Below are 57,671 nucleotides of genomic sequence, written 5' to 3'. Positions count from 1 at the left end.
GCATCGGCGCGCATCGAGCCGATTACCCGTGCCGGGCACGTCACAAACGTCGCAGCGCGAAGAACGAAATGAGGCGAACACCTGCTGTGAGCAGCTCAACAGACCAGTTCGGACAGAACCAGTGGCTTGTCGACGAGATGTATCAGAAGTACAAGCAAGACCCGTCGTCGGTCGATGAGAGCTGGCACGAGTTCCTCGCCGATTACACGCCGGAGAAGACCGGCGACACCGGCAACGGCCAGTCGGCCGCTCCAGCCCCGACTGCCGTAGCAAACACCCCCGCGCCTGCGGCCCCCGCCGCCCCGAAGCCCGCGCCCGTTGCCGCCGCGCCCGCCCCGGCACCGGTTGTCGCTCCGGCTCCGGCGCCCGCACAGGTGCGTGCCCCGCAGACCACTCCGGCTCCGGCCTCCAATGCCGCCCCCACTTCGGGCGCGCCGAAGGCCGCTGCCACAGACGAGACCAAGATCCTGCGCGGACCTGCCGCCGCGGTCGTCAAGAACATGTCGGCGTCGCTGTCCATCCCGACGGCGACCAGTGTGCGGGCCATCCCCGCCAAGCTGATGATCGACAACCGGCTCGTCATCAACAACCACCTCGCGCGTACCCGCGGTGGCAAGATCTCCTTCACCCACCTGCTCGGCTACGCAATTGTGCAGGGCGTCAAGGCTTTCCCGAACATGAACCGGCACTTCGCCGAAATCGACGGCAAGCCGAACTCGGTCACCCCGGCGCACACCAACCTGGGCCTGGCCATCGACCTGCCCGGCAAGGACGGCAACCGCACGCTGGTGGTCGCGGCCATCAAGAACACCGAGGGCATGACCTTCGCGCAGTTCCACACTGCGTACGAGGACATCGTCCGGCGCGCGCGCGTCGGCAAGCTGACCGCTGACGACTTCGCCGGTGTCACCATCTCGCTGACCAACCCGGGCACCATCGGCACCAATCACTCTGTGCCGCGGCTGATGCCGGCGCAGGGCGCGATCATCGGCGCGGGCGCCATGGAGTACCCGGCCGAGTTCCAGGGCATGGCCGACGAGCAGCTGGCCGATATCGGCATCGGCAAGCTCATGACGCTGACCTCCACCTACGACCACCGCATCATTCAGGGTGCGGAGTCCGGTGACTTCCTGCGGACCGTGCACAACCTGCTGATCTCGGACGAGTTCTACGACGAGATCTTCCACGGCATGGGTGTCCCCTACGAGCCGGTGCGCTGGCGCAAGGACATCAAGGAACGCGGTATCGACAAGTCGACCCGCGTCCAGGAGATGATCACCGCGTACCGCAACCGCGGTCACCTCATGGCCGATACCGATCCACTGCGGTTGGTGCACGACAAGTTCCGCTCGCATCCGGACCTGGATGTCACCCAGCACGGCCTGACCCTGTGGGACCTGGATCGCGAATTCAATGTCGCGGGCTTCCACGGCCAGGAGCGCATGAAGCTGCGCGATGTGCTGTCCATCCTGCGTGATGCGTACTGCCGCCACGTGGGCGTCGAGTACACCCACATCCTGGATCCCGAACAGCTGCACTGGATTCAGGAGCGCGTCGAGCAGAAGCATGAGAAGCCTTCTGTCGCGGAGCAGAAGTACATCATGTCCCGGCTCAATGCGGCCGAGGCGTTCGAAACCTTCCTGGCCACCAAATACGTTGGCCAGAAGCGCTTCTCGCTCGAGGGCGCCGAGTCCGTCATTCCGATGATGGACGGCGTCATCGATCAGTGCGCCGAATACGCGCTCGACGAGGTCGTCATCGGTATGCCGCACCGCGGCCGCCTGAACGTGCTCGCCAATATCGTCGGCAAGCCCTACTCGAAGATCTTCACCGAGTTCGAGGGCAATATGAACCCGGCCGCCACCCATGGCTCGGGCGATGTGAAGTACCACCTGGGTGCGCGCGGCACCTACATCCAGATGTTCGGCGACAACGACATCGAGGTGTCGCTGACCGCCAACCCGTCGCATCTGGAGGCCGTCGACCCGGTGCTCGAGGGTCTGGTGCGCGCCAAGCAGGACCTGCTCACCAAGGAAGATCTGGTCACCAAGGGTGAAGAGGATCGCAGCTTCTCCGTCGTGCCGCTCATGCTGCACGGTGACGCGGCCTTCGCCGGTCAGGGTGTGGTCGCCGAGACCCTGAACCTGTCGGGTCTGCGCGGCTACCGCACCGGTGGCACCGTGCACATCGTGGTGAACAACCAGATCGGCTTCACCACCGCTCCCGAGTACTCGCGCTCCACCGAATACTCCACGGACATCGCGAAGTTCATCGGTGCGCCGGTGTTCCACGTGAACGGTGACGACCCCGAAGCCTGTGTGTGGGTGGCGAAGCTGGCCGTCGACTACCGCGAGCGGTTCCACCGCGATGTGGTCATCGACATGATCTGCTACCGCCGTCGCGGCCACAACGAGGGCGACGACCCGTCGATGACGCAGCCGGAGATGTACGACGCCATCGACACCAAGCGCTCGGTCCGCAAGGCGTACACCGAAAGCCTCATCGGCCGTGGGGATATCTCCATGAAAGAGGCCGAGGACGCACTGCGCGACTACCAGGGCCAGTTGGAGCGAATCTTCAACGAGGTGCGCGAGCTGGAGAAGTACGTTCCGGAGCCGTCCGAATCGGTCGAGGACGAGCAGCAGATGCCGACCACCCTGGTCACCGCGGTCGACAAGACCGTGCTGCAGCGCATCGGCGACTCGTTCGTGAACGTGCCCGAGGGCTTCAATGTGCACCAGCGCGTCAAGCCGGTCATGGAGAAGCGCCGCGAAATGGCGTACGAGGGCAAGATCGATTGGGCCATGGGCGAATTGCTCGCCTTCGGTTCGCTGGTCGATGAGGGTAAGGCGGTGCGCCTGACCGGTCAGGATTCGCGTCGCGGCACCTTCTCGCAGCGGCATTCGGTGATCATCGACCGCAAGACCGGTGGCGAGTACACGCCGCTGCACAACATCGGTTCGACGAACCCGGGCTGGTTCGCGGTGCACGATTCGGCGCTGTCCGAGTACGCCGCTGTCGGTTTCGAATACGGTTACTCGCTCGGCAATACCGATGCACTGGTGTTGTGGGAGGCGCAGTTCGGTGACTTCGTCAACGGCGCGCAGACCATCATCGACGAGTTCATCTCCTCCGGTGAGGCCAAGTGGGGCCAGCTCTCCGAGGTTGTGCTGCTGCTCCCGCACGGCCACGAGGGTCAGGGTCCGGACCACACCTCCGGTCGTATCGAGCGGTTCCTGCAGCTGTGCGCCGAGGGTTCGATGACGGTGGCGGTTCCCTCCACCCCGTCGAACTACTTCCACCTGCTGCGCCGGCACGCACTGGACGGCATCCGCCGCCCGATGGTGGTCTTCACCCCGAAGTCCATGCTGCGCAACAAGGCTGTGGTCTCCGAGGTCGAGGACTTCACCGACAACAAGTTCCGCAGTGTGCTCGAGGAGCCCACCTACGAGACCGGTGACGGCGACCGTTCGAAGGTCAAGCGCATCCTGCTGACCTCCGGCAAGATCTACTACGAGCTGGTCGCGGAGAAGAACAAGAACAAGCGCGACGATGTCGCGATCATCCGCACCGAGCAGCTCTACCCGATCCCGAAGTTCCGTCTCAACGAGGCGCTCGAGGGTTACGCCAACGCCACCGATCTGGCGTGGGTCCAGGAGGAGCCCGCCAACCAGGGCGCCTGGCCGTTCTTCGGCCTGAACCTCCCGGAGATCCTCCCCGCCCGCTTCGCCAAACTCCGCCGCATCTCCCGCCGCGCCATGTCGGCCCCGTCCTCGGGTTCGTCCAAGGTGCACGCGGTGGAACAGGCCGAGATCATCGGCGAGGCATTCGCCCCGACCGCATAATCCCCTATGCACCCGCTGGGCCGGATCTCTCCCCGAGAGATCCGGCCCAGCGCCGTTTCGCAGTGAGTCCGTGACCAGCAGTATTACGAATCCCGCGTATTATTAATATCGGCAGATCATAATATGGAGGTGTTCATGGCTACGACAGTCGAGATTCCCGACGAAGTGCTGGCCGAAGCGATGCGCCTCACCGGCCTCACGACCAAGAAGGCGGTCATCAATCTTGCGATGGCGGAGCTCGTTCAGGGCTACCGGCAGCGCGAAGCCTTGACCCGGCTGAAGCGGATGGATCACAACCCATTCCTAACCGAGGAAGAACTCGCTGAGGTGACCACCTCGGACGAGCCGTGACCGCGGGCAGCGATCGGCCTCACTACCTGCTCGACCAATCGGTCATGTCCCACTACTGGACACAGCCGGCGGTGCGTCACCGCGTGGACGAGCTGGCCGTTTTCGGCGTGCTGTGCTCCTCGACGGTCACAATGGACGAGGCCCGCTTCAGTGCCCGCAACAAGCGCGATCTCGGGTTCATCACCGAGCTCTACGGATCGGTATTCCGTTGGCTCCCAACCGATGTCGACGTCGAGAAGCAGGTAGCCCACATCCGGTCCGCGCTGTGGAAGATCGGCGCCGGGCGCGGCGCTCAGACCACGGATATCCAGATCGCCGCAATTGCCCTGCGCCACAATGCAACTGCTGTGCACAACGACACTGACTTCGTCACTATCCAGCGCGCAGTCCCCGAACTGCAGCAGCTGCGAATTTCACCAGAGTGAGGGCGTGACCGGAATCGAAGTGGCGCAGGCCGTTTCAGGGCTTGGGCTTCGAGGGGCTGGTTTCGCAGAGTGCTGTGGCTAGGGCGGTGCGGATATCGGTGTCCTGTGTTGGGTTTTCGCCGGGGTAGAGGTTGACCATTATTGTTGCGGTGCGGCCGTCGGGGGTGGTCGCGCCCAGGGTTTGGAAGCCCATGATGCCTCCGTCGTGTCCCCAGTACAGGCCGCCGCACGGTAGTGGTGTGCTTTGTAGACCCAGACCGTAGGCATCGTTGGATGAATCGCCGGTCGGGCGGGTTGTCATCATTGCCTGGAGTTCGGGCTGGGGCAGGAGGCGACCGTTCATGAGGGAGCTGAGGAACTGGTTCAGATCCGTTGCGCTGGAGATCATCGAGCCGGCGGAGCCGGCGATCGACGGGTTGAACTCGGTGAGGTCGAGGGGATCGGCGTTTCCCTGCTTGGCGTAACCCTGCGGGTGATCGCCCGGGATGCTCGGGGCGTCGCCGGGAACGGAAGTGTCGTGCAGGGCGAGCGGCTGAATGATGCGCTGGTCGACCTCCTCCCCGTATGGGCGGCCGGTGACGTGCTCGATGAGCATGCCTGCCAGCAGGTAATTCGTATTGGAGTACGACCAGCCGGTTCCCGGCGGGAACAGCAGCGGATGGGCCAGCGCAGTGTTCACGAGTTCCAGTGGATCATGGTGTCCGAGTGAATCTTTCAGGATCTGTTCCGGGGTCATATCGTCCAGGTAGTCGGGCAGCCCGCTGGTGTGCTGGAGCAACTGCCGCACCGTGATGCCATGCCCGTCATAACCATTGCCCCGGATCACTGCGGGCAGGTACTGCTCGACCGGCGCGTCGAGTGCCACCCGCTGCTCGCTTACGAGCTGCAGCACCACGGTGGCCACGAACATCTTGGTCATGCTGCCGATGCGGAACCGGCTGTCGCCGGCCATCGGCGCATGGGTCCCGATGTTCGCGACACCACTCGTCAGCACGGTGCGGCCGTGCGTATCGCGCACTTCGAGCAACGCACCCGGTGCGCCGTCGGCTGTGGTCAACCGCTGCAGAATGTTCCGTACGTCGGTATAGCCGGGCGGGGCCGCGGTACCCGCATGGTCCCCGGTCCCGCACGCGCTCAGCGTCAGTGCGGCGGTGGCGCACACAGCGCCGAAAATATAGGTGTACCTGCGCATTTCGTCCTCCCAAGGAGTAGCAGGACTGATCCTAGGAAGCACCGGCCGGAGACACCTCACCCCCGAGAGCCACATTGGTACACCGTCTTGCAATACCCGGGTACCAGACGATCCCACCCGGAGGTGGTGCCTTCAGCGCCAGCGGTAATGACTTGCATCGGAGATGCTCCGTGTCGTAATATTCCATGCGGAATATTTGGTGCGGAGGATATCGGTCGCGGGCGGTAGCGTCGGTGATCGGCGAATGAGAGGGAGGGCGTATGGCCGGCAAGCAGACGGGTATAGCGCTGACGCCATTGGCGGTCGCGGTGCTCGCGCTGCTGGAGGAAAAGCCGATGCATCCGTACGAGATGTACCAACTACTCATGACCCGGCACGAGGACGAGCTGGTGAAGATCAAACCCGGCTCGCTCTATCACACGGTGGCACGATTGGCCGAGCAGGAACTGGTGGTCGCGGAGGGTACGGATCGGGCCGGTAACCGGCCCGAACGCACCACCTACCGCATCAATCCGGTGGGCCGCGACACCTTGCGCGCCCGGATCGCGGAAATCCTCCGCCGACCCGTCAAGGAGTACCCGATCTTTCCGGTCGGTATGGCCGAGGCGCACAATTTGCCGGTGCACGATGTGATCGTTCTATTGCGTGAACGCGTCACCTGGGTCGACGGCCAGATCGCCGAATACGAGGCGCTGCAGGACTGGGTCGCATCCCGACAGGTACCGCGGCGTTTCTGGATGATCATCGAGTACCTGCACGTCATGAATGTCACCGAAGCCGGATGGTTGCGGCGCGTGCTCACCGAACTGGAGAGCGGCGAACTGCCCTGGGACACCTTCGCCCCGGAGACAGGCGAACGCAACAACGATTGCGGTGCGCAACTGGGCGCCGGTTGGGGCGCAGGCCTCAGCGATTCGGATTTCGCTGCCGTCCGCAAGGGCATCGTCCCCGTGAACACAGACCCGAGATAGGAACCATTCCCATGTCCACTCAACGCAATCCGTGGCTCGCGCTATATGCGCTGGTTGTCGGGTTCTTCATGATCCTGCTGGACATGACCATCGTCGCGGTGGCCAATCCGGCGATCAAGGAGGCCTTCGACGCCGATTACAACAGGGTCATCTGGGTGACCAGCGCGTACCTGCTCGCGTACGCCGTACCGCTGCTGGTGGCCGGGCGCCTCGGGGATCGCTTCGGTCCCAAGAACATCTACCTCATCGGCCTCGTCGTCTTCACCGCCGCCTCGCTGTGGTGCGCCGAATCGGGCAGCATCGAGATGCTCATCGCGGCGCGTGCCGTGCAGGGCCTGGGCGCGGCGCTCATGACGCCGCAGACCATGGCCGTCATCACCCGCACCTTCCCGCCGGACAAGCGCGGCGCGGCCATGGGTCTGTGGGGCGGTGTCGCCGGTCTGGCCACGCTCGTCGGCCCCATCCTGGGCGGTGTGCTGGTCGACTGGAAGGGCTGGCAGTGGATCTTCTACGTGAACGTGCCGATCGGCATCGTGGCGTTCGCGCTGGTGGTCTGGCTGGTGCCCGCGCTGGAAACCCACGACCACAAGTTCGATTTCGTGGGTGTGGCGCTCTCGGCTGTCGGCATGTTCCTGCTGGTCTTCGGTATCCAGGAGGGCGGCACCCGCGACTGGGACGCCATCACCTGGCTGATGATCGGCGGCGGACTGGTGGTCCTCGCACTGTTCGTGGTCAATCAGGCGCGCAATTCCGATGAGCCCCTGGTGCCGATGAGCCTGTTCAAGGACCGCAACTTCTCGCTGTCGAGCCTGGCCATCGCCTCCATGGGTGCGGCGATCACCTCCACGTTTGTGCCGTTCTACTTCTTCCTGCAGCAGGTGCACGGCATGTCGCCGACCAGGTCTGCCCTGGTGCTGGCGCCCATGGCGATTCTGACCGGTGTGTTCGCGCCGATCCTCGGCAAGATCTCGGACCGGATGCCGCCGCGGGTACTGCCGACCATCGGCTTCGCCGTCTTCGCGGCCAGCATCTTCGGTTTCGCCCTACTGATGAAGCCGGACACCTCGATCCCGCTGTTCCTGGTCATCGGCGGTATCGCCGGTATCGCGAATGCCTGCATCTGGGCGCCCCTGGCTACCACCGCCACCCACAACCTGCCGATTCAGCAGGCCGGTGCGGGCGCGGGCGTGTACAACACCACCCGTCAGGTGGGTTCGGTGCTCGGCTCCGCGGCCATCGCGGCCCTGATGTCGTCGCGTCTGGCGGCGCAGCACCTGGGCGGCGGGCCCGCCATGGAGGGCGGCGGCGGTTCCGCCAAGCTCCCGCCGGAGATCGCGGACCGGATCAGCACCGCGCTGAGCCAGTCCATGTACCTGCCGGCCTGCATCCTGCTGATCGGCGTGGCGGCGTCCGCGCTGTTCATCGGTCACGGCAAGGCTCCCGGCAAGCCGGCGGCCGCACCCGCCAAGGCGGATGTGGCGGGCTGAATCAGACTGTGCCACAACAGAGGCCCTCTTCGCAGCAGCGGAGGGGGCCTCTCCCGTCGGTAGCGCAAGGCCCCGTCAGTAGAGCAGACCGTAGAGCCGCGTCCAGTCGATTCGGATCTCGATCGGCATGTCCACCAAGGATTCTCCGCCGAGCGGATGCAGCCGGCGATGCGGGCGATAGCGGTCGAGGACCAGGACATGGGTCTGGATGGCGGTCACATGATCACGATCCAGATAGACGAGCCAATACCAGGGAATACCCGCTTGCGCGTATTCGGCCTGTTTGTCGGTGGTGTCGATACGTTCGGTCACCGGAGAGACCACTTCGACCGCGATCTTGATCCGAGCCGCGGGCAGCGGCCCGGAATCCGTTGGGGCACAAGAAAACATGGCGATATCCGGCCGCCGCAGCGTGACCCGCGGCGATTCCCACAGCAGCACATCCTTATCGGTGCCGACGTAGAGCGGCCCGTCGTTGTAGCGGCTCATATGCGCTTCGGCGCCGGCCTCCATCATGGCCCCGAGGCGCCGGGCCGCATTCTCGTGCCGATGCGCCGGCGGCTCGGCGCGCACCACATCACCGTTCACCACTTCGACGAGTCGGCAGAAGTCGCGGGGTAGTTGCTTCCATACATCGAGGGTGATCGGTTCGGGCTGCAGGTTTTCCGCCCGCGCCCATTCGAGTACTCCGGTCATGCGCGCTCCCTTGGATGGGCGTCGACGGCCGGGCCGATCGTAAACCGCGCACGCTTTCAAAAAGGCCGTTCGGCATTTTCGCCGCTCCGAACACCCAGGCAATTGCGATAATTCAGCCGATTCGGACGGAGATCGAGGGATAACCGGTCGCACCATCGGGCACCGGATAGGCCACATCGGAAGTCTGCACCGCACCGCCGCCGTCGGTGGAACGCGCCCACACGGTGTGCAGACCGGAGGTGGCCTGCCAATCGAAAACCCATTGCCGCCAAGTGTCTATGGAGGGCTCGGCGGCCAGCCGCGCGGGCTGCCACGCACCATTGTCGATCCGCACCTCGACCGCCTGAATGCCCCGATGCTGCGCCCACGCCACCCCGGCGACGGTGACCTTGCCCGCCGCGAGCGAGCTCGCCGTCGGGGTGTCGATGCGGGTGCCGGTCTTGATCGGACCGTCCTGCGACCAGCCGCGCTTGGTCCAATACGCTTGCGCGCGATCGAATCTCGTGATCTCGATATCGGTCACCCACTTGGTCGCCGAGACGTAGCCGTACAGTCCCGGCACCACCAGTCGCACCGGATATCCGTGCGCGGTGGGCAGCGGTTCACCGTTCATACCCACCGCCAGCAGGGCGTCGCGGCCGTCGGTGAGCGCCGCCAGCGGGCTGCCTGCCGTGAATCCGTCGATGCTGGTGGACAGCACCATATCCGCATCCGCGTGCGGGCCCGCCTCGGCGAGCAGTTCGTCCAGCCGATAGCCCAGCCAGCTGGCATTGCCGATGAGATCCCCGCCGACCGGATTGGAGACGCAGGTCAGCGTCACCAGTTTCTCGACGGCCTGCCGGGAGGCGAGATCGGCGTAGGTGAGCCGGATTTCGCGATCCACCATGCCGTGAATGCGCAGTGACCAACTGTCCTTACTCACCTGCGGGACAGTCAGCGCGGTATCGATGCGGTAGAAGTCGGCATTCGACGTGAGATACGGACTGAGGCCGGGGATCTCGAGATCCGCCGCCGGATCGACGACGGGCACCGGCCCGGAGGGCGAAGGTAGTTTCACCTCGGCGCGCTCGCTCGACACATTGTGCGATCGCAGTCCCACCACGCGACCCACCACACCCGCGCCGATGCCTGCCGCCGCGGCAATCACTATGCCCCGCATCACCTGTCGCCGCTGCAGCGCCAATTCGAACCGGGAATCGTCGGTGGTCGAACGGCTGACACCCGGCGCCGATCCGCCGGCAGCCGCGTTATCCGCAGCCGCTCCATCGGAAATATCGCCTGCTTCGGCGGACGGCCCCTCGGCCAGGCCGACTCCACCTGTCGCCGAAATCTTCGTAAGCGCCTCCGCCGCAGCCTCTTTCGATGCAAGCTCAGCCGAGGCGGCGGCGAACTCCTCGGTACGCCGAATCAGGCTGCGCAGCACCGCGATTCCGGCCCAGGCACCCAGCAGCGACGGCAGTGCCCAGGTCCATCCGGCGGTCGGGCGGCCCACGGCGGCGAGGAGGGACAGCAGCCCGAAGACACCGAAGGCAATCGATCCGATCGGCCGCCGCACCCGTTCGGCGAACCCCGCGAGCCCGGCCACCAGCACCGTCACAATGCCCATCGAAATGAACAGCAGCAGTTTGTCATCCGTGCCGACGGTCTCGATTACCCTCTCGCGCACGGTATCCGGCGTATGGTCGATCACCCACGCCCCGACCGCCTGCAACGGCGTGCTGTCGGTGCTGATCAGCACCGCCACCAGCTCGGCGACGCCCAGGGTCACCCCGGCCGCTGCCACTCCACTCGCTACCCGCAGTCCACGCTCGGCCACAAATCCGACCATACTGCGGTATCGGGTCGCGGGACCCACGCGGAAAATGACATTCCGGTGACGGCGCGGCGGGCCGGTGACCCCGTGGTCAGCGGCCCGCCGCGCGGCGAAAGGGTGGTGCGACCGCTACTGGGCCGGGGTGTAGTTGATCATCCACGGCACCGAGAACTTATCGGTGACCATGGCAAAGGCCTCGGCCCATTCGGTCTTGCCGAGCGGCATGGCCACTTGGCCGCCGGCGGCGAATTCATTGAAGACGCGCTCAGCCTCGGCCGGACTCTCCACATCGAGGCTCACCGCGAACGCCGGGTTGGCGGTGTTCACCTGCTGTCCGGGCGGGGCGTCGGAGGCCATCAGCAGGGTGTCGCCCAGCGGCAGTGCGATGTGCGCGATGCCGTTCTTCATTTCCGCGGGCAGGTCGGCGCCGCTTTCCATATCGCCGAAGCGCATGATCCGCAGCTCACCGCCGAGCACGGACTGGTAGAAGACGAACGCCTCTTCGGCATTGCCGTTGTAGACGAGGTACGGGTTTGCTGCGGGCATGGTTGCTCTCCTCGGTCGGATGCCTTCGGGTGCTCAACTAGCCACCCACAGACTAGGACGAGCGACCGCCCGCGGATTCATCGGCACGCATGAAAAAGGGCGCCGCCTGCGGAATATCCGCTGGCAGCGCCCTTTTCGATGGCTCAGGAGTAGATGGCCGCCACGTCGGCCGCGTACTGCTTCATGACCACATTGCGCTTGAGCGACAGCTTCGGGGTGAGCTCGCCGCCCTCCTGGGTCCAGTCGACCGGCAGGATGCGGATCTTCTTGATCGCCTCGGCATGCGATACCAGCTTGTTGGTGGCCGCGACGGCCTCGTTGATCTCCCCGACCAGCGCCGGGTTCTCGATCAGGTGCTCGATCGAGGTGCCGGCCGGAATGCCATTGCGTTCCTTCCAGCCCGGCAGCGCTTCGGGATCGAGGGTGATGAGCGCGCCGATGAACGGCTCCCCGTCACCGACAACCATGACCTGGCTGATCAGCGGATTTTGGCGCAGCGAGTCCTCGAGCATGGTCGGCGAGACGTTCTTGCCACCGGCGGTGACGATGATTTCCTTCTTGCGGCCGGTGATGGAGATGAAGCCGTTCTCGTCGATCGCGCCCAGATCGCCGGTCTTGAACCAGCCGTCCTCGGCGAAGGCGTCGGCGCTGGCCTCGGGGTTCTTCCAGTAACCGGAGAAGACGACCGGACCGCGGATGAACAGCTCGCCGTCCTCGGCCACCTTGGCGCCGTGGCCGGGCAGCGGGCGGCCGACCGAGCCGACCTTGATGTGCTTGGGGGTGTTCACGCTGACGGCGGCCGTGGACTCGGTCAGACCGTAGCCCTCGTAGATGGTGACGCCGGCGCCGCGGAAGTAGTGGCCCAGGCGCGCGCCCAGGGGGCCGCCGCCGGAGACGGCGGAACTGCACTGCCCGCCCATGGCTTCGCGCAGCTTGCTGAAGACCAGCTTGTCGAGCACGGCGTGCTTGAGCTTGACCACCAGGCCCGGGCCGCCGTTCTGCAGCGATTCGCTGTAGGCGACAGCCACATCGGTGGCGTAGTCGAAGATCTTGCCCTTGCCGCCGTCGTGCGCCTTCTGCTTGGCGCCGTTGAAGACCTTCTCGAACACGCGCGGCACCGAGAGGATGAAGTCCGGCTTGTACTGCCCGAACTGATCGACCAGCGTGGACCAGTCGGAGGAGTGTGCGACGGTGACGCCGGCATCGAAGGCGGCCAGCGCGACAGCGCGTGCGAAGACGTGTGCCAGCGGCAGGAACAGCAGGGATTTCTGGCCCGGCCGCAGGAATTCGCTCATGGCGGAGCGGTCCGCGGCCGATTCGGCGTACAGATTGGCATGCGAGAGCATGACGCCCTTGGGCCGGCCAGTGGTACCCGAGGTGTAGATCAGGGTGGCGGGCGATTCGGCCTTCACCAGTGCGCGACGCTCGTGAACGACAGAGTCGTCGAGGTCGGCGCCACGAGCGACGAGAACGGAAATCGCGTCAGCGCCCTTTTCCTGCGTATCGACCTGAAGCACCTCCTTCAGATCACCAAGTCCGCCTTCGATTTCGGCGATGGTGGCGCGGTGCTTCTCGTTCTGCACCACGGTGATCTTGGTGGCGGAATCGGCGAGGATCCAGCGCACCTGTTCGGCCGAGGAGCTGTCGAAAATGGCGACGGTGCAACCACCGGCAGCCCAGATGGCGAAGTCCAGCACGACCCACTCGTACGAGGTGGCGGCCATGATGGCGACGCGGTCTCCGAGTTCGATGCCGGAGGCGACCAGTCCCTTGGCAACGCCGGTGACGGCCTTCGCGAATTCCGTCGCCGTGACGTCGTTCCAGCCGCCCTTACCGTTCGGAGTATTGAAGACGACCAGGTCAGGGGTCTTCTCAGCATGCCGGAACGCACCGTCCGACATATTGGCGTTTTCCGGAATGGTGTAGGTAGCCGGGACTTCGAACTCTCGCATCGTTGCCCTTCCACAGTGAGTTATACCGGCGGGTAATTTACGCCACGCTTACATGTGACACCCGGCAGCCCGCCCGAACAGGTTCTCGTTTGCTGTTCGAACGGGCGCCGAGATCGGTGGTGCCTCTATCCTATGGATCGAGTTTGCGCAGGTCGAAGCGCCTGTCGCAGGAACTCGCCGAGTTCGCGGGTAATCGCCGCGGCCGGAGCGACCAGGGATGCCTGCAACTGTGACACGTGCCAGAGACCCTCGGTCTCGGTGAACCGGGTTTCGACACCCGCCGCGCGCAACTTCGCGACCAGCCGCGTGCACTGATCGTGCAGCAGTTCGGACTTGTCGGCCTGCACATACGTGGGCGGCAGCCCGTGCAGATCACCGAGCATCGGTGCATAGCCGGTGTCGGAACCATCGCCGTCGCCGAGGTAGGCGGCGGCGCAGGCCCGCGACCACGGCTTGTTGATGACCAGATCGCGGGTACGGGCCGGAACCTCATTGGGATCGCCCCACGGCGCGATGAGACCCAGCGCCGCCGGAGTCATGCCGTGCTTGTCCCGCAGGCGCAGCGCCAAGGCCAGCGAGAGCCCGCCGCCGGCCGAATCACCGGCCACCGCAATACGTTCCGGCTGGTAGCCGAAGGCGACCAGCTCCAGGAACGCCGCCTCGGCATCGTCGAGCGCGGCCGGGAACGGATGCTCGGGCGCCAGCCGGTAGTCCAATACCTGTATCGCGCAACCGGTTTCCCGCGCCAGATAACCCGCCAGCGGCCGATGCGTGGCGGGCGAGCCGACCGTATAACCGCCGCCGTGCAGGTAGAGCACGGTGGCGGTGTCGGTGGCCGGGCCGAGCGTGACCCGCTCGGACGGCCGCCCGCCCAGCCGGACCCGCTCCACATGTATGCCACGCGGGGCACCCTGAGCGGGCGCGCTCAGATTCATCAGCGCCCGCTGCACCGCGAACGGCAGCCGCTTGTTCAATATCACCCGGAACATCGGATGCAGGACCACGCGGGCAACGGGCAGGGGCAGTTTCACATCGGGCATATCGAATTCCTAAGGCAGGAAGCGCTTCTGAACCACGGCGGAGATGCGCTGATAGTACGAACCGGTGCTGCGCACGAACAGGTCGAGAAGCTTTGCCTCCCAGCCGATCAGCACGCGACCGTGGCCGCGGGCCACGCCCTCGGTAATGGTCTGCGCGGCCATTTCCGGGGTGTGCAGGGCAAGCTGCTTGTCGAACAGGGCGGCCAGGTTCTTCTGGTCGAGGCCCTCGGCGACAGTGGAATTGCGGGCCACGGCGGTCTTGATGCCACCGGGGTGCACACAGGTCACCTTGACGGGGTCGCCACTGATCAGCATCTCCTGGCGCAGCGCCTCGGTGAAGCCGCGGACCGCGAATTTGGCTGCGTTGTAAGCGCTCTGGCCGGGCACCGCGATCAGGCCGAACAAGCTGGAGATGTTCACGACATGGCCCGCACCGGATTCGATGAGGTACGGCAGGAATGCCTTGGTGCCGTTGACAACTCCGTAGAAATCGACGTCCATAATGCGGTCGATATCTTTGAAATCGGTCTTGATCACATCACCGTGGTGTGCGATTCCGGCATTGTTGTAGATCTGGTTGACCTTGCCGAAGTGCGCCTTCACCGCGTCGGCGTAGAGCAGTACGGCTTCGCGCTCGGCCACATTGAGGCGATCGGATTTGATTTCCACGCCGTACTTTTCGCACCGTTTGACGGTCTCGGCGAGACCCTCGGTGTCGATATCCGACAGCGCGAGCTTGGCGCCGCGGCGGCCCAGGTTCTCCGCCAGGGCGCGACCGATACCGGATCCGGCGCCGGTGATCACGCAGACCTTGTCCTTGAAGTAAGCATCGTTGCTCACGGTTACCACTTTCGGTTGTCTAGGCCCCGCACGGAATGCCGCGGCGGGTAAGGTTTCAGGCGACGGGTACTGCGGCCGTGGAGGTTTCGTAGGCCTCCACATCGAACTTCTCGAGCAGACCGCGGAAGCGGAAGGTGAAATCCGGCCACAGTGTGGTGTTGTTGCCGTGCTTGTCGAGGTACCAGGAGGCGCAACCGCCGGTGTTCCACACCGCGCCGGTGAGCTTCTTCTGCAGATCGACGTTGTATTCGTCCTGCACATCCTTGCGGACCTCGACAGTACGCAAGCCCTGACGGTCGATGGTCGCCACCGCGTCGGCAATGTAATTGATCTGCGATTCGATCATGTACACCATCGAGGTGTGGCCCAGGCCGACGTTCGGGCCCAGCATGAAGAACATGTTCGGGTAGTTGTTGATCGCCGAACCCTTGTAGCCCTGCTGGCCGATGGCGTCGAAAACCTCTGAGAGCGTGCGGCCGTCGCGGCCGGCAATGGTCTCGTAGGCGGGCGAATCGGTGACGTGGAAGCCGGTGGCGACGATGATCGCATCCACCTCGCGCTCGACGCCGTCCTTGGTGACGACGGAATTGCCGCGAATCTCCTGGATACCGTCGGTGACAACATCGACATTGTCGCGGCCCAGCGCCGGGTAGTACTCGTTGGAGATGAGCATGCGCTTGCAGCCGATGCGAAAGTTCGGGGTGACCTTCTTGCGCAGCTGGGGATCCTTGACCTCGATGCGCAGCTTGGCGCGCGCGACGGTCTCCAGAATCTTCATGGCGGGCGGGAACTTGGCCAGGCCGACGACCTGGGTCTCGCGCGCGGCGTAGATGGCGGCGCGCGAGAGCGCCTGCACACCCGGAATGTATTTGAAGGCAAGCTTTTCCGGCGCCAGGTAGGGTCGGTCGGCGCGCGGCAGCAGCCACGGGGCGGTGCGCTGGTAGAGGTCCAGGTGCGCGACCTGCTTGGCGATGCTCGGCACGATCTGGATCGCGGAGGCGCCGGTGCCGATGACGGCGACGCGCTTACCGGTCAGGTCGGCGTCGTGGTCCCAGCGGGCGGAGTGGAAGATCTCGCCCTGGAAGTCGTTGAGGCCCTTGATATCCGGCAGGTTCGGCTCACAGAGCGCACCGACGGCGGAGATGAGGATCTCGGCGGTGAAGTCGCCCCGGCTGGTCTGGATCTCCCAGCGGGCGGTGTCGTTGTTCCACTGCGCGCCGGTCATATCGCAGTCGAAGATGTGCTTGTCGCGCACGTTGTACTTGGCGGCGACGGTCTGGATGTACTTCTGGATCTCCGGCTGCTTGGAGAACGAGCGCGACCAGTCCGGATTGAGCGCGAAGGAGTACGAGTACAGCTGCGACGGCACATCGCAGGCCGCGCCCGGATAGGTGTTGTCCCGCCAGGTGCCGCCGACATCGTTCCCGCGCTCGAGCACGAGATAGTCGTTGCGACCCTGCTGGCTCAGCCGGATTGCCATGCCGAGGCCCGAGAACCCGCTGCCGACGATGATGATGCGGGAGTGCCGTACGGGACGGTTGCCGACAGCCTTGTCTGTAACCTTGCGACTCATATATCCGAGCGTAGGGTCTTATTGAGTTGGAGTCAACAGTATTGACTCGCGTTCAGTAAGATTGGACCCATGACCAAGGAGCACAGCGTGAGCAAACCGGATTCCGGGGCCAAACGCACACGCCTGAGCCCCGACGAACGCCGCCAGCAGTTGATCACACTGGGCGCCCGCATGCTGCGTGAACGCGCCCTGGAAGACGTCTCCATCAGCGAAATCGCCGAACAAGCAGGCATCTCCCGCGGCCTGCTCTTCCACTACTTCCCCACCAAACAGGACTTCCACCTCGCGATCGTCGCCCATGCCAATGCGCAGCTGCTGGAACGCACCACACCGGACCCGAATCTCGACCCCTTCGACATGCTGCGCGACTCCCTCGAGCGCTACGTCGACTACGTCAGCGAGAACCGCACCTCCTACCTGGCCCTGCTCCGCGGCCCCGCAAGCGCCAGCCCCGAACTGGTCGCCATGGTCGACGCGCACCGTCACGCCCAGGTCGACCGCATTCTCTCCGAGGCCCCCCGCCTCGTCGAAAATGCCGATCGCCCACTCCTGGGCCTGGCCGTCCGCGGCTGGATCGCCTTCGTCGAAGAGACAACCCTCACCTGGCTCCGCGAAGCCCCCATCACCCGCGACGCCCTCGTGGACATGCTCGTCATCTCCCTCCCCGCCCTGGCCCTGAGCCAGGACCCCACCGCCGCCCTGCACCCCTGACCGGCCGCGCCGTCTTTTCCACCGCCAGCACCTTCGCCACCAGCCGCGTACCGTCATCGACATTGGTTGCGGCAACAGCAACTTCGCGCTCGCCACCCGGTCTGATCGTCAGGGGCACCGCGGGACGCCCTTCCGCATCGGTGTGCCGGGAGCGGGTCAGAGGGCGTGGGCGTCGAGCCAGTCGCGGGCGAGACTGGCGGGGATGGCGTGGTTGTCGCGGATCTGGCGGACCATGTCGGCCAGGTCGGTGGTGGTGAGTTCGCCTGCTACGTAGTTGAGTTTGCGGAGTTGGGGGTCGGCGAGGGTGCCTTTGCGGATGATCGGGAGGGCGCTGGCGGCGCGGAAGGCGTAGTCGGGGTCGGCGAGGGAGGTCAGGTCGGCGCCGCCGTCCGCGAGGTAGGACGGGGGGCCGGACAGGACTGCCAGCTGGATTTCTCCGTCGGACAGCGCTTTTCGGAGGTCCTCGGTGGTGGGGAAGGTGACCGGGTGCAGGACCGTGCAGCCGTAGACAGTCTGGAGGGGGGCGACTACATCGCGCTGGGGGTCGAGGGGTGCGCGCATGGGGTCGAGGGCGGGGCCGGTGGCTATGCCGATGGTGAGGTCGGCGCAGCGGGGAGCGAGGGCCTTCAATGAGGACGGGTACTCGTCGACGCGAGTGGTGAGAGCCACCACAGTCGGGCGCAGGTCGGTGCCGTCGGCGACGTCGCCGACGATCAAGCCTTCGGGGAGCGCGCTGTTGAGGGCCTTGGTGACGTCATCGGGAAGTCGTGCGGCGGAGGAGGAGTCGAGGGCGGTGAGGAGATCGCCGCTCACATCTGCGGCCACCGCGACGGTGTCGGCGTCGAGGGCAGCCAGGTAGCCGGGTCGCTGGCCGAGGCCACCTTTGACCGCGGTGCGGGCGCCGGTGCGGGCCAGCGCGCCGGCGTAAACCTCGGCGAGCATGCCGGACTGTGCGGAATCACCGGCGCCGATGGTCAGCACGGGTTGGGTGTCACCGGTGCCGCAGGCGACGGCCAGCGTGGCCATCGTTACGGCCAGCGCCGAGCGCAGCAACACCGCGCGGGAACGCCGGAAGCCGCGAATCAGCGCGCGGGAGTCTGTGCTGCCCAACATGCGCAACAGTCTGCCGCGCCGGAGGACTCAACGCGGGATCGGGTCGGCTCCAGCGTGTCTCACCGGCTGAGAGGGTGTGCCGGCGGGCGGCGCATAAAGAAACCAACCCTGGGTAGGCAACGTTCGAGGAACAAAACGGGCAGTATGGACAACCAGGTTGGTTCTCCCGATGCGACCTCGTGCCGGAGAACCCCGCATGCCCCCGCTCGGAAGGACAACAGTGCATTCGCTCATCACCACGCGCGCCGACGGCAAGCGCACCGCCCGCACCGTACTACGCATTCTCGCCGCGGCCGTAGCACTGGCCGCGGCCATGGCCGCATCCGCCTGCGGCGGGGACTCCTCCAATCCACTCGGCGGCAAGAGCGACTGCGGAGGCGGCACCGATAAGCTCACCGTCGGCTCCGCCAACTTCCCGGAATCGGAAACCGTCGCCGATGTCTACGCGGAGGCCTTGCGCGCCAATGGCTTCCAGATCGATTCCAAACTCAATATCGGCAGCCGCGAAGCCTATGTGCCGGCGCTGCGCCAGTGCGCCATCGACCTGATCCCGGATTACACCGGCAACCTGCTGCAGTATCTGGACAAGACCGCGACCGCCACCTCCCCCGCCGATGTGGACGCCGCACTCACCAAGGCGCTCGGTGATCAGCTCGGTGCCGGCACCCCTGCTCCCGGCGAGGACTCCGACGCCGTCGTCGTCACCAGCGGCACCGCCCAACGCTGGAATCTGAAAACCATTGCCGATCTGGCCCCGCACTCGGCCGAGGTCAAATTCGCCGCGCCCGCCGAATTCGCCGAGCGCCCAGGCGGTCTGCCGGGCTTGAAGAAGGTCTACGGCCTCGATATCTCGGCCGCCAATTTTGTGCCCATCGCCGACGGCGGTGGCCCGGCCACGGTCCGCGCACTCACCGAGGGTCAGGTGACGGGCGCCGATATCTTCACCACCTCCCCCTCGATCGCCGCCAATAACCTGGTGGCACTGGCCGATCCGAACCACAACTTCGCCGCCCAGAATGTGGTGCCGCTGTTCAATACCGCCAAGAAGAGTGACAAGCTGCTGGCGGTGCTCAATGCGGTCTCGGCGAAACTCTCGACCGCCGAGCTCATCTCGCTCAATACCGCCGTCTCCGGCTCCGCCAAAACCGAACCGGCCGCGGCCGCTAAGGCGTGGGTGCAGGCGCAGGGGCTCGACAAGCCCCTCGGATAGAAGGCGGAAAACGGTGTCCGACATCGAGTTCAGCGGCGTCACCAAGACCTACCCGGGCGGGACCACCGCCGTGCACGACCTCAGCCTGCGCATCGAATCCGGTTCGTTCACCGTGTTCGTCGGCCCGTCCGGCGGCGGTAAGACCACCGCCATGCGCATGATCAACCGCATGATCGCACCGACCAGCGGCACCATTACCGTTGCCGGAAAAGATATTTCGACGATCAACCCGGTTCAGCTGCGGCTCGGCATCGGCTATGTGATCCAGAACGGCGGCCTGCTGCCGCACCGCACCGTGCTCGACAATGTGGCCACCGTGCCGGTGCTGCGCGGCACCTCCCGCCGCGCGGCCCGCAGCGCCGCCCTCGAACTGCTGGATCGGGTCGGACTCGATCGCGGCTTGGCACAGCGGTATCCGGCCCAGCTGTCCGGCGGCCAGCAGCAACGGGTCGGAGTGGCACGGGCGCTGGCCGCCGATCCGCCCATCCTGCTGATGGACGAACCGTTCAGCGCCGTCGACCCGGTGGTGCGCGCCGAACTCCAGACAGAAATGCAGCGCCTGCAGGCCGAACTGCACAAGACGGTCGTCTTCGTAACGCACGATATCGACGAGGCGATCAAACTCGGCGACCGTGTGGCCGTCTTCGGACCCGACGGGCATCTGCAGCAGTACGACGAGCCGCAGCGGGTACTCTCCCAGCCCGCAACGGATTTCGTGGCCGGCTTCGTCGGCCGCGATCGCGGGTATCGGGAGCTGTCTTTCCGCAGCGCGGCCGCCGTGCCACTGCACGAGCTCGCCATCATCACGCCGGAACAGGTCGCCGGACTACGACTGAACAAGGGCGAATGGCGACTGGTCGTCGATCCGGATCGGCGCCCGCTCGGCTGGATGGACACCACCGGATTGGAAGGAGTGCGAGCCGGCCGCGCACTCGTGGACAGTATGGCCGCGGGTGGATCCCTCTACCCGCCGGACGGCGACCTGCGCCAAGCCCTCGACGCCGCCATCTCCTCCCCCGCTGAAATCGGTGTGGCAGTGGAGCATTCCGGCGCCGTGCGCGGCGGCATCCTCGCCACCGAGGTGCTCGAACAACTCACCCGGCAGCGCGCCGCCGAGGACGCCGAACGCAATCGCGCCTTCTTCGAGGAGGAGGCGGCCAAGTGAAGTATCTCCTCGACAATTTCGCGGAGATCGCCGGATACGCGCGCACCCATCTGTACCTGGCGCTGCTGCCGCTGCTCACCGGACTGGTCATCGCGATTCCCGCCGGGGCGCTCGCGCACCGGTTGCGCTGGCTGCGCCGCATCACCACCACTGCCGCGAGCATCGCGTACACGATTCCCTCGCTGGCCCTGTTCGTGATCATTCCCCCGCTGCTCGGCATTGCCGTCATCGATCCGCTGAATGTGGTTATCGCACTGACCATCTACTCGGTGGCGCTGCTGGTGACGGCCGTCCCCGCCGCCCTGGATTCGGTACCCGCCGCCGTGCTCGATGCCGCCGACGCCATCGGCTACACCCCGGTGCGCCGCGTGCTCACCGTCGACTTCCCGCTCGCCCTACCGGTTTTCGTCGCCAACCTGCGCGTGGTGGCCGTCACCAATATCTCCATGGTGACCGTCGGCGCGCTCATCGGTGTGGGCGGACTCGGCAAGCTCTTCACCCAGGGCTATCAGCGTGACTACCCGGACGAGATCGTGGCGGGCATCATCGTGGTGCTGGTACTGGCGCTCGTCATGGACCGGCTGCTGTATGCCCTCGGACGACTGGCCACCCCGTGGCTGCGAGCCGGCGCGGTCGGCGGCCGCCGGGCGAAAGGCGCTGCGGCATGAACCTTTTCCTCGATGCCTGGCATTTCCTCACCGACGGCGCGAACTGGTCCGGGCCCACCGGCATCGAAACCCGTATCGCACAGCATCTTTGGTACAGCGTGCTCGCCGTGGGTCTCTCGGCGCTGATCGCGCTGCCGATCGGGCTACTGGTGGGCCACACCCACCGCGGGTCCGCGCTCATCGTCGGCTTCGCCAATGCCATGCGCGCCCTGCCCACCCTGGGCTTGCTCACCTTCGTGGTGCTGCTGCTCGGCCTGGGTCTGTTCCCCCCTATCCTCGCCCTCCTCACCGTCGGCATTCCGCCACTGCTCGCGGGCGCCTACGCCGGTATCGCCAATGTCGACCCGGCGGTGGTGGACGCCTCGCGCGCCATGGGCATGACCGAACGCCAGGTGCTCTTCCGGGTCGAACTGCCCAATGCCCTGCCCGTCCTGCTCACCGGCCTGCGCGGGGCCACCCTGCAGGTGGTCGCCACCGCCACCATTGCCGCCTACGTCAATCTGGGTGGACTGGGCCGCTACATCTTCGACGGCATCGGGCTGTACAAGTACGACCGCGTCCTCGTCGGAGCCATCCTGGTGGCGGCCCTGGCACTGGCGCTGGACGGTGTGCTGGCCTTCGTCGCGTGGCTTTCGGTCCCGGGCGCCGGACGACTGCGCCGGCGACACACGCATTGACCTCAGCTGTGATCCGAGTAACGATGTGACGTGGCCAATGCACCATCCGCATATATGAGGAGGTCTGCGTGAAAGCCATGAAAGCCCGCGACATCATGCATCGCACGGTGGAAACCATCCCGGCGGACGAAACCCTGGACCGAGCCGCGCAAATGATGCGCAATGCCGATGTCGGGGCGCTGCCGATCTCCAATAACGACCGCATGATCGGCATGCTCACCGATCGCGACATCGTCGTGCGGTGCATTGCCGAGGGGCACGACCCCAGCCGCGTCCGTGCCGGCGACCTCGCCCAGGGCACACCGCACTGGGTCGACGCCGATACCGACCTCAAAGACGTCCTCGACATCATGGAGCAGAACCAGATCAAACGGCTCCCGGTCATCGACGTCAAAGACGGTAAACGCCTCGTCGGCATGATCTGCGAATCCGACCTGGCTCGGAACGTCAGCGATAAGCAGCTCGCCGAATTCGTCGCCGCGGTCTCCATTCCACACTGACCGCGCGCCCGAGCGGGGTCTGCCCACCTCCGGGCAGGCCCCGCGTCCATGTCCGGGGCCGCCCGGCGGGCCGGATCGACAGCCGATTCACAGCAGGTGGAAGCACAATGTCCGGGTGCAGCCGGGACGAATTCTTGTAGTCGAAGATGCCGAAGCCATCAGAACCGCCGTCGAAGCGGGACTGACGGCGGCGGGACACGATGTGCTCGGGCGTCCCGACGGGGCGCGGCTGGAACAGGATCTGGCGCAATTCCGGCCGGATGTGGTGGTGCTCGACATCATGCTGCCCGGACGGGACGGCTTCGCCCTGCTGGAGACGGTGCGGGCACGGTCGGCGTCCGGGGTGCTCATGCTGACCGCACGCGACGGCGTCGAGGACCGGGTGCGCGGACTGCGGGCGGGCTCCGACGACTATGTAGTGAAACCCTTCGACCTGAACGAACTCGTGGCGCGGGTCGACGCACTGCTGCGCCGCATGGGCCGCGCACAGAACCGCATCACCGTCGGCGACCTCGAGGTGGACGTCGAATCCGGGACCGTATGGCGCGGTGAGACGACCGTGCCGCTCACCGCCACCGAATTCAAACTGCTGTCCTACCTGGCCACCAATCGCGATCGCGTGGTCACCAAAACCCAAATCCTCACCGCCGTATGGGGATACGAGAGTTACGACCCCAATCTCGTCGAAGTGAATGTGAGCGCGCTGCGGCGCAAACTCGAGGAGCACGGAGAACGCCTGCTGCACACCGTGCGCGGGCTCGGGTACACGCTGCGGGTCGGCGACCGATGAAGACCGTCTCCCTGCGCCGCCGCGTAACCCTCACCACCGCAGTAGTTTCCGGCCTGGTGCTGGTACTGGTCGCGATCACCGTGCACACGCTGTTCGGGGTGGTGGTGACGCGCAGTGAGAACACTGCCCTCACCGATCGCGTCCAACTCGCCAAACAGCTGTCACAGGACGGGATTTCGCCCGATGAACTGGTGGCCCGGGTCGACAACCGATCGGCGCGGGCCCGGCTGGTGCTCACCGACGGCCGCAGTTTCGGCAGCCTCTCCCGCCTGCACGCCGAGGAAGGGGTGGCCAAATCCCGCAGTCTGAAGCTCACCGGCCCAGGTGAATTGAACGGCGCCAGGCTCACCCTGCAGATCGACACACCTCTGCTGTCACGGGTGCAGCAGCGGCTGGGGTTCCTGCTGATCATGGCCACCGCGAGCGCCATCGCGGTGATCGCCGCCGGACTGTGGTTCGGTGTCCCGCGCACGCTCGCACCGCTCGACGATATGACCCGGCTGGCCCGTGAAATCACCCGAGGCAGACTCGGCCGCCGCCTGAACCCCTCCAGCACCGATACCGAACTCGGCCGTACCGCAGCCGCTTTCGACGAAATGCTGGACGCCCTCGAAGGCGCGCTGCGGGACACCACCGCCGCCGAGGCCCGGGCCCGCGCCTCCGAAGCGCGTATTCGCACCTTCGTCGGCGATGCCGCCCATGAACTGCGCACACCCATCGCGGGCATTCGCGCCCTCGCCGAGGCCGTGGTCCAGCAACCCGCCGACGCCGACCCGGAGGACCGCCAGCGCATGCATCTGCTGCTGGTGCGCGAGGCCCATCGTGCCGGACGTCTCGTCGACGATCTGCTCGACCTGGCCCGCATCGACGCCGGACTGGAACTTCGGCGCGACCCCACCGACCTGAACGATCTCGCCGCCACGCAACTCGACCGCATGCGAATGTTGCACCCCGACATCGATTTCCGCCTCGACGGCGTGCCGGTGACCACCGAGGTGGATCCCGAGCGCATCACCCAGATCCTCGCCAATCTGCTCACCAATGCCTGCCAGGCGGTGCACACCGACGTGCCCGCCCAGGTGGCGGCCGATCCCGGCACCGGCGACTCCACCGGGCCGGAACACCGTGCCGCAGTCGTGGCCGTGCATATCCGGACCACCGCCGACAGTGCCGAGATCGCCGTCAGCGATACCGGCCCCGGCGTCCGGCCCGAGGACCGCGAACGCATCTTCGACCGCCTGGTCCGCCTCGACGGCTCCCGCGATCACCGCACCGACGGCTCCGGCCTCGGCCTGCCCATCGCCCGCGGCCTGGCCCGTGCCCACGGCGGCGACCTGACCTGTGCCGACCCGATCGACGGCAGCGGCGCACGCTTCGTCCTACGCCTGCCGCTGACCACGGAAAACACGGACCAGGTACCGCCCGAAATGACCCCGGCGCCTAGGACGGGCGCTTGAACGGCCGAGTGCGCCTACGGCAGGCGATCGAACGGCCAACGGCACCCGGGACGGTCGATTGAACGACCAAGAGCACCTCGGCGGGCGGTTAGCTGAAGGTCTGCTGAAGAAGGTCTGCTGATTCAGGGGTTCTTAAGGATCCGGGGGCAGATTCGGTGGAGTCAAGTCCCTGCCCCAGAGGAGTGAGTATGAAGCGCACGATCGCCGCAGCATTGGCCGGAGTCGCCGGATTCGCCACCATCGCCCTGGCGGTGCCCGGCGTTGCGTCCGCCGACGCGCCCGACTGCAGCCAGGCCGCGCTGACCGCGGCGCGGGCCGACGCCAAGACCAAGGTGCAGGCCTACCTGTCCACCCACCCGGACGCGCAGGCCGAATTCGCGAAGATCAAGGCCCTGCCGAAGGATCAGCGCAAGGCCGAGATCCAGTCCTACAAGCAGTCGCACCCGCAGGACGCCCAGGCGCTGCGCGACGCCCGCCAGTCGGTCCGCGACTTCCGCACCGCCTGCCCGAAGTAATCCGCCCCGGTCGTCCCGACCGGCGTGACACCCTCGTCATCCCGGCATGCATTTGGCCGGGATCCACCAATAAGGTGCAGCCTCACCCGTGTGGATCCCGGCCGAAAGCGCGCCGGGATGACGGGGTTGGTCGATCAGTCCGGTGTCCGGTCTGGGCAGACCAGGCCGTGGCGGTAGGCATAGACCACCGCGTGAATGCGGTCGCGGACACCGAGTTTGGCGAGCACCCGGGAGACGTGGGTCTTCACCGTCTCCTCACCGACACCGAGCTCGGCGGCGATTTCGCCATTGCTGCGGGCAGCGGCGACCAGTAGCAGCACCTCCCGCTCGCGGGCGGTGAGTTGCGTGAACTCCGGCGGTTCGACGGGTGGGGCAATGCCCTCCGCGAAACGTGCTGCGAGCCTGCGGGTCATGGACGGGTCGATGACGGCGTCACCGCGCACCGCCACCCGAATGGCGGCCACCAGATCCTCCGGCGGCAGGCTCTTCAACAGGAACCCGCTGGCACCGGCGGACAGTGCGCGGGACAGATTCCCTTCGCTGTCATAGGTGGTCAGCACCAGGACGCGGGTACCGCCCGCCGCCACAATGGCTTCGGTGGCGGCCAGCCCATCCAGTTTCGGCATGCGCACATCGAGAATCGCGACCTCCGGATGCAGCCGGGCCGCCGCCTCGATGGCCGCGCGCCCGTCACCCACCTCCGCCACGCATTCCAGATCCGGCTGTGCGTCCACCACGGCCCGCAGCCCCGACCGGAACATGGTGTGATCATCGGCGATCAGAATGCGCACGGGGTGTTGCGCATTCGGCCGGGTTGCCTCCTGGACCTCGTCGTTCATGCCGCTCCGATCGGTACGGATACCACGATGTCCCAACGTCCTCCGGTACGATCCGGACCGAATTGCGCAGTGCCGCCGAATAATTCGGCCCGTCGCCGGATACCGTCCAAACCGCGATGCACACCTTCCTGCGCGAGCGCAGCCGAGGCAATGGGATTGGTGCCCCGGACCTCCACCCGCGTCGGGCGATAGCCGATCTCCAGCCGCGCCGGTTCCCGCCCGTGCCGCAAGGCATTGGTGAGAATCTCCTGCACCACGCGATAGAGCATCACGTCGAGGGACTCCGGCAGCATCGGTGGCTCACCCGAAATCTCTACCCGCACAGCAAGACCCGCCGCGCGCACCCGCTCCACCAGATCGTCGATATCGACCAGCCCGGGCTGGCGCTGCCCGTCGTCCTCACGACCGTGCAGCAAATCCAACTGCCGCCGCAGATCCACCATGGCGGCCCGGCTGCTGGTCTCCACCGCCGTCAGCGACCGCGCCGCCGCCTGGGCATCGGTGCGGGACAACGCCGAATCAGCGTCGGGCACAGCGGGATCGACGCGAGACAGGGCCATGCGCGCAACCCCGGCATGAATACCGATGGCGCTCACATGATGGGAGATCACATCGTGCAGATCCCGGGCGATCGCCGCCCGCTCATCGGCGAGGGCGCGATCCAGCGCGGCCCGCTGTTCCTGCTGCCGCAAGCGTTCCCGCTGCTCCAACTCGGCAATGTACGCGCCGCGCGCCGCAGTGTAGCGGCCGACCAGCCACGGCACCACCCCGGCGGCCACCGCCATCAGCACCCACCGCCAGTCCCGCGAAACCGGTCCGCCGACAAGCACATTCGAGACGGCCGCCGCACCGGCGAGCATGGCGACGGTGACGAAGGACGTCGTGCCGCCCAACCACGCACCGGCTCGATAACCCACCACCAGGAACCCGACATCGGGCATCTTCGCGGGCAGTCCGTAATGGTTCACGAATCCCGCGATACCGACCTTCACCGCCACCTGCCCGACCGCCGCGAGAGCGGCCGTCGCGGGCGGCGCGGCGAGCGCGAGATCAGCGGCCACCACCGCCGCGAACAAAATCGACGCCAGCACCGGCGCGGCGCCGAACGCACCGCACAGCACCAACTGCATGCTGTCGACCAGCGCCGCCACCGCCGCCACCACCAGCGACAAGCGAGCCAGCGATCTGGTCACATCCACCGCAGCACCACCCTCGCCCACTAGTCCGATGGCGTGCCGCCGGCGCGGGCACACCGAGCGCGACGCTACCCGCGCACCCGCCCATCCCCCGTGCGGGGGACACGAAATCCCCCGGCGGCGCGACAACCCGGCGCACCCGTCTCGGCGGCAGCCCGAACACAGCGAAAGGGGCGTCTCATCATTGACGAGACGCCCCTTTCGGGCTGTGCGACTACGTGATTACGCGACACCCTCGGCGAGCGCGGCAGCGCCGACCGCCGCGGCCACGGCCGGAGCCACGCGGGGATCCAGCGGGCTCGGGATGATCTTGTCCACGGCCAGCTCGTCCGCCACCACCGCGAAAATGGCATCGGCCGCAGCGACCTTCATGCCCTCGGTGATCCGGCGCGCGCCCACATCCAGCGCGCCCTTGAAGACGCCAGGGAACGCGAGCACATTGTTGATCTGGTTCGGGAAGTCCGAGCGACCGGTCGCCACGATGGCGGCGTACTTGGCGGCCACCTCCGGGTGGATCTCCGGATCCGGGTTCGACATGGCGAACACGATGGATTCGGGGGCCATGGAAGCAATGAGCTCCTCGGCGATGGTGCCCGCCGAAAGACCCAGGAACACATCGGCGCCGGCCAGTGCCTCGGCCGGTCCACCGGTGATCTTGCGCGGGTTGCTGCGCTGCGCCAGCTCGGCCTTCACATGGTTCAGGTCGCCGCGGTCGCTGCTGATAATGCCCTTGGAGTCCAGCACGACGATATCGGGGACACCGGCGGCCAGCAGGATGTTCGTGCACGCCACACCGGCCGCGCCCGCACCCGACACCACAACCTTCAGATCCGCGATCGGACGGCCCTGTACCGCGGCCGCACCCTTGAGCGCGGCCAGCACCACGATGGCCGTGCCGTGCTGATCGTCGTGCATGACCGGGCAGTCGAGAGCCTCGATGAGCCGCTGCTCGATCTCGAAGCAGCGCGGCGCGGAGATGTCCTCCAGATTGACCGCACCGAAGCTCGGACGCAGGCGGATCACGGTCTCGACGATCTCGTCGACATCCTTGGTGTCGAGCACGATCGGAATGGAGTCCAGGCCGGCGAACTTCTTGAATAGCGCCGCCTTACCCTCCATCACCGGCAGCGAGGCGCGCGGGCCGATATCGCCCAGGCCCAGCACGGCGGTGCCGTCGGAGACGACCACGACCAGGCGCTCGGCCCAGGTGTAGGTCTTGGCGAGCGACTCGTCCTTGTGGATACCGCGGCAGACCTGCGCCACACCGGGGGTGTAGGCGATCGAAAGGTCGCGCTGGGTGTCCAGCGGCGCGGTAAGTGCGACCGAGAGCTTGCCGCCCAGGTGGCCCGCGAAAATTTCTTCCGTGGTGATGTCGGAAAGATTCGCAGCATTGGACGCGGGGCTTGCCGTGGTGGCACTCACTGCTTCAGTCACGGGTGACACGATTTCACTCCATCTCGGTGCGGACTCAACCGTTTGACGGTTACCGTTCGGTAATAGGTAAATGGGATTCTTGCTCTATATCGGGCGCACCGGCCACTGCGTTCCCGGCACTGCATGAACCCTCGCCACGGTCATCGGGGCAGGCGTCACAAAGTATTACGGTTCGCGGGCAGCGTGTCTCAACTACACGGCGCGGCAGAGATCGTCGAGCGGAACCGGACGGGTGTGTCCGGGCGATGTCGCCGGGGTGATCCAGGGGTAACCCGCGCGTCGCGGATCGTGATCACCGAGTCTCCTGAGCCGGGCGGTCAGCGACGGCGGGAGATCGCAACATTCTGCCATCGGCAGCGACAACGCGCCAAATCGCCCCCGGCCCGTCGCGATCGTTCACCATCCACGCAGCCTAGGCGCGCCGAATCACCCTCAGGTAAAGGGGAACTCGCACGTCGGGCGGTAACCGCGGTGAACAGTCACAACACGGTCCCGCCCGGGACGGTGAGCTGTCGCGCCTGGTTGGCAGCGCCGCGGTGAGGTCCGATCAGGAGGCCTCGGGCGCGGCCGACTCCACCGGCCCGCGCATGGACCGCGGCACGGCCGTGCGCTCCGGCCGCACCCATACGCTGTCCAGACCGCCCGAGATCAACCGCACGCGCCAATCACTGCCCGCGCCGGGGTGATCTGTGCGGCGATGCATTCCGCGCGTCTCCGTGCGCGCCAGGGCGCTGTACTTGGTCCAGCGCGCGACCGCCAGCAATGCCGCCGCCTGCCGGGCGCGCAAACGTTCCGCACCCGCGCCGCCTAGATCGAATTCCACGCCCGGCCACATGCCGTCCAGTTCACCGATGCTGTCGCGCAGACTGCCGTCGCTGCGCCAGTAGCTGCGCCGCAGCGGCAGCGTGTGCTCCTGCACCAGGCCGACCACCGCGCGCGGATCGATCCGCGCGCGATCGCCCAGTCCGGCGCCGGGCACCGGCCGGGTCCGGCCGACCCGTTTGCGGTTGCCCGCGAACCGGGCCGCCGCCTGGCCCGCCCACGCTCCGGAGGACACCGCCCAGGCCCCGTTCTGCCCGCCGACTCCGGAAACCGCGCCGGTCACCGGCTCGCGGGTGGTCACATCGCCCGCACCGTAGAGGCCGGGAACGGTAGTGGCGCAATCGGGTCCGGCCAGCCAGAGTCCGCCAGTGCCGCGCACCGTCCCCTCCAGCACGGCGCGGACCGGGACCCGCCCGGCCGAATCCTGGTGCCGCAGCAGCTCTTCGCGCAGTGACTCCACATGGTCACCGTCACGCAGCAGGTCCTCGGGGCTGCCGTTAGGTGTCAGCCCGTCGCGCGCCGCATCGGAGAGCTCGTCGAGGGCGGCGTAGACGCGGCGACCACCGGCAATCGCCGTGAAGGCCTGGACCCGGGATCCGCCGCCGTGCTCGTAGAGCACCGACCGCGACTCGTCGTACAGCGTGGCGAAATGCATGACCTGCTCGGCCGAGAAGATCGTGGTACCGGCCGGTCGCTGGCCACTCATCGACGCGGGGCCCGAATTGCCGATGGGCACCAGCGAATACGCGTTGGAGAACTCCATCCCGGACAGTTCGGCCCCGGCCTCCGCGCCCATGAGCAGTCCGTCGCCGGTGTCGACATCGGTGCCCGCGCCGCCGGAGAGGAAGGCGCAGCCGCCGGTGGCCAGCACCACCGCCCGAGCGTGCACGGTCCAGGCGTGCGCCTCGCCGCCCAGCGCCACGCCCGCCGCGCCGGAGACGACGCCGTCACCGTCCGTGATCAGCTGCAATGCCGGGTGGTAGTCGAGAATCCGGACCCCGGCGATCACCATGCTGCGGCGCAGGCGGCCGAGATATTTCGGTCCGTCCAGCCGGATCCGGGTCGGCTGTTCGGCGGCCACCACCCCGCGCCCGACCCGTTCTCCCGGCGACCGCAGACTTCCGTGCACGAGTTGCCCGATCCGCCGGTGGGTCTCGTCGAGAACCCGGTACATCCATTCCGGATCGCCGAGTCCGCCGCCGTGCGCGAAGTTCTGCGCGACCGCCTCGTCGCGCGCCCGTCCGGCCGGGATGTTCCAGAGGGTGGCCCCACCCCGCGCGGTGGGGCCGCTGGTTCCGCAGCGGGCCTTGTCGACGAGCAGAACCCGAGCGCCGGCAGCAGCGGCGGCGAGTGCGGCCCAAGCCCCTGCCGGACCGCCTCCCAGCACCAGCACATCGGCGTCGAATTCGGTCATAACGACAAATGTTCGCGGACCGTTCAACTACCCGCAACCGTTACGCGTATTTCAATTCCACCACTGCGCCCACAGCAGCGATCCGGCAACAATAAAAACAACCAAAACCCCGAAAATGGCGGTAATTCCCTGACGTCTATCAGCAAATATTTGCGCGACCACAGCAAGTAATCCCGCGCACACATGCCAGGCCAGATCTGCGGCGCCCGGACCTGGAAACCCACGCTGGGCACCGATGATCGACGCACCGACAACCGTCGCCGCCAAAACCACCGTGCCGCCGGCGACAATCCCGCTCAGACCCCGCAGCACCCTCACGCTGTCTCCATTCGGCGTGAGCGGGGGGCCTGCGTGGTTACGCAGGCTTCCGCCTCCGGCCCCTGACCGCTCACGCCGTGATCACCGGCACTCCACTCGACTTGCCCACAAGCACCTCGAATTGTGCTGGGTCGGTGGTGAATTCACCGAGCCGGATGGTCTTGTTGCTGCCGTGGTAGTCGGACGAGCCGGTGGTCAGCAAACCCAGCTCGTCGGCCAGCGATGCCAGCACCGCGCGATCGGCGGCGCTGTGATCGGGATGATCGAGCTCCAGCCCGCCGAGGCCGAGCGTCGCCAGCTCCCGAATGTGATCCAGGGACAGCAGCCGCCCGCGCTTCCGAGCCCGGGCATGCGCCACCACGCTCACACCACCGGCGGCCGCGACCATCTCGACCGCGCGCTGCAGCGGGGTGTCGGCCTTCTCGACGTAGTACTTGCCGTTGGGAGCGAGCAGGTCCTGGAAGGCCGCATCCACCGTCGGCACCACGCCGGCCTCGACCAGCGCCCGGGCCAGATGCGGGCGGCCCGCCGACGGTCCGGCCGAAGCCATTACCGCGTCCGGATCCACCGGCAGCCCGTCGGCGGCCATATTCTCGGCAATCGCGCGCAGCCGCACGGTGCGTTCACCGCGCAACCGCTCCCGCTCCTGCGCGAAAGCCTCGTTCGCCGGGTCGAACAGGTAGGCCAGCAGGTGCACGGGCACCGGCCAGCCGTCATCACCGTCGCCGACACACGACATCTCCATGCCGCGCAGCAGCGTGAGTCCCGGAGGCAATGCCTCGACCGCCTCCGCCCAGCCCGCAGTGGTGTCGTGATCGGTCAGGGCGACCACGTCCAGGCCCGCGGCCGCGGCATTACGGATGAGCTCGGCCGGAGCGTCGGTGCCGTCGGAGGCATTGGAATGAGTGTGGAGATCGATGCGCACGGGGTCCATCTTGCCCGCGCCACCGCGCATGGCCCGGGCGCCCGGCGGTTACCGGCAGGGCAACCTAGACTTCGGCCCGTGTCTTCGATCCCCCCGCTCCCCGCTTTTCACTGGCCCGGCCGGACCGGTGACCGGCCGAAACCCGCCGCCCATCGCACGGGCGCGAATGTGGTTGTCGACTGCGCGGTCTACGTCGACGGGCACCGGCTGCTGGAGCGCTGCAGCTACCAGGAGGCGCTGAGCGAGGTACGCAAGCGCGGCGAGGGCTTCGTCTGGCTCGGTCTCCTCGAACCCAGCACCAGCCTGATGACCGATGTGGCGCACACCTTCGGACTGCACTCGCTGGCCGTCGAAGACGCGGTGCAAGCCCATCAGCGCCCCAAACTCGAACGCTACGACGACATTCTGTTCCTGGTGCTGCGCACCGTGCAGTATCACGTGCACGAACTCAATACGGTCAGCGAGATCGTCGACACCGGCGAGATCATGATCTTCCAGGGCCCGGATTTCGCGATCACCGTGCGGCACGGCGATCATTCCGGATTGGCCGGGGTACGAACGGAACTGGAGTCGCAACCGGAGCAGTTGGCGCTCGGCCCGGGCTCCGTGCTGCATGCGGTGGCCGACCGCTGCGTGGACTCGTACGTGGAGGTCACCGCGGCCATCGAGGAGGATGTGGACGCCATGGAGGAGGCGGTGTTCACGCCCTCCAGCAAGATCATTATCGAAGCGATCTACCAGCTCAAACGGGAAGTGGTGGAACTGCGGCGCGCCGTGAAACCCCTTGCCCTGCCGCTACAGCTGCTCTCGCACGACCCCAAACTGCCACTGCCCGTGGAGATCCGGCGCTATCTGCGCGATGTCGCCGACCACCACACGGCGGTCACCGAGCAGATCATGGACTTCAACGAATCACTCAGCGCCCTGATCAATGCCGCGCTCGCGAAGGTGAGCGTGCAGCAGAACACCGATATGCGAAAGATTTCCGCGTATGCGGCCATGGCGGCGGTGCCGACCATGATCGCCGGTGTCTACGGCATGAACTTCGTGCACATGCCGGAACTGGGCTGGACCTTCGGCTACCCGGCGGTCATCGTCCTCATGCTGCTGCTGTGTGGCCTGCTCTACGCCAACTTCCACCGCAACGATTGGCTCTGAACTCTGAAATCCCGTGCCCCTTCGAAGTTTCGAAGGGGCACGGCGGGGAGTAGGACAGACTAAAGGGCGGCGGCGGCGCGATCTGCGTCGCGCACATCGATTTTCGCCTCGGTCCAGGCTTCCCGCAGGGCCTCCGCGCCACGAATGCGCACCCACGCCGCCTCGGTCGCGGTGATCGGCGTTGCGGTCAGGAAGCGTACGGGCTCAGCGGGTTCCGGCAATTCCACCGCCGGGATCTCACTCTCGCCGAGCAATACCGCGGTGAACGGCGCGTTGAGCCACAGCGGTTCTCCCAGATCCAGCAGCGCATCGGCTTGCAGCACAATGCCTTCCACCGAGGGCGACGCCGCCAGCATGCCGAGCGCCCGGGTCAGCCCGGCGCCCGCGCCGACACCGCCGCGCAGGGTGAGCAGCAGTTCCGCGCGCGGTCCACGCAGCGGATCGGCCAGTGCCGCAGTCGGATCCGTCATCGGATGCCGGGAACCGCCGAGGGTCACGTAGTGCACCAGATCGCCGTCCGGAATGCGCAGGATATCGATGGGTTCCAAGCCGAGGAACGTCACCGACGCCGCATCCGCGGACTGCACGCCGAAGTGCCCGAGCAGGCCGGCCCGGACCGTATTGATCACATCCACGACTAGATTGCCAACCTCGCCAGCATGTCCCGCGCCTGCTCGGCGGCCTTGGGATCACACAGCACGTCGTAGCGGCCGGCCACCAACTGCATGGTGGAGGCGAAATCACGCTGCCCACGGGTGGCGGCATACGGGATGGAGGTGGAGAGCAGGCCGAAGATGATGCCGCCCACCAGGCCGACGATGATCGCGCCGCCGCCGGAGAACATGCTCAGCAGCAGACCGATGAACAGGCCCAGCCACGCACCCGAAACCACACCCCCACCAAGGACTTTGCCCCATGTCAGGCGGTACAGCACGCGTTCGACCTGCATGAGATCGACACCGACGATGGTCACGTTCTCCACCGGGAACTGATTGTCGGCCAGATAGTCGACGGCCCGCTGCGCCTCGGCATAGGTGGGATAGGACCCGACGGGCCAGCCCGACGGAGGCGTCGGCAGGCCCGAACGGTTCCGGTTCGAGTTCCCCAAGGGATTCGTCATATCTCCATCATGCTATTTCGGTGTGTCGTACGGGGGTTCGCAGCGCCGCATTCACCGCACGGTTCGCGTCATTTTCGCGGCTCGGCCCTTATCGGCGATGACCTGCGCCATCTTGGCGCTGGCCTCGTCGATCATCTCGTCGCCGAGCATGACCGCTCCGCGCGCTCCGCCCGCGGCCGACGTGTGGAAAGCGTACGCGTCCAATATCTCCTCGGCGCGGTCGTAGTCGGCCTGACGTGGGCTGAAGATCTCATTGCCCGCCGCGATCTGGTCCGGATGCAGCACCCACTTGCCGTCGAAGCCGAGGGCGGCGGTACGCGCGGCATTGCGCCGGAAGCCCTCGATATCGCGCACGGCGAGGTAGGGACCGTCGATGGCCTGCAGGCCGTGGGCACGCGCTGCGAGCAGGATCGTCATATAGATGTGGTGATACGCATCACCCGGCTCGTAACCTTCGGGCTGCTCCCCCACTACGAGGGTGCGCATATTGATCGACGCCATGAAGTCGGCGGGCCCGAAGACCAGGGTCTGCACGCGCGGGCTGGCGGTGGCGATCTCATCGATATTGCGCAGCCCGAGCGCATTCTCGATCTGCGGTTCGATGCCGATCCGCCCGACCGGCAGGCCATTGGCCTTCTCCAGCTGGGTGAGCAGCAGATCCAGCGCCCGCACCTGCCCGGCATCGGTGACCTTGGGCAGCAGCAGCGCGTCGACCTGCGGGCCTGCGCCCTCGATCACGGTGATGACATCGGCGTAGGTGTGCTCGGTGGTCCAATCGTTGACCCGCACAACACGAATCTGCTCGCCCCAGCCGCCGGAGTTGAGCGCCGCCACGATATTGGCCCGGGCCGCCGCCTTGGCCGCCGGTGCGACCGCGTCCTCGAGGTCCAGGAACACCTCGTCGGCGGCGAGTCCCTTGGCCTTCTCGATCATGCGCGGGTTGCTGCCGGGTACGGCCAGCACGGTGCGGCGGGATGTCACGGGTCACTCCTTCACACGTCCGCGCTCGTGGCGCGACATTTCGGGCTATCTGGACCCACTAGCCTTGTCACCTATGGCAGCGACGAGAGTTTTCGCCGCCCGGCTCGCGGGCTTGGTGGTATTGGGACCGGACGGGGAGTCTATCGGCCGCGTCCGCGACCTGGTGATCTCCATCCGCTACGACCGGCAACAACCGCGCATTCTCGGCATCCTCGTCGAACTGCCCACGCGGAAGCGGATTTTCGTGCCGATGCTGCGGGTGCAGACCGTGGACCCGGGCGCGGTGACACTGACCACCGGCACCATCAGCATGCGGCGTTTCGAGCTGCGGCCGGGCGAGATGCTCGCCATCGCGCAGCTGCTCGACTCCACCGTGCGGGTCGACGACCCGGAACTGCCGCAGCTGGCCGAGACCGATGTGGTGGTGGTCGATCTCGGCATCGAACAAACCCGCACCCGCGATTACGTGGTCTCCCGGGTCGCGGTGCGCGAACGCCGCCGCCTGGGTGTCGGATTCGGGCGGCGCGGCGCGGTGCACGTGGTGGATTGGGCGCAGGTGCGCGGCCTCACTCAAACCGAACTCAACCTGCCCGGCCAGGATGTCACCCAGCTGCTTGCGCAATTCGAGGGCATGCGGCCCGCCGACGTCGCACACCTGCTGCGCGAACTGCCGAGCAAACGCCGCATCGAAGTGGCGTCCGCCTTCGACGACGATCGCCTGGCGGACGTGGTCCAGGAGCTGCCGGAGAACGATCAGGTGGAGCTGCTCGAGCAACTCGGTGTGGAACGCGCCGCCGATCTGCTCGAGGCCATGGACCCCGACGACGCCGCCGACCTGCTCGGCGAGCTCCCCGAGGGTGAAGCGGAATCCCTGCTGGCGCTGATGGATCCGGAAGATTCCGAACCGGTGCGCCGACTGCTCGAACACGCCCCCTACACCGCGGGCGGTCTGATGACCTCCAAACCGCTGGTGCTCACCCCGGCCACCACCGTCGCGGAGGCGCTTGCCCGTATCCGCGATCCCGAGCTGACCCCGGCGCTGGCCACCATGGCCTTCGTAGTGCGCCCGCCGACCGCCACACCGACCGGCCGCTATCTGGGGTGTGTGCACTTTCAGCGACTGCTGCGCGAACCGCCGGCAAACATGGTGGGCGGCATTGTGGACGACGATCTGGTGCTGCTGCGACCGGAGGCGCCGCTCACCGCCGTGACCCGCTATTTCGCCACCTACAACCTGGTCTGCGGGCCGGTGGTGGACGCCGAGAATCATCTGCTGGGCGCGGTCACGGTCGACGATGTGCTCGACCATCTGCTGCCCGAGGATTGGCGTGAACAGGACGACCACACCCATGATCTGCACGGCATCCCGCTGATCGACGGCACCGGAGGCCGCGCGTGAACGACCGTACCGACAAGTCCAACGCACGGCAGCGCCTGGAGACACCCGTCGAGAGCCGCTTCCGCGGATTCGATTGGGACGCAGAGGCTCTCGCGCGCAGTAGCGAGAAGCTCGCACGCTTCCTCGGCACCGGCCGCTACCTGGTCATCCAGACCGTGTTCGTCATCGTCTGGATCATGCTGAACGTCTTCGCCATCCGGCTGCAGTGGGATCCGTATCCCTTCATCCTGCTGAATCTGGCGTTCTCCACCCAGGCCGCGTACGCCGCGCCGCTCATCCTGCTGGCGCAGAACCGGCAGGACAATCGCGACCGGGTGGCGCTCGACGAGGATCGGACGCGGGCAGCCCAGACAAAAGCTGATACCGAATTCCTGGCGCGCGAGCTCGCCGCGCTGCGACTCGCCGTCGGTGAGGTCGCGACACGTGACTATGTCCGCCGCGAGCTGGACGATGTCAAGGACACGCTGCTCAGACTGGAGAAGCTGGCGACGGACGGCGAGGTCGTCGGGGAGAAGAAGGCAAAGAAGAGTACCGATCGAAAGAGGTCTGGAGTCCCAATTTCGGCACAGAAAGATGGCGAGTAACCGCACAAGTTGTACCGAACAAGCTGACTGATGGGTAACCTGGATCACGTTGTTCCGAGCGACCGACCCAGACACTCTGATTTCGAGACTGTTGTCACGGGAGATCGGCCGCACGACTGAGGGGATTGTGTGGTGGCGAGAAGAATATCTGCACCCGTGACAGCGTCGGCTCTGCTGATCGCAGGCCTGGTCACCGCCGGTTCGGCCACCAATACAACAGTGCACACGGTGGCGCCGCAGGCCGCACCCGAGGCGCTGCTGGCCGCATCGGCATCCAGCACCGGAGATGCCGCCACTCCGGCCTCCGATCAGAGCGTCGGCCTGGTCCCGGCCGCGCCTGATGCCCCCCGCAAACTCAGCGCAATGACCCCGCCCGCCGACGGCGCGCTCGGCGCACTTCCGCTGCAGAACATCGCCCTGCCCGGCGGCACGGGCGTACTGGGCATCCCCGAGCTGGTGCTCGCCGCCTACCGCAATGCCGAACTGGCGCTGCAGTCTTCGCAGCCCGGCTGCGGTCTGCCCTGGAATCTGCTGGCCGGTATCGGCCACATCGAGTCCAATCACGCGAGCGGCGGCAATACCGATGCCGCGGGCACCACCATCTCGCCGATTTTCGGCCCGTCACTGGACGGGACACTGCCCGGCAACGAGGTCATCAAGGCCACCAGCGGTGGTTTCGTGCGCGCTGTCGGCCCCATGCAGTTCCTGCCCAGCACCTGGTCGAGATACGCCTCCGACGGCAATGGCGACGGCGTCGCCGATCCGAACAATGTCTTCGACGCCACGCTGGCGGCGGGCAAATACCTGTGCGACGGCGGATTGGATCTGCGCGATCCGGCACAGCAGCTACGCGCGGTACTGCGCTACAACAATTCGACGACCTACGCGGCCAATGTGCTGAGCTGGTCGAACGCGTACAAGACCGGTGGCACGCCCGCTGCGGTGAGCATCTCGGCGGATATGATTCCGCCCGGCTCGTACCCGGTGAACGGCCCGGATATGTCGCTGGCCTCCACCACGATTCCGGCCACCACGACTACCACCGACGCGCCCGCGCAGACCACCCAGGCCCAGCAGACCCAGGTGATGATCACCATTCCGGGCCTGCCGCCCATCCCCTGCGGCATCTTCTGCCCGGCGCCCGCACCCGTGAATCCCTGTGTCGAGGCCTCGGTTCCGGCCCCGAAGCCGGATCCGGCGAATCCGGTCGACGCCAAGCCGGAGGACGGCTCGCAGCCCGGCCAGGCGGACAAGGTCGATCAGAAGACCGACCCGAAAGCCGATCAGCAGTACGGCCCCGACGGCAAGCCGGTCCAGCAGCCCGCCGCCTGCACCCAGCCGGACCCGGCCGCGCAGCAGCAGCAGCCGCAGGCTCCGGCTCAGCAGCCGCAGGCCCAGCAGCCGCAGAACGAGCAGAACACCCAGCCGGTCGTCACCACCGATCCGGCCCCCGCGCAGCAGGCTCCGGAGTCCGCGCAGCCGACCACGCCGGCGCCCGCTATCACCCTCCCGTTCGGCATCACCATCCCGCTGCCCGTGCCGGCGGCGCCGTAATTCGCCTCCGCAACTGAGACCGGTTCGCCTGCGCCCCCAGCTTTTCGGGGTCGCAGGCGAACTTGTTCGGGCGTGTCGTTTTACCTCGCCCGAGTCTCGGAGTCACTCGTTCCGAACCACTCAGATCTTCCCTACCTGCACCGTTGCCCTTCCGGGGGCCGCGGCGACAAGCCATCCAGTTTCCGGTCCGTAATCGAAACGTCAAAGATGGTCACGAAGCAGTAACGGAAAGATCTCGAATGCGGTAGCGTGGCCGTCACTTGCATCACCTGGTTGTTACGACCGACGGCAATGGAGGGTCACCGAACAGTGGGACGTCACCGCAAACCCCCGGTTCCGACAATTCGTCGTGGATCGGTTATCGCACTCGCAGGTCTCGTACCCGCAGGACTCGCAACCGTCACCGGCGCAGCCGACGGTAGCCTCATCGGCAAGGTCACTTCGACTGTCCAGCACGAGTTTTCGCCGGATACGCAGGAAACGGCGCTATCCAGACCGGAGGCGGCCCTACCGGCCGCCGCCCCGGAAGCTCTGCTGCACGAGGCGAAACAGGTTGTCCCCGTTGGCCCGCCGGTTGTGAAGACCGTCGCGAACCCCGGCGGCCGGGTCCCCGCCGCACTGCCCGCAGGCCCGCTCGGCATCCCCGGCATTGCCACCAATGCCTATCAGAACGCGGAACGCATTCTGGCCGTGGAGAATCCGACCTGCGCGATGCCGTGGTCGCTGCTCGCCGGCATCGGCCGGGTGGAATCCACGCACGCCTTCGGCGGTAAAGCCGATGTGAACGGCGATCCGGTGGCCCCGATCTACGGCCCGGTGCTCGACGGCAGCCTCGCCGGCAACAATGTCGTCCGCGACGCCGATGCCGAGCTGAGTGGCATGTCCACCGGCTACACCCGCGCGGTCGGCCCCATGCAGTTCCTGCCCGAGACCTGGCGCAAATACGCCGCCGACGGCAATGGCGACGGCATCGCAGATCCGCAGAACCTCTTCGACGCCACCCTCACCGCGGGCAAGTACCTGTGCTCCGGCGGCCTCGATATGCGTGATCCGGGCCAGCAGACCCGCGCCATCCTGCGCTACAACAACTCCATGGCGTACGTCGCCAATGTGATGGCCTGGGAGGCCGCCTACTCCTCCGGAGTCACCCCGGCCGCCGCCCAATTGCCGCGCATCTGAGGTCCCAGCCGGTCCCCCGTCGCGGAGGACCGGTCCGGCACTCCTATTCTTTGCGTATGCCAGTGGTAACGGAATCGGATGTGCGGGGCGCGCTCGCGAAGGTGAACGACCCGGAGATCCGGAAACCGATCACCGAATTGGGCATGGTGAAAAGCGTTGTGGTCGGCGCCGACAGCAGTGTCCAGGTCGAGATCTACCTGACAACGTCGGCCTGTCCGATGAAGGGCGCGATCACCGAGCGCGTCAGCAATGCCATCAACGATGTGCCCGGTGTCGGCAAGATCGACGTGACCCTCGACGTGATGAACGACGAGCAGCGCACCGAGCTCCGCAAGAAGCTGCGCGGCGACAATGCCGAACCGGTCATCCCGTTCGCCCAGCCCGGCTCGCTGACCCGCGTGTACGCGGTCGCCTCCGGTAAGGGCGGCGTCGGAAAGTCCAGTGTCACCGTGAATCTCGCGGCCGCCATGGCAGCCAAGGGCCTGTCGGTGGGTGTGCTGGACGCCGATATCTACGGCCACTCGGTGCCGCGCATGCTGGGCACCGATGCGCGCCCCACCCAGGTGGAGCGGATGATCATGCCGCCGCAGGCGCACGACGTGAAGCTCATCTCGATCTCCATGTTCACCCAGGGCAATACGCCCGTGGTGTGGCGCGGCCCGATGCTGCACCGCGCGCTGCAGCAGTTCCTGGCCGATGTGTTCTGGGGCGATCTGGATGTGCTGCTGCTGGACCTGCCGCCGGGCACCGGCGATGTGGCCATCTCGCTCGCACAGCTGATTCCGAACGCCGAGATCCTGGTCGTCACCACCCCGCAGCTGGCCGCCGCCGAGGTGGCCGAGCGCGCGGGCTCCATTGCCCTGCAGACGCGTCAGCGCATCGTGGGTGTCGTGGAGAACATGTCCTGGCTGGATCTGCCCGACGGTTCGCGCATGGAGCTCTACGGTTCCGGCGGCGGGCAGACCGTGGCGGACAACCTGACTCGCGCGGTCGGTGCGAATGTGCCGTTGCTGGGCCAGATCCCGATCGAGCAGCAGATGCGGGAGGCCAGCGACGAGGGCACCCCGATCGTGCTCAGCGCCCCCGACAGCGCCTCCGGCAAAGCCCTGCTCGCGATCGCCGACAAGCTGGCGGTCCGTCGCCGCGGTTTGGCGGGCATGTCGCTGAACATCGACACCACCCGTCACTGACCCGCCTCCCCGGACCTTTTGCCGAGCACCTAGGTGCCCGCAAGTAGCGTCGCGGAGTGGCGGTCACGGCCTGGCTGAGTTAGCCGGTACCCGATGAGTTACCCCGACCGTACGAAATCAGTTGTCGCCTTTGATAAGACGACGGCTGATTTCCGCCGGGGGGCGGAGCCTCTGGTCTGTGTGCGCCATCTACGCTCGACAACATGCTCACGCTGCTTCTCTATGTGCTGATCGTCGGTTTGGTGGCCGCGCTGCTCTTCCTGGTCGCCAGCGCGCTGTTCGGGCGGTCGGAAGAGCTCGGCCCACTGCCCGAAGGCACCACGGTCACCGTGCTCCCCGCCGAGGCGATCAGCGGCAGCGATGTCCGCGCCCTGCGCTTCCAGCAGGTGGTGCGCGGCTACAAGGCGGGCGAAGTCGATTGGGCGCTCACCCGGCTCGCGGGTCGCATCGACGAGCTGGAGCGGCAGCTGGCCTACGCCCGCGCCGGGCATTCCGCCGAGGAATCCGGCAGTACCCCGCCGCAGGGTGTGCCGCTGGCATACAGCATCGGTCCCTACGCCGCCGGTGAGAACCCGGCCGAGCTCGGCGATACTCCCGCACCCCACGGCGTCACGCCGGACGCGGCCGTCGCCCCTCAGTTGCCCGAGGTGCTGCCGAGCCGGCAAGCGCACACCGCTCCCGATGCCGGGGCCGGTGTGCCCGCAGCATCGGACACGGACCGTACGGCGGCGGCACCCGGTACGGATGCGGGCACACCGGATGTGGCGGCAGCGCCGACCATCGGCGACACGCCGGGCGCGGGCATCGATACGCAGAAGCAGGCGGCCGCCGACTGGGTGCCCGGTCCGGGCAGCCAGAGTGCCGGGCCGGGCGCGCGGTGACGGCGGTCGCCGAACCGGATGACGGCCGGGTCCGCTGCGGTTGGTCGGAGGCCTCGCAGCTGTACCGGGACTATCACGATCAGGAGTGGGGCCGGGCGCTGCACGGCGACGATGCGCTGTTCGAGCGGGTGTGTCTCGAGGCGTTCCAGTCGGGCCTGGCGTGGATCACGATTCTGCGGAAGCGCCCGGCGTTCCGCGCGGCCTTCCAGGGGTTCGTGATCGAGCGGGTCGCGGGCTTCGGCGAGCCGGAGGTGGCACGGCTCATGGCCGATCCCGGCATAGTTCGCAATAGCGCCAAAATCCACGCGAGCATCCACAATGCCCGAGTGGCCCTCGACCTCCCGAAGAGCCTGGACGAGCTGCTGTGGTCCTTCGCACCGGCCACCGGAAAACGGCCACGCACCTTAGCGGATGTGCCCGCCGTCACTGCCGAATCCACCGCTCTCGCAAAAGAACTGAAGCGGCTCGGATTCAAGTTCGTCGGACCCACTACGGCGTACGCACTCATGCAGGCGACCGGGATGGTAGACGATCACATCGCCGATTGCTGGGTGAATGTCGGGACTCCCTGAACGCCGCATCGGTCGGTTTTTGGAACTCAGGTACCCGCCCCGATCCGCGATAGGGAAGAATGGGCGTGGTGCAGCCCGCCACATGCCGGCGGGCTGCCTGGTTGGTGACAACTGGAGTTCCATGAAAGTGCGCAGATATTCGCGCAGATCTGGAGGGAGCAGAGGATGGCGGCCATGAAGCCCCGCACCGGGGACGGTCCCCTCGAGGCAACCAAGGAAGGGCGTGGAATCGTCATGCGGGTTCCACTCGAGGGTGGCGGGCGTTTGGTCGTCGAGCTCACGCCGGAGGAAGCTGCGGCACTGGGTGACGAACTCAAGAGTGTCACGAGCTAGTAGCCATACTTGCCCGTGCCGGTGAGCCGCACCGAACCGGTGGTTGACCCCGCTCTCGAGCCGCTCACCGGCGCCCAGGTGCATTCCACGCACCCCCGCGGCGCAGCCGATCGCTTGATCGACTGCGCCGATCTACTGTCCTGTCCGGAATGCGGGCAGGACCTCACGCCCCGCGACCTCACCCTGCGGTGTCCGCGCGGCCACAGTTTCGATATCGCCAAGCAGGGCTACGTCAGCCTGCTCACCGGCGCGTCCACCAAAATGACCGGCGATACCCCGGCCATGCTCGACGCCCGGGCAACCTTCCAATACGCAGGCCATTTCACTCCCATTGCCGCGGCCCTCGCGGCCGCGGCAGCCGCCACCTCCCCCGCCGCCGTGGATTCGATGACGAAGCCGCGTGCTGCACAGCGCATCGCGGCTCCGCGACACGCCGACGGGATTACGCACCCGGGCTCGACCGTGACGGCGGCTTCCTCCGCCCGACTTGCCTCGACGCTCTTGCCCACCGCGCGAGCCGGTCTCGATATCCCGGCTCGCCCGGCGGGTGCGGCGGTGCTGGAGATCGGCGCGGGAACCGGTTATTACCTCGGCGCGGTACTCGACGCGGTGCCGGGCGCCCGGGGCATCGCACTGGACGTTTCCAAACCGGCTGTGCGGCGCAGTGCGCGAGCTCATGTGCGGGCCGGCGCGGTACTCGCCGACGCATGGCGCGGACTGCCGGTGCGTGACGGAGTACTGACCGCGGTGCTGTCGGTTTTCGCACCGCGAAATGCCGATGAGGTCGCACGAGTACTGGCGCCCGAGGGACGTTTTCTGGTTGTCACTCCGACACCGGGGCATTTGGCCGAACTCATCGAACCTGTGGACATGGTGAGTGTTGATGCCGCGAAGGAGGATCGGCTTGCCGAATCTCTGGGCGACCGTTTCGAATTATCGGAGCGCAATTCGGTCGAGTATCGAATGTCGCTCACACACACCGATATCGCGAATGTGTCCGCCATGGGCCCCTCGGCCTTCCATGCGGCTGCGCAACGCGCAGACCGTATTGCGGCACTGCCGGATCCGATGCCGGTGACCGCGTCGGTGACCGTCTCGGTATATCGCCGCCGCTCCTGAGAGCCGGTATTCACCCCTGCGGGTGATTCGGAAGCAATGCCAGCAGATTACGGACCAGTGGCCTGGTGTCGTCCGCGCGATGCGCGGTATAGATCGTGGTGGTGGCGTCGGTGCCGGCCAGCGGGATGATGCGCACCGAGGCCGGAGCCGTGAAGGTGGCGCTGCGCGGCGCGACGGTCACGCCGAGCCCGGCGGCCACGAGATACAGCAGGATGGTCCAGTTGGTGGCCTCCTGGACGATGCGCGGGCGGCGGCCCGAGGTCAGCAGCGGCGACAGGTTCTTGTCGTACGCGAGTGCGCCTGCGGCACTGGGAAAGAAGACCAGCGGATCGTCCGCGAGTTCGGCGCCGGTAATGGTGGCGCGGCCCGCTTCCGGATGATCGGCGGGCAGCACCGCCACGAAGGGCTCGGTGATGAGCGGCACGGTCACGGTGCCGGACTGCTCGTCCGGATCGCGCACGATCGCCATATCCAGGCTGCCGGTGGCCAGCTTCGCCATGAGGTGACTGGTGAATCCCTCCATGAGTTCGACCTGCACCAGCGGGAAGCGGTCGCGGAATTCCCGCACCCCGCGCAGCGGCTCCAAGGGCAGCACCGAGGGCACGAAGCCGAGATGCAGCGTGCCCTGACTCCCCTGCCCGATGCGCGTGATCTCCGCCAGATCGCGCGCCGCATGCCCGAGCAGGGCGGTGGCCCGCTCGCGCAGCACCGCACCGGCCGCGGTGAGGGCGACGCTGCGTGAGGTGCGGTCGAAAAGCCTGGTGCCCAGCAGGGTTTCGAGGCGCTGGATCTGCTGGGTCAGTGCGGGCTGGGCAATGTGCAGCCGGGCGGCGGCGCGCCCGAAGTGCAGTTCCTCGGCGACGGCGAGGAAGTAGCGGAGATGCCTGAGCTCAACACCATCAACCATAAGTTCATGATATTGATCCGAGCTATCAAGTATTGGACGTTATGGGTCGCGGCACGAGATCCTGGTCTGGTGACACAGACGGATTCCCTCGCCACCGAACTCGGTTCCCTCGCGGTCGCGCCGATGTCCACGGCCGCGGACGCCCGCGCATTCAAAGACCTCAACCTGGAGTGGATCACCGCGTTCTTCACTCTCGAACCCGCCGACAGCGTCACCCTCGACAATCCGCAGCACATTGTCGACGAGGGCGGCCAGGTACTCATCGCCCGGGACGGCGACCGCGCCGTCGGCTGCGTCGCCCTGGTCCCCGAGGGCCCAGGCGTCTTCGAACTCTCGAAAATGGCTGTGTCGCCACAGTTCCAGGGCCGCGGCATCGGCCGCATCCTGCTGCGCGCGGCCATCGGCTACGCCCGCGAACAGCGCGCCACTTCGATATTCCTCGCCAGCAACGCGACCCTCGCCAGCGCCGTGCACCTGTACGAATCCCTCGGCTTCGTCCATGTCCCGGCGACAGAATTGCGGCCGATCCCCTATGACCGCGCCGACGTGTTCATGCGCTACGACCTGACGAGGTAGGCCCGCGAACTAGCTCTTGCGGACCAGGTCGTAGATGCGGGCGGTGCGGGCCGCCATCTGATTCCAGTCGAACTCGGCGATGGCCCGGGCACGCCCGGCGGTGCCCATGGCGGCCGCGCCGACCGGGTCGGCCGCGACATGGTTGATGGCCCGGGCCAGACCATGTTCGAAGGCTTCGGGCCTGGTCGCGTCGTAATGCACGAGGCGGCCGGTCGACCCCTCCGCGACCACCTCCGGAATCCCGCCGACATCGGAGGCCACCACGGCGGTACCGCAGGCCATGGCCTCCAGATTCACGATGCCGAGCGGCTCGTAGACCGACGGGCAGATGAATACCGTTGCGGCAGCGAGCACTTGGCGCACCAGTTCGGTGGGCAACATTTCGCGGACCCAGTACACACCGTCGCGGGTCTTGCCGAGTTCCCTGACGGCCGTAGCGACTTCGGCATCCATCGCAGGTGTGTCCGCGGCACCCGCGAGCAGCACCAGTTGAATATCCGGGTCGAGGTGGCGGGCGGCGGCAAGCAGGTGCGATACACCCTTCTGCCGGGTGATGCGGCCGACGAATGCCGCCACCGGCCGGTCCATCCGCACGCCGAGTTCGCCGAGAATGTCGCGGGTGTCGAGCGCGGGCCCGCCCGGATGCCAGACCTCGGCGTCGATTCCGTTGTGCACCACATGCACTTTCGCGGGATCGATATCCGGGTACGCGGCCAGCACATCGGTGCGCATGCCCGCGCTCACCGCGATCACGGCATCGGCGTAGGTCACGGCATTGTGCTCGGACCAGGAGGAGAGCCGGTAACCGCCGCCGAGTTGTTCGGCCTTCCAGGGCCGGCGCGGTTCCAGCGAATGCGCGGTGAGCACATGCGGGATCCCGTACAGCTCGGCGGCCAGATGCCCGGCCAGCCCGGTGTACCAGGTGTGCGAGTGCACCACATCGGAGCCACCGGCCGCATCGGCCATGCGCAATTGCGCGGACATCATCTGCAGCGCCGAATTGGCGGCATAGAGCATCGAATCCGCCTGGTGCACCACCGCATCGGTGCGCGGCACGCCCATACAGTGCACGGTCACGTCGCACAGTTGCCGCAGTCGCGGGACCAGCTCGGTGACATGCACGCCCGCCCCGCCGTACACCTCGGGCGGGTATTCGCGGGTCATCATGGCAACCCGCAGCTCGCGGCCGCCGTCCGCGCCGTAACTCACCGACTCAACCTAGACGCTCCGCTGTGACGCCACCAACCGGCGACGCGATCAACATGGAACCCTGCGGACATTCCGTGTTCGATCCGACCCGGTAGTTTGGCGAGTGTGAGGAGCCAGCCGCACGTACTCGGGATCGTGCTCGCCGGTGGCGAGGGCAAGCGCCTGTTTCCACTCACGAAGGATCGTGCCAAGCCGGCGGTCCCGTTCGGGGGTGCGTACCGCCTCATCGACTTCGTCCTCTCGAACCTCGTGAATGCCGGCTACCTGCGGATCTGCGTTCTCACCCAGTACAAATCGCATTCGCTGGACCGGCACATCTCGCAGACCTGGCGACTATCGGGTTTCGGCGGCGAGTACATCACGCCGGTGCCGGCGCAGCAGCGGCTGGGCCCACGCTGGTACACCGGCAGCGCCGACGCGATCATGCAGTCGCTGAATCTGATCTACGACGAGGACCCGGAGTACATCGTGGTCTTCGGTGCGGACCACGTGTATCGCATGGACCCCGAGCAGATGGTGCAGGCGCATATCGCGTCCGGCGCGGGTGTCACCGTGGCCGGAATCCGGGTGCCGCGCAGCACGGCCAGTGCGTTCGGGTGCATCGATACCGACGAATCCGGCCGCATCACCGGCTTTCTGGAGAAGCCGGCGCATCCGCCCGGCACGCCCGACGATCCGAATGTCACGTTCGCCTCGATGGGCAATTACGTCTTCACCACCAAGGTGCTGGTGGACGCCATTCGCGCCGATGCCGAGGACAACGACTCCGATCACGATATGGGCGGGGACATCATTCCGAGCCTGGTGCGGTCCGGGGCGGCGGCCGTCTACGACTTCGGCAGCAACGAGGTGCCCGGCACCACCGACCGCAGCCGCGGCTACTGGCGTGATGTCGGCACCATCGACGCCTTCTACGAGGCGCATATGGATCTGGTGTCGGTGGACCCGGTCTTCGACCTCTACAACAGGCACTGGCCGATTCGCGGGGCCGCGGAGAATCTGCCGCCGGCCAAGTTCGGCCGCGGCGGGCTGGCGCAGGAATCGATCGTCGGCGCGGGCAGCATTCTGTCCGCGGCGACGGTGCGCAATTCGGTGCTGTTCTCGAATGTGATGGTGGAGGACGGCGCGACCGTGGAGGGCAGTGTGCTCATGCCCGGCGTGCGGATCGGCCGGGGCGCGGTGGTGCGGCACGCGATTCTGGACAAGAACGTCATGGTGACCGAGGGCGAGATCATCGGCGTGGATCGGGACCGGGATCGGGATCGGTTCGCGGTCAGCAATGGCGGCGTGGTGACCGTCGGCAAGGGCATCTGGGTGTGAGAATCGCCGCCGGCCGGCGGACGCGCGGATAACGGTGGACAGCCGGAGACGGATAACGGTGGACAGCCGGGGTTCCGGGTCCGAAAATCGGTGGGTGGAGTGCCGTCCGCTGGGCGGCGCGGGAGGGATGATCATGATCCGCGCAACGAGGGTTGTCACCGCAGTCGCCTGTCTGGCCTTGACGGCGGCGCTGGCGGGCTGCGCCAACAAGGGCACCGCGGTGGCGGGTGAAATGGATGTCCGATCGCTGGATGCCGGCACCTACCCGGTGAATCGGTTCACCTACGACCGCAATTCGAACGGCCACGGCCCGACGCTGGAGGGCATGCGCATGGCCGATGCCGTGGTCCCGACGGTGAAGGTGGATCCGAGCCTGAAGGTCGGCCGCGGCGGCATCGTGCTGACCTCGGTCAAGGATGTGGTGAGCGTCAGCCACCTGTCCTCCTCGGCCAAGCCGGTACTGGAGAACCGCGGATTCATCGCCGGTTTCGCCATGAGCGGTTCGGATCTGCCCGATCCACCCGGCTCGGACAATCCCGACCCGGCGAGCACCACGGTGACGATCCGGCTGCTGCGCTTCCCCTCCAGTGACAATGCCAAACTGGCGGCCAAGGAACTCGAAGACGCCGATTTCAATGTGGCGCTGGACCAGAACAAGAAGCTGACGCTGCCGGACTATCCGGACGCCTTCTCGCACTGGCGGCCGACCTCGCCCACCATCGGCGTGACCATGCCGCGCAAGGAGTTCGTGATCTCGGTCTTCGCCTCGCGCCCCCGGATCGATCAGGCCGATCTGCTGTCGTGGGCGAAGAAGGCCCTCGATGCCGAGGTGCCCGTGGTGGACGCCTTCCAGGGCACGCCCCCCGGCCAGATCGATCAGCTACCCGTCGATCCGGATCGGCTGCTGGCCCGAATCCTGGTGTCCGACCGCGACAATCACACACCCGATCCCGATAATTTCGCGGTGTACGGCCCCAATCAGCTGGTCACTCCGGCCGGTGACGAGGCGCTGCGACAACGGCTGGTCGATGACACCGGTATGGATGCCATGGCGCTGACCGAGGACGGTTACCTGTTCCGCACCCGGGACGCCAAGGGCGGCGCGGATCTGGTGAGCGGCCTGATCAGCAGTCTGGGCGAGACCAGCCTCAGCCCCGCCGCGCCGGACAAGGTGCCGGACACCAAGTGTGTGCAGCACAAGTCCGACAGCAGCACCTCCTACCGCTGCTATGTGGTCTACAAGCGGTATGTGGGCGTCGTCAGCGCCGACAATCAGACCGATGCGCTGAAGAAGGGCACAGCCCAGTACGTGCTGCTGGTCAACAGCCTCTAGTGAGCTGGTTCTGAGATGCGTGCGCAGTAGCGGCAGATTCGGTCGATGATCTGGTCGGGGGTTTTGGTCCAGATGAATGGCGTCGCTTGGGAATTCCAGTGCTCGATCCAGTGCTCGGGCGCGGTGGTGAGTTCTTGCACGGAGCAGAAGCTGCCGCGCTCGAGGCAGCAGCGTTGCAGTTCCGCGAACCACCGCTCGACCTGGTTGATCCAGGAGGAGTAGGTCGGGGTGAAGTGCAGGGTGACGCGGGGATGAGCGAGCAGCCAGTGGTGCACGACCGGTGCCTTGTGTGCCGAGAGGTTGTCGCAGATGACATGGATCACCTGGTCGGGGGCGGTCCGGCGGTCGATGAGGTCGAGGAAGTCACGGAAGTCCACCGCGCGGTGGCGGGCCGCGACGGTACTGATGACCTTGCCGGTGGCGACGTCCAGGGCCGCGAAAAGGTCCACGGTGTCGTGGCGGATGTAGTCGAAAGGGCGCCGCTCGGGCACGCCGGGCAGCATCGGCCATACCGGGCCGTGTCGTTGCAGTGCCTGGATCTGCGGTTTCTCGTCCACGCAGAACACTGCGGCGTTCACTGGTGGGGCCAAATACAATCCGACCACGTCGCGAATCTTGTCGATCAGCAGCGGGTCCGGGGACACCTTGAACGTCTCGGTGCGCCACGGCGCGAGACCGAAGGCGTGCCAGATCCGCAGCACCGACGATGGCGAGATTCCCACCCGCGCAGCGAGTTCGCGTTTGGACCAGTGGGTGCCGGCCTCGGGAACCTGCTCGAGAGTGGCCACCACGACCTGTTCGACCTGGGTGTCGGTGATCGTGCGGGGCACGCCCGGACGTGGCTCGTCGAGCAGGCCGTCGAGTCGCTCACGCAGGAACCGGGCCCGCCACCTTTTCACGGTGTTGCTGGCTACGCCCAGTCGAGCGGCCACTGCGGTGTTGGATTCGCCTGTGGCGCAGGCCAATATGATCCTGGCCCGCAGCGCTATGCCTTGCGCGGTCGAACGGCGCGACTCCCAACCGGTCAGAGTCCGCCGCTCGATCTCGGACAACACCAGCGGCTTCAACCGCGGATCAGGCATGTCACCAGGACACCCCTGATCCGAGATCAACAGCAATCACACCTGGTCAACACCAGCTGACACCCAACCTCAGAACCAGCTCACTAGGTCGAGAAGCGGACGGTGTCCCCGTCGAAGGCACGCCAGGCCGCGGGCCGGTGGGCGCTGTGGCTCGCCGCCTCGTCGGCCGTCCCGGCGTGGTCGTGGTCGGCGCATCGCACGCATTCGGAATCGATTGCGGCCCCCGGGGTGTCGTGCCAGGGCCGGCCGTGCCCGTTGCGCGGCAGGCCGTTCGCGCCGTGCGTGCCGGTGCGGCTGTCATCTCGGAAGCGATAGTCGCGAAATCCGAATGGTTGCAACAGGGCTCGCAGGAAGGCCGGGCCGTCGTCCGGCAGCACCGTGCGCTCCTCGCCGAGAATGTCCACACCCTGGTGGTACCAGACCCGCGCGACCAGCCCTTCGACCGGATCCACCGCCCGGAAGCTGGCGTGACCGTCTGCGGTGAGCCGGAATTCGGCAATACGCCGCCACTGGCGCGACTCACGGAAATACAAACCCACCACGGCCGGAGGTCGCTGACCCATGGAAAACCTCACTCGTCGAACTTTTCCCTGGAGTATCCGCAACCGGTCCGCCGTAACCCTCTAGCCTGGCGCCGGGGCCGTGGTGACGCAGGCAAAGGGTGCGCACGAAACCGGCGTCGAAGGCACCACATTCGAGCGATCATCGAATCGCGAACCGCCGACCAGCAGCAACACCAGGAGTGCCGCGAAGACGACCAGTCCGAAGAAGATCATTGCGGGCCATAGCCATCCAGCCGGCAGATGCGTACCGAGTACCAGTGAATCGAACATCCCCCACCTCCTCTAAATCGGTCCCCCTATTCGTGTACCACCGGCGCTGCGACTGAATCCACCCCCAAGCCCTGCCCCAGCACTGCCCTCGACGGGCCGGGACTCCGCACCGGGTGGTTGCAGCATCCCGGTGGATACCCCGGAATTTATTGCAGCACAATATGATCGGCTACGCGAATTGTGAGGTGACAACTGATTTCGCACGGTCGGGGTAACTCACCGGGTACGGGCTGACCGAGCCAGGCTGTGACCGCCACCCCGCGACGCTACTTGCCGAGCACCTAGGTGCTCGGCAAAAGGTCCGGGGAGGCGGATCGGCTCCGGGGAGGCGGATCGGCTTACCGCAGGTCGCGGCGGCGGAATCCGATCAGCCCCACGGTGATCAGTCCGACGGCGACGATCACCAGCACGATGAGCGGGGTGGCGGAGAAATCACCACCGGGCACCTTCGGTGCGTGCTCGAACGGGTCGATATCCCGGAACCATTGCGGCGCACCGGAGATCGAGCCGAGCAGGAAGACCGCAATGGCGGCCGACAGCACACCCCAGGCAACGGGCGTCCAGCGCGGCAACAGTCCGAAGAGCACGAGGGTGACGCCGGTGAAGATCCACACCGCCGGCAACTGCACCGCCGCGGCGGCCAGCACGCCGGGCAGCTTTCCGCCGATATCCCCGGCCGCGCGCCCGTACACCAGGCCGGCGAGCAGCCCGGAGAGCAGCAGCGCCAGCGCCGGACCACCCAGCGCGAACACCAGATGCGAGGCGGCCCAGCGGATTCGCGATACCGAGCCGGTGAGCACGGTCTCCGCGCGATCCGCGGCCTCCTCACCGTGCAACCGCAGCGTCGCCGAGATCGAGTAGGCGGCCGCGATCACCGCGAGCATGGTGAAGGCGTAGGTGATCATCGAATTCTCCAGGGACGCCGAGCCACCCATGCGGGTGATCATGTCCCGGATCGACTGACTGGAGCCGAGTTCGTCACCGATGCCGTGCACAACACTGCCGATGAGCAGGCCGTACAGGGCGAGCCCGAGGGTCCAGGAGATCAGCGAACCACGCTGCAGCCGCCAGGCCAGCCCGAACGGACCACTCAATCCCGGCCCAGCGGTCGCCGCGCCCGGGCGTTCGGCGATCATTCCCGCGCCGATATCGCGATTGCGCAGCAGCGTGTACGCGATCGCGGTCAGTACGAGCACAGCGGCCAGATGCAGCAGCAGCACCGCGAAGTGATCCCCCGCGTACGGTCGCACCTGCAGCGACCATCCCAGCGGCGACAACCAGGTGAGCGGGCTGGTGGGTCCGTCCGTGGCACGGACATCGCCGACCGCCCGCAGCGTGTAGGTGACTCCCAGCACCGCGAAGGCGATGCCACGAGCCAGGCGCGCACTGCTACTCAACTGCGCGGTCACCGCGGCGACAGAGGCGAAGACCGCACCGGATCCGGCCAGGGCCAACCCGAAGGCCAGCGATCCCTCGTGCGGCACGGGCTGGCTGTAGAGGCTTAGGAAGGCCAGCAGCCCCACGGCCAGCGAGGCGCCGTAGGCGAGCAGCAGCGCCGCGGTCAGCTCCGCGAACCTGCCCACCCGGGTGGCGGCGAGCAGCTCACCGCGCCCGGTCTCCTCCTCGGCGCGGGTGTGCCGGATGACGGTGAGGATGGTGGCGACGGCGATGATCACATAGAACATCCCCGCCTTCCAGATGCCGGTCGCGCCGAGGCTGGTGTTGTACACCGGCCCATACATGGCCAGCTGGGCTGGGCTGGCGAGAATGGAGGCGGCGAACGAGGCCAGATCGGCCGGGGTCTTGTAGACCTTGTCGATGCTGCCGATGTACAAGCTGCCGACCGGTAGTCCCAGCAGCAGCACCCACAGCGGCAGCACCACCCGATCGCGGCGCAGGAACAGTCGTAACAACTGCCCCGTGCCGGTGAAATCGGCTGCGCGAACCGGTGATTCGAATATCCGAGGGGCGGTGATGGCGGTCATTTCGCGACCTTCTCCGACTCGCGAGCGTGCCGCCCCGACTCGCGTGCGGCGTCCGCCGACTCCGCCGCGGCCTCGCCGTCGAGCGAATAGTGGCGCAGGAAAAGCTCTTCCAGCGTCGGCGGCTGGCTGACCAGGCTGCGCACGCCGACGTCGCCGAGCACCTTGATGAGGTCACCGAGGTGCGCGCTGTCCACCTGGCAGTGCAGCGTGTGGTTCTCGATACTGATATCACTGACGCCCGGAATCCGACTGAGATCGCCCGGGTCCCCGATCATTTCGGCGCTGATGGAGGTCCGGCTCAAATGCCGCATCTCGGCCAGTGTCCCGGTCTCGACCGTCTTCCCGGCCCGGATGATGGTGACCCGCTGACACAGCTTCTCCACCTCGGAGAGAATGTGGCTGGACAGCAGCACCGTGGTGCCGCGCGCCGAGGCCTCGGTGATGCATTCGCCGAAGGCCTGCTCCATCAGCGGATCCAGGCCGGAGGTGGGCTCGTCGAGCAGCAGCAGCCGCGCATTCGACGAGAACGCCGATACCAGAGCGACTTTCTGCCGGTTGCCCTTCGAATAGGTGCGGGCCTTCTTGCGCGGGTCGAGCTCGAAGCGTTCGATCAGCTCCGCGCGCCGAGCCTGGTCGATACCGCCGCGCATGCGCGCCAGCATATCGATGGTCTCGCCGCCGGAGAGCGACGGCCATAGCGTGACATCGCCTGGGACATAAGCGATATCGCTGTGCAGAGCGACCGCGTCGGACCACGGATCGCGCCCGAGCACCACGGCCTCCCCGGAGGTCCGCGAGAGAATGCCGAGCAGAATTCTGATGGTGGTGGATTTGCCCGCGCCGTTGGGCCCCAGGAAGCCGTGCACCTCGCCTTCGGCGACCTCGAGGTCGAGGCCGTCGAGAGCGCGCACCTGCCCGAAGTGCTTGTGCAGGTCTCGAACCGTAATGGCCGAGCTGGCCGGAACGTTCATCGAATCTCCTTGTAGGAAAACGATTTCTCGGTAACAGTGATTACTGCTGAGTCATGGCATCGAAGATCGCCGAGTCCGCCAGCAGCCCGTGTGTGTAGATCTCGACAGCGGGCAGCGTCATGACATCGGCGTACTCGCGCAAGGCTTTTCGAAAGTCCATCGGACCCTCGTTCCGTGCGTCGTACAGCTGCAGGAACATCATCATTCCGCCACTGTTGGTGGTGGCGATATATCTGGCAGTAGCCTTCAAATCCCGTGGGGCCTTGAGAGTTCCGGCAGCAACGCCGGCGGCGAGGTACTGCTCGACGTCGCCGACCATCTGCTCGAAGAAGGTCAGCATCAGACTGCCGCCGGCCTGAAAGCTACGCAGTACGTACGCCATATACGGCGCGAAGCTCTCCACCTCCGCCAGCGCCTGGATCCAGCCGTTCGGCGACGGATGCTCCATCGATTCCAGCTTGGCGGTCCGTACCACCTCCCGCACCTGCTCGTCGCAGACTTCGCGGAGCCCCTCCTTGGAGCCGAAGTGATGGTTCACGAGCCCGGGTGACACCCCCGCCGCCGCGGCGATAGCCCGCACTCCCACCCCGAACCCTTGCTGCCCGATCACTGCGATCGCGGCATCGCGAATCCGTGCCCGGGTGGTCAGATCTTCAGCGGCTGAACGCATGTTTAATAGATTAAACACTCGTTCAACCACTTGGCAAGACCCCACACGAACAGGAGTCGGACAGACTTTCATGCAGCTTCGACGCGGAATTTCCGCATGCGGAAAGTTAGGCCGGTGCTGAATATTGCGATGCGGACAATCGCCGCGGCAACTACCCTCGCGAGGCGCAGAGCAGCCCGTCACCCACCGGAATCAGCACACTGGTGAGCAGCGGATTCTCCGCGATCGCCCGGGTCGCCGCCCGCACCGCCTGCGTCTGCGGATCGCGCTGCGCCGGATCCGGCACCCGCCCGCCGAGCAGCGCATTGTGCAGCAGAATCGCCCCGCCCTCCCGCAGCAGGCGCACAGCCTGATCCACATACTGCGGATGCTCGAGCGGTGCGGCATCGATGAACACCAGGTCGTAGGCGCCATCTGCCAAGCGCGGCAACACATCCAGGGCCCGGCCGTTGATGAGCCGGGTGCGGGCGGGCGTGATCTCGGCGGAACGGAAGGCTTCCCGGGCCGCGCGCTGATGCTCGGGTTCGGAGTCGATGGTGGTCAGGGTGCCGTCCTCGCGCATACCGTCCAGCAGCCACAGTCCGCTGACGCCGGCCCCGGTGCCGACCTCCACCACCGCCCGCGCACCCAGGAGCTGGGAGTACATGCTCAGGAGTGCGCCCACCGAGGGCGGCACGGGCGCAGCGCCGAGTTCGAGGGCGCGTTCGCGCGCGGCGACGAGGATCTCGTCCTCGGCGACGGATTCCTCCACGTAGGCGAGGTTGCGCTGCAGGTTCGTCGCGGGAGTCAGGCTCACGGATATGAGGCTAACGGCGCGGAGCCGCTATCGCGTGGCGGTGATCTACCGGTGTGGCGATTTTTCTCAGGTGTCCCTCAGCGTCCACATACGGCGAGCACATCAGGACCGGCAAGAGTATGGGCTACGTCAGGCCAGCGACCGTCGGCTCGGCGACCGGGAACACACGACCCACCAGGTCGGTTGTACCCGGCAGTCGGAACCGATGGTCCCGAGTAGGAGGTAATCCCATCCACATGGTCGACACGGCGCGTGAACCCGTCATCCTGCCCGCGCAGGACCTGCTGACCAGCGATACCTCGCTGGACGGCGATCTCAACGCGGAATCCCTGTCCGGAACCGCTGTCTTCGATGCCACGGGTGACCGCACCATGATGCCGACCTGGGACGAGCTGGTCCGGGAGCACGCCGACCGCGTGTACCGCCTGGCCTATCGCCTCTCCGGTGATCAGCAGGACGCCGAGGATCTGACCCAGGAAACCTTCATCCGGGTGTTCCGCTCGCTGCAGAACTATCAGCCGGGCACCTTCGAGGGCTGGCTGCACCGCATCACCACGAATCTGTTCCTGGATATGGTGCGCCGTCGCAACCGTATTCGTATGGAGGCGCTGCCCGAGGACTACGACCGGGTGCCGTCCGAGGGCCCGGGCCCCGAGCAGCTCTATCACGACGCGAATCTGGACCCGGAGCTGCAGGCCGCACTGGATTCGCTGGCGCCGGAGTTCCGCGCCGCGGTCGTGCTCTGTGACATCGAAGGTCTGTCGTACGAGGAGATCGGCGCCACGCTCGGGGTCAAACTGGGCACCGTGCGCAGCCGCATCCACCGAGGACGTCAGGCACTCAAAGAGCACCTTGCGCATAATGGAGTGGAGCGGCGTTTCGCCGCCACCGAGAACGTCGGCTGAAGGTGCGGGCTCAGCGCCCGCTCACCGACATTCCCGATGTAGCCGAGGTGGTCCGGAAGGGTGTGCAGCTTATGAGTGGCGAGGACAGAACGCCGCGTCGACCACCTCGTTTCGCCCCTACCGAGCATTTGGCCAGTGAGGCCATCGCCGCGTATGTGGACGGTGAATTGCGGATGAACGCGTATCTGCGTGCCGCTCATCATCTTTCCGTCTGCCGTGAATGCGCGGCGGAAGTAGACGCACAGCAGCAGGCGCGCATTGCACTGCGCCAGTCGTCGGATCAAATTTCCGCGCCGATGCGCCTGCACGATTCTCTGAGTCGTATCCCGCTGTCGGAACTCCCCGGTGCGGACACCACGTTGAATGCCGATCGCAGCACGTTCGCCCGTGGCGCGAACTTCGTCGGGCTGCGCGAAGATTCGTTCGACAGCAAACGGTGGACTTCTTGGTGGCGCAAGTAGAGTTCATCGCGTGACCACCGAATCGAAGAACACGGGCCCGATTCCGGGTGAGGGGCCCGCGGCGAACA

55 protein-coding genes and 1 pseudogene are annotated in these 57,671 nt (G+C 66.6%); 29 read left to right on the top strand and 27 right to left on the bottom strand.

Annotated features, from left to right (window positions below; all coding sequences use genetic code 11):
- Nucleotides 1-68: 68 nt before the first annotated feature.
- The 3 genes from JWN03_RS19290 (at nt 69) to JWN03_RS19280 (ending at nt 4,621) form a co-directional block, all read left to right on the top strand.
- Nucleotides 69-3,845 carry a multifunctional oxoglutarate decarboxylase/oxoglutarate dehydrogenase thiamine pyrophosphate-binding subunit/dihydrolipoyllysine-residue succinyltransferase subunit gene (locus JWN03_RS19290; protein WP_297616605.1) on the top strand — a complete coding sequence of 1,259 codons (3,777 nt, stop codon included), beginning with the start codon at nt 69-71 and terminating at the stop codon, nt 3,843-3,845.
- Between the two features lie 135 nt (nt 3,846-3,980).
- Nucleotides 3,981-4,196 carry a type II toxin-antitoxin system VapB family antitoxin gene (locus tag JWN03_RS19285; RefSeq protein ID WP_297616602.1) on the top strand — a complete coding sequence of 72 codons (216 nt, stop codon included), beginning with the start codon at nt 3,981-3,983 and terminating at the stop codon, nt 4,194-4,196.
- Nucleotides 4,193-4,621 (top strand): type II toxin-antitoxin system VapC family toxin, encoded by a 429-nt coding sequence (locus JWN03_RS19280; RefSeq protein WP_297616599.1) that lies wholly within the window; start codon nt 4,193-4,195, stop codon nt 4,619-4,621. Before JWN03_RS19285 ends, JWN03_RS19280 begins: the two co-directional genes overlap by 4 nt.
- Before the next feature lie 34 nt (nt 4,622-4,655).
- On the opposite strand, the gene JWN03_RS19275 is transcribed toward JWN03_RS19280, so the two are convergent.
- Nucleotides 4,656-5,813, bottom strand: coding sequence for a serine hydrolase domain-containing protein (locus tag JWN03_RS19275; protein WP_297616596.1), 1,158 nt, complete (start codon nt 5,811-5,813; stop codon nt 4,656-4,658).
- Nucleotides 5,814-6,073: 260 nt separating this feature from the next.
- On the opposite strand from JWN03_RS19275, the gene JWN03_RS19270 reads away from it, so the two are divergent.
- Both JWN03_RS19270 and JWN03_RS19265 read left to right on the top strand, forming a co-directional pair.
- A complete protein-coding gene (locus JWN03_RS19270) occupies nt 6,074-6,784 on the top strand; it encodes a PadR family transcriptional regulator (RefSeq protein ID WP_297616593.1) in 711 nt (236 codons plus the stop codon).
- Nucleotides 6,785-6,795: 11 nt separating this feature from the next.
- The gene (locus JWN03_RS19265; RefSeq protein WP_297616590.1) at nt 6,796-8,271 is read left to right on the top strand and encodes a DHA2 family efflux MFS transporter permease subunit; all 1,476 of its coding nucleotides are present in this window, start codon (nt 6,796-6,798) and stop codon (nt 8,269-8,271) included.
- Nucleotides 8,272-8,346: 75 nt separating this feature from the next.
- Here JWN03_RS19265 and JWN03_RS19260 read toward each other — a convergent pair whose 3' ends face one another.
- The 7 genes from JWN03_RS19260 to JWN03_RS19230 form a co-directional block, all read right to left on the bottom strand.
- Nucleotides 8,347-8,967 (bottom strand): Uma2 family endonuclease, encoded by a 621-nt coding sequence (locus tag JWN03_RS19260; RefSeq protein WP_297616587.1) that lies wholly within the window; start codon nt 8,965-8,967, stop codon nt 8,347-8,349.
- 112 nt (nt 8,968-9,079) lie between these two features.
- Nucleotides 9,080-10,783 (bottom strand): molybdopterin-dependent oxidoreductase, encoded by a 1,704-nt coding sequence (locus JWN03_RS19255; RefSeq protein ID WP_366914448.1) that lies wholly within the window; start codon nt 10,781-10,783, stop codon nt 9,080-9,082.
- A 126-nt stretch (nt 10,784-10,909) separates the two neighbouring features.
- A complete protein-coding gene (locus JWN03_RS19250; RefSeq protein WP_297616584.1) occupies nt 10,910-11,326 on the bottom strand; it encodes a VOC family protein in 417 nt (138 codons plus the stop codon).
- A gap of 143 nt (nt 11,327-11,469) precedes the next feature.
- On the bottom strand, nt 11,470-13,278 hold the full coding sequence (locus tag JWN03_RS19245; protein ID WP_297616581.1) for an AMP-dependent synthetase/ligase: 1,809 nt from the start codon (nt 13,276-13,278) through the stop codon (nt 11,470-11,472).
- Nucleotides 13,279-13,403: 125 nt separating this feature from the next.
- Entirely contained in the window at nt 13,404-14,318 is a 915-nt protein-coding gene (locus JWN03_RS19240; protein ID WP_297616578.1) for an alpha/beta hydrolase, read from the bottom strand.
- Between the two features lie 9 nt (nt 14,319-14,327).
- The gene (locus JWN03_RS19235) at nt 14,328-15,158 is read right to left on the bottom strand and encodes an SDR family NAD(P)-dependent oxidoreductase (protein WP_297616575.1); all 831 of its coding nucleotides are present in this window, start codon (nt 15,156-15,158) and stop codon (nt 14,328-14,330) included.
- A gap of 55 nt (nt 15,159-15,213) precedes the next feature.
- Complete coding sequence (locus JWN03_RS19230; protein WP_297616572.1) at nt 15,214-16,731, bottom strand: flavin-containing monooxygenase; 1,518 nt, start codon at nt 16,729-16,731, stop codon at nt 15,214-15,216.
- 69 nt (nt 16,732-16,800) lie between these two features.
- Between JWN03_RS19230 and JWN03_RS19225 the strand changes: the two genes are divergently transcribed.
- Nucleotides 16,801-17,442, top strand: coding sequence for a TetR/AcrR family transcriptional regulator (locus tag JWN03_RS19225; RefSeq protein WP_297616569.1), 642 nt, complete (start codon nt 16,801-16,803; stop codon nt 17,440-17,442).
- A gap of 156 nt (nt 17,443-17,598) precedes the next feature.
- Here the strand turns inward: JWN03_RS19225 and JWN03_RS19220 are convergent, their stop codons facing one another.
- Nucleotides 17,599-18,555: a glycine betaine ABC transporter substrate-binding protein gene (locus JWN03_RS19220; protein WP_297616566.1), complete on the bottom strand. Its 957-nt coding sequence runs from the start codon at nt 18,553-18,555 to the stop codon at nt 17,599-17,601.
- Between the two features lie 313 nt (nt 18,556-18,868).
- On the opposite strand from JWN03_RS19220, the gene JWN03_RS19215 reads away from it, so the two are divergent.
- The 8 genes from JWN03_RS19215 (at nt 18,869) to JWN03_RS19180 (ending at nt 25,537) form a co-directional block, all read left to right on the top strand.
- Complete coding sequence (locus JWN03_RS19215; protein ID WP_297616812.1) at nt 18,869-19,765, top strand: ABC transporter substrate-binding protein; 897 nt, start codon at nt 18,869-18,871, stop codon at nt 19,763-19,765.
- Between the two features lie 13 nt (nt 19,766-19,778).
- Nucleotides 19,779-20,930 carry an ABC transporter ATP-binding protein gene (locus JWN03_RS19210; RefSeq protein WP_297616563.1) on the top strand — a complete coding sequence of 384 codons (1,152 nt, stop codon included), beginning with the start codon at nt 19,779-19,781 and terminating at the stop codon, nt 20,928-20,930.
- Nucleotides 20,927-21,598: an ABC transporter permease gene (locus JWN03_RS19205; protein ID WP_297616560.1), complete on the top strand. Its 672-nt coding sequence runs from the start codon at nt 20,927-20,929 to the stop codon at nt 21,596-21,598. The genes JWN03_RS19210 and JWN03_RS19205 overlap by 4 nt, the downstream gene beginning before the upstream one ends.
- A complete protein-coding gene (locus tag JWN03_RS19200; protein WP_297616557.1) occupies nt 21,595-22,275 on the top strand; it encodes an ABC transporter permease in 681 nt (226 codons plus the stop codon). Before JWN03_RS19205 ends, JWN03_RS19200 begins: the two co-directional genes overlap by 4 nt.
- Nucleotides 22,276-22,352: 77 nt before the next feature.
- Nucleotides 22,353-22,775 carry a CBS domain-containing protein gene (locus tag JWN03_RS19195; RefSeq protein WP_297616809.1) on the top strand — a complete coding sequence of 141 codons (423 nt, stop codon included), beginning with the start codon at nt 22,353-22,355 and terminating at the stop codon, nt 22,773-22,775.
- Nucleotides 22,776-22,890: 115 nt separating this feature from the next.
- On the top strand, nt 22,891-23,565 hold the full coding sequence (locus JWN03_RS19190; protein ID WP_297616554.1) for a response regulator transcription factor: 675 nt from the start codon (nt 22,891-22,893) through the stop codon (nt 23,563-23,565).
- Nucleotides 23,562-25,022 carry a HAMP domain-containing sensor histidine kinase gene (locus JWN03_RS19185; protein ID WP_297616551.1) on the top strand — a complete coding sequence of 487 codons (1,461 nt, stop codon included), beginning with the start codon at nt 23,562-23,564 and terminating at the stop codon, nt 25,020-25,022. Before JWN03_RS19190 ends, JWN03_RS19185 begins: the two co-directional genes overlap by 4 nt.
- Before the next feature lie 188 nt (nt 25,023-25,210).
- A complete protein-coding gene (locus JWN03_RS19180; protein ID WP_297616548.1) occupies nt 25,211-25,537 on the top strand; it encodes a hemophore-related protein in 327 nt (108 codons plus the stop codon).
- A gap of 134 nt (nt 25,538-25,671) precedes the next feature.
- Here JWN03_RS19180 and JWN03_RS19175 read toward each other — a convergent pair whose 3' ends face one another.
- From JWN03_RS19175 to JWN03_RS19150, 6 genes are all read right to left on the bottom strand, one after another.
- Entirely contained in the window at nt 25,672-26,376 is a 705-nt protein-coding gene (locus tag JWN03_RS19175) for a response regulator (RefSeq protein WP_297616545.1), read from the bottom strand.
- Entirely contained in the window at nt 26,373-27,575 is a 1,203-nt protein-coding gene (locus JWN03_RS19170) for a sensor histidine kinase (protein ID WP_297616540.1), read from the bottom strand. The genes JWN03_RS19175 and JWN03_RS19170 overlap by 4 nt, the downstream gene beginning before the upstream one ends.
- 219 nt (nt 27,576-27,794) lie before the next feature.
- The gene (locus JWN03_RS19165) at nt 27,795-29,006 is read right to left on the bottom strand and encodes an NAD(P)-dependent malic enzyme (protein ID WP_297616537.1); all 1,212 of its coding nucleotides are present in this window, start codon (nt 29,004-29,006) and stop codon (nt 27,795-27,797) included.
- Nucleotides 29,007-29,553: 547 nt separating this feature from the next.
- Nucleotides 29,554-31,242 carry an FAD-dependent oxidoreductase gene (locus tag JWN03_RS19160; RefSeq protein WP_297616534.1) on the bottom strand — a complete coding sequence of 563 codons (1,689 nt, stop codon included), beginning with the start codon at nt 31,240-31,242 and terminating at the stop codon, nt 29,554-29,556.
- A 51-nt stretch (nt 31,243-31,293) separates the two neighbouring features.
- On the bottom strand, nt 31,294-31,560 hold the full coding sequence (locus JWN03_RS19155) for a hypothetical protein (protein WP_297616531.1): 267 nt from the start codon (nt 31,558-31,560) through the stop codon (nt 31,294-31,296).
- 70 nt (nt 31,561-31,630) lie between these two features.
- Complete coding sequence (locus JWN03_RS19150; RefSeq protein ID WP_297616528.1) at nt 31,631-32,485, bottom strand: PHP domain-containing protein; 855 nt, start codon at nt 32,483-32,485, stop codon at nt 31,631-31,633.
- Nucleotides 32,486-32,563: 78 nt separating this feature from the next.
- On the opposite strand from JWN03_RS19150, the gene JWN03_RS19145 reads away from it, so the two are divergent.
- Nucleotides 32,564-33,643, top strand: a complete 1,080-nt coding sequence (locus tag JWN03_RS19145) for a magnesium and cobalt transport protein CorA (protein WP_441343020.1) — start codon at nt 32,564-32,566, stop codon at nt 33,641-33,643.
- A gap of 59 nt (nt 33,644-33,702) precedes the next feature.
- Here the strand turns inward: JWN03_RS19145 and JWN03_RS19140 are convergent, their stop codons facing one another.
- From JWN03_RS19140 to JWN03_RS19130, 3 genes are read right to left on the bottom strand one after another with little or no spacing between them, the layout of a single operon-like run.
- Entirely contained in the window at nt 33,703-34,269 is a 567-nt protein-coding gene (locus tag JWN03_RS19140; RefSeq protein ID WP_297616804.1) for a suppressor of fused domain protein, read from the bottom strand.
- Between the two features lie 11 nt (nt 34,270-34,280).
- The gene (locus JWN03_RS19135; RefSeq protein ID WP_297616525.1) at nt 34,281-34,763 is read right to left on the bottom strand and encodes a general stress protein; all 483 of its coding nucleotides are present in this window, start codon (nt 34,761-34,763) and stop codon (nt 34,281-34,283) included.
- A gap of 51 nt (nt 34,764-34,814) precedes the next feature.
- On the bottom strand, nt 34,815-35,744 hold the full coding sequence (locus JWN03_RS19130; RefSeq protein ID WP_297616522.1) for an HpcH/HpaI aldolase/citrate lyase family protein: 930 nt from the start codon (nt 35,742-35,744) through the stop codon (nt 34,815-34,817).
- Between the two features lie 73 nt (nt 35,745-35,817).
- Here JWN03_RS19130 and JWN03_RS19125 point away from each other — a divergent pair, with 73 nt between their 5' ends.
- The 9 genes and pseudogenes from JWN03_RS19125 to JWN03_RS19085 all read left to right on the top strand — a co-directional run bounded on the left by JWN03_RS19125 (nt 35,818) and on the right by JWN03_RS19085 (nt 44,555).
- Complete coding sequence (locus JWN03_RS19125; protein ID WP_297616520.1) at nt 35,818-37,143, top strand: magnesium transporter MgtE N-terminal domain-containing protein; 1,326 nt, start codon at nt 35,818-35,820, stop codon at nt 37,141-37,143.
- Nucleotides 37,140-37,727, top strand: coding sequence for a DUF1003 domain-containing protein (locus tag JWN03_RS19120; RefSeq protein ID WP_297616518.1), 588 nt, complete (start codon nt 37,140-37,142; stop codon nt 37,725-37,727). The genes JWN03_RS19125 and JWN03_RS19120 overlap by 4 nt, the downstream gene beginning before the upstream one ends.
- Before the next feature lie 156 nt (nt 37,728-37,883).
- Nucleotides 37,884-39,281 (top strand): lytic transglycosylase domain-containing protein, encoded by a 1,398-nt coding sequence (locus tag JWN03_RS19115; RefSeq protein WP_297616516.1) that lies wholly within the window; start codon nt 37,884-37,886, stop codon nt 39,279-39,281.
- A gap of 309 nt (nt 39,282-39,590) precedes the next feature.
- Nucleotides 39,591-40,460 (top strand): lytic transglycosylase domain-containing protein, encoded by an 870-nt coding sequence (locus JWN03_RS19110; protein ID WP_297616514.1) that lies wholly within the window; start codon nt 39,591-39,593, stop codon nt 40,458-40,460.
- A 56-nt stretch (nt 40,461-40,516) separates the two neighbouring features.
- Nucleotides 40,517-41,650 (top strand): Mrp/NBP35 family ATP-binding protein, encoded by a 1,134-nt coding sequence (locus tag JWN03_RS19105; RefSeq protein WP_297616512.1) that lies wholly within the window; start codon nt 40,517-40,519, stop codon nt 41,648-41,650.
- A gap of 203 nt (nt 41,651-41,853) precedes the next feature.
- A pseudogene (locus JWN03_RS19100) lies at nt 41,854-42,135 on the top strand (DivIVA domain-containing protein); the annotation flags it as partial.
- A gap of 392 nt (nt 42,136-42,527) precedes the next feature.
- Complete coding sequence (locus tag JWN03_RS19095) at nt 42,528-43,103, top strand: DNA-3-methyladenine glycosylase I (protein WP_297616509.1); 576 nt, start codon at nt 42,528-42,530, stop codon at nt 43,101-43,103.
- Nucleotides 43,104-43,268: 165 nt separating this feature from the next.
- Nucleotides 43,269-43,436, top strand: a complete 168-nt coding sequence (locus JWN03_RS19090) for a DUF3117 domain-containing protein (protein ID WP_006554284.1) — start codon at nt 43,269-43,271, stop codon at nt 43,434-43,436.
- 21 nt (nt 43,437-43,457) lie between these two features.
- The gene (locus tag JWN03_RS19085; RefSeq protein WP_297616507.1) at nt 43,458-44,555 is read left to right on the top strand and encodes a putative RNA methyltransferase; all 1,098 of its coding nucleotides are present in this window, start codon (nt 43,458-43,460) and stop codon (nt 44,553-44,555) included.
- A 10-nt stretch (nt 44,556-44,565) separates the two neighbouring features.
- Here the strand turns inward: JWN03_RS19085 and JWN03_RS19080 are convergent, their stop codons facing one another.
- Nucleotides 44,566-45,462 (bottom strand): LysR family transcriptional regulator, encoded by an 897-nt coding sequence (locus tag JWN03_RS19080; RefSeq protein WP_297616505.1) that lies wholly within the window; start codon nt 45,460-45,462, stop codon nt 44,566-44,568.
- 69 nt (nt 45,463-45,531) lie between these two features.
- Between JWN03_RS19080 and JWN03_RS19075 the strand changes: the two genes are divergently transcribed.
- Complete coding sequence (locus JWN03_RS19075; protein WP_297616503.1) at nt 45,532-46,038, top strand: GNAT family N-acetyltransferase; 507 nt, start codon at nt 45,532-45,534, stop codon at nt 46,036-46,038.
- Nucleotides 46,039-46,047: 9 nt separating this feature from the next.
- Here the strand turns inward: JWN03_RS19075 and glgA are convergent, their stop codons facing one another.
- The gene (gene glgA / locus JWN03_RS19070; RefSeq protein WP_297616802.1) at nt 46,048-47,217 is read right to left on the bottom strand and encodes a glycogen synthase; all 1,170 of its coding nucleotides are present in this window, start codon (nt 47,215-47,217) and stop codon (nt 46,048-46,050) included.
- Between the two features lie 135 nt (nt 47,218-47,352).
- Between glgA and glgC the strand changes: the two genes are divergently transcribed.
- Nucleotides 47,353-48,567 carry a glucose-1-phosphate adenylyltransferase gene (gene glgC / locus JWN03_RS19065; protein WP_297616502.1) on the top strand — a complete coding sequence of 405 codons (1,215 nt, stop codon included), beginning with the start codon at nt 47,353-47,355 and terminating at the stop codon, nt 48,565-48,567.
- 94 nt (nt 48,568-48,661) lie between these two features.
- Nucleotides 48,662-49,900 carry a DUF7373 family lipoprotein gene (locus JWN03_RS19060; RefSeq protein ID WP_297616500.1) on the top strand — a complete coding sequence of 413 codons (1,239 nt, stop codon included), beginning with the start codon at nt 48,662-48,664 and terminating at the stop codon, nt 49,898-49,900.
- Here JWN03_RS19060 and JWN03_RS19055 read toward each other — a convergent pair.
- The 7 genes from JWN03_RS19055 to JWN03_RS19025 all read right to left on the bottom strand — a co-directional run bounded on the left by JWN03_RS19055 (nt 49,897) and on the right by JWN03_RS19025 (nt 56,231).
- Nucleotides 49,897-50,982, bottom strand: coding sequence for an IS630 family transposase (locus JWN03_RS19055; RefSeq protein ID WP_297616497.1), 1,086 nt, complete (start codon nt 50,980-50,982; stop codon nt 49,897-49,899). The genes JWN03_RS19060 and JWN03_RS19055 overlap by 4 nt on opposite strands.
- A gap of 83 nt (nt 50,983-51,065) precedes the next feature.
- A complete protein-coding gene (locus tag JWN03_RS19050; RefSeq protein WP_297616494.1) occupies nt 51,066-51,545 on the bottom strand; it encodes a hypothetical protein in 480 nt (159 codons plus the stop codon).
- 60 nt (nt 51,546-51,605) lie between these two features.
- A complete protein-coding gene (locus tag JWN03_RS19045; protein WP_297616491.1) occupies nt 51,606-51,815 on the bottom strand; it encodes a hypothetical protein in 210 nt (69 codons plus the stop codon).
- Between the two features lie 338 nt (nt 51,816-52,153).
- On the bottom strand, nt 52,154-53,800 hold the full coding sequence (locus tag JWN03_RS19040; RefSeq protein WP_297616488.1) for an ABC transporter permease: 1,647 nt from the start codon (nt 53,798-53,800) through the stop codon (nt 52,154-52,156).
- On the bottom strand, nt 53,797-54,771 hold the full coding sequence (locus JWN03_RS19035) for an ABC transporter ATP-binding protein (protein WP_297616484.1): 975 nt from the start codon (nt 54,769-54,771) through the stop codon (nt 53,797-53,799). Before JWN03_RS19035 ends, JWN03_RS19040 begins: the two co-directional genes overlap by 4 nt.
- A gap of 40 nt (nt 54,772-54,811) precedes the next feature.
- Nucleotides 54,812-55,441: a TetR/AcrR family transcriptional regulator gene (locus tag JWN03_RS19030; protein ID WP_297616481.1), complete on the bottom strand. Its 630-nt coding sequence runs from the start codon at nt 55,439-55,441 to the stop codon at nt 54,812-54,814.
- A 151-nt stretch (nt 55,442-55,592) separates the two neighbouring features.
- Nucleotides 55,593-56,231 (bottom strand): O-methyltransferase, encoded by a 639-nt coding sequence (locus JWN03_RS19025; protein ID WP_297616800.1) that lies wholly within the window; start codon nt 56,229-56,231, stop codon nt 55,593-55,595.
- A 242-nt stretch (nt 56,232-56,473) separates the two neighbouring features.
- On the opposite strand from JWN03_RS19025, the gene sigE reads away from it, so the two are divergent.
- On the top strand, nt 56,474-57,142 hold the full coding sequence (gene sigE, locus JWN03_RS19020) for an RNA polymerase sigma factor SigE (RefSeq protein ID WP_297616478.1): 669 nt from the start codon (nt 56,474-56,476) through the stop codon (nt 57,140-57,142).
- 71 nt (nt 57,143-57,213) lie between these two features.
- Nucleotides 57,214-57,603 carry a hypothetical protein gene (locus JWN03_RS19015; protein WP_297616475.1) on the top strand — a complete coding sequence of 130 codons (390 nt, stop codon included), beginning with the start codon at nt 57,214-57,216 and terminating at the stop codon, nt 57,601-57,603.
- Nucleotides 57,604-57,671: the final 68 nt, after the last annotated feature.

Source organism: Nocardia sp., assembly GCF_025465275.1.
GTDB lineage: Bacteria > Actinomycetota > Actinomycetes > Mycobacteriales > Mycobacteriaceae > Nocardia.
This window is presented reverse-complemented; position numbering and strand designations above follow the sequence as displayed.

Coding starts and splice junctions, on each gene's coding strand:
- JWN03_RS19260 (WP_297616587.1), bottom strand. CDS start 8,967: ATGACCGGAGTACTCGAATGGGCGCGGGCGGAAAACCTGCAGCCCGAA.
- JWN03_RS19035 (WP_297616484.1), bottom strand. CDS start 54,771: ATGAACGTTCCGGCCAGCTCGGCCATTACGGTTCGAGACCTGCACAAG.
- JWN03_RS19105 (WP_297616512.1), top strand. CDS start 40,517: ATGCCAGTGGTAACGGAATCGGATGTGCGGGGCGCGCTCGCGAAGGTG.
- JWN03_RS19230 (WP_297616572.1), bottom strand. CDS start 16,731: ATGAGTCGCAAGGTTACAGACAAGGCTGTCGGCAACCGTCCCGTACGG.
- JWN03_RS19045 (WP_297616491.1), bottom strand. CDS start 51,815: ATGTTCGATTCACTGGTACTCGGTACGCATCTGCCGGCTGGATGGCTA.
- JWN03_RS19135 (WP_297616525.1), bottom strand. CDS start 34,763: ATGACGAATCCCTTGGGGAACTCGAACCGGAACCGTTCGGGCCTGCCG.
- JWN03_RS19015 (WP_297616475.1), top strand. CDS start 57,214: ATGAGTGGCGAGGACAGAACGCCGCGTCGACCACCTCGTTTCGCCCCT.
- JWN03_RS19285 (WP_297616602.1), top strand. CDS start 3,981: ATGGCTACGACAGTCGAGATTCCCGACGAAGTGCTGGCCGAAGCGATG.
- JWN03_RS19240 (WP_297616578.1), bottom strand. CDS start 14,318: ATGCCCGATGTGAAACTGCCCCTGCCCGTTGCCCGCGTGGTCCTGCAT.
- JWN03_RS19270 (WP_297616593.1), top strand. CDS start 6,074: ATGGCCGGCAAGCAGACGGGTATAGCGCTGACGCCATTGGCGGTCGCG.
- JWN03_RS19220 (WP_297616566.1), bottom strand. CDS start 18,555: ATGTTGGGCAGCACAGACTCCCGCGCGCTGATTCGCGGCTTCCGGCGT.
- JWN03_RS19030 (WP_297616481.1), bottom strand. CDS start 55,441: ATGCGTTCAGCCGCTGAAGATCTGACCACCCGGGCACGGATTCGCGAT.
- JWN03_RS19080 (WP_297616505.1), bottom strand. CDS start 45,462: ATGGTTGATGGTGTTGAGCTCAGGCATCTCCGCTACTTCCTCGCCGTC.
- JWN03_RS19195 (WP_297616809.1), top strand. CDS start 22,353: ATGAAAGCCCGCGACATCATGCATCGCACGGTGGAAACCATCCCGGCG.
- sigE (WP_297616478.1), top strand. CDS start 56,474: ATGGTCGACACGGCGCGTGAACCCGTCATCCTGCCCGCGCAGGACCTG.
- JWN03_RS19175 (WP_297616545.1), bottom strand. CDS start 26,376: ATGAACGACGAGGTCCAGGAGGCAACCCGGCCGAATGCGCAACACCCC.
- JWN03_RS19160 (WP_297616534.1), bottom strand. CDS start 31,242: ATGACCGAATTCGACGCCGATGTGCTGGTGCTGGGAGGCGGTCCGGCA.
- JWN03_RS19225 (WP_297616569.1), top strand. CDS start 16,801: ATGACCAAGGAGCACAGCGTGAGCAAACCGGATTCCGGGGCCAAACGC.
- JWN03_RS19055 (WP_297616497.1), bottom strand. CDS start 50,982: ATGCCTGATCCGCGGTTGAAGCCGCTGGTGTTGTCCGAGATCGAGCGG.
- JWN03_RS19125 (WP_297616520.1), top strand. CDS start 35,818: ATGGCAGCGACGAGAGTTTTCGCCGCCCGGCTCGCGGGCTTGGTGGTA.
- JWN03_RS19090 (WP_006554284.1), top strand. CDS start 43,269: ATGGCGGCCATGAAGCCCCGCACCGGGGACGGTCCCCTCGAGGCAACC.
- JWN03_RS19275 (WP_297616596.1), bottom strand. CDS start 5,813: ATGCGCAGGTACACCTATATTTTCGGCGCTGTGTGCGCCACCGCCGCA.
- JWN03_RS19215 (WP_297616812.1), top strand. CDS start 18,869: ATGGCCGCATCCGCCTGCGGCGGGGACTCCTCCAATCCACTCGGCGGC.
- JWN03_RS19200 (WP_297616557.1), top strand. CDS start 21,595: ATGAACCTTTTCCTCGATGCCTGGCATTTCCTCACCGACGGCGCGAAC.
- JWN03_RS19180 (WP_297616548.1), top strand. CDS start 25,211: ATGAAGCGCACGATCGCCGCAGCATTGGCCGGAGTCGCCGGATTCGCC.
- JWN03_RS19290 (WP_297616605.1), top strand. CDS start 69: ATGAGGCGAACACCTGCTGTGAGCAGCTCAACAGACCAGTTCGGACAG.
- JWN03_RS19050 (WP_297616494.1), bottom strand. CDS start 51,545: ATGGGTCAGCGACCTCCGGCCGTGGTGGGTTTGTATTTCCGTGAGTCG.
- JWN03_RS19040 (WP_297616488.1), bottom strand. CDS start 53,800: ATGACCGCCATCACCGCCCCTCGGATATTCGAATCACCGGTTCGCGCA.
- JWN03_RS19185 (WP_297616551.1), top strand. CDS start 23,562: ATGAAGACCGTCTCCCTGCGCCGCCGCGTAACCCTCACCACCGCAGTA.
- JWN03_RS19250 (WP_297616584.1), bottom strand. CDS start 11,326: ATGCCCGCAGCAAACCCGTACCTCGTCTACAACGGCAATGCCGAAGAG.
- JWN03_RS19265 (WP_297616590.1), top strand. CDS start 6,796: ATGTCCACTCAACGCAATCCGTGGCTCGCGCTATATGCGCTGGTTGTC.
- JWN03_RS19245 (WP_297616581.1), bottom strand. CDS start 13,278: ATGCGAGAGTTCGAAGTCCCGGCTACCTACACCATTCCGGAAAACGCC.